The organism is Cryptosporangium phraense, assembly GCF_006912135.1.
Lineage (GTDB): Bacteria > Actinomycetota > Actinomycetes > Mycobacteriales > Cryptosporangiaceae > Cryptosporangium > Cryptosporangium phraense.
On the sequence record NZ_VIRS01000020.1, the window covers coordinates 113,833 to 170,545 of the forward strand.

Sequence of the window (56,713 nt, forward strand, 5' to 3'; positions counted from 1 at the left end):
GCACGGCACCGGCTTCGGCGTCTGGTCGCGCCGAAGCACCGGCACCGGCACCGGCTGGACCGACGCCCGACTCGTCAGCGAGGGCACCGACGGCAACGCCTGGGACCCGTCGGTGGCCCGGCTCCCGGACGGCCGGAGCGTCTACGCCTGGTCGGAGTACGTCGACGGGTCGTACCGGGTGGTCGTCCGCACCGGCGACGGCCCGATCCGGCCGCTCACCGCGGGCACCGACTACGCGCTGCACCCGAGCCTCGCGGTCACGTCCGACGGCGCGATCTGGTGCGCGTTCGACGTGATCGCGGTCCACGGGCACGGCGGGTCGGGGCCCACCCGGCTCCGGCCGCGGTCCGAACTGGACGAGGCTCCGGCCGTCGTCGGGGCCCGGGCGCCCGGCGACTCGGTACCGCCCGAGCTGCTGCCCGACGTCACGGCCGCGCTCCGGGTGGTCCGGGTGACCGACGAGGGCCTGTTCGAGGCTGAGGGCGTGCTGGCGCCGGGGCTCGACGTCGTCCCGGGCGGGCTGCCCCGGCTGGCCGCCGACCCGGCCGGCGGGCTCACCGTCGCCTACCGGGTGCACCGGCGGCTGCCGCTGATGACGTACTACTGGGAGGTCGCGGCCCAGACGCTCGGGGAGTCGGGCTGGTCGGCGCCGGTGACGTTCGCGGGCAGCGACGGCACGCTCGAGGAACCGGCCGTCGCCGCCGCGCCGGACGGCGTCCGGATCGCCTGGCAGGCCGACGGCCGCCTCGACCGCAGCCTGACCTGGACCGAGGGCTTCGGCGGCCGCGAGTGCCCGGTCCTGCTCGAGCACCTCGGCTCGGTCGTCTGGCACGGCATGCACGGCGTCGGCGAGATCCGCTCCGCGGTGCTCCCACCGGCGCCGGGACCGGCCGCCGCGACCCGGCCCCTCCCGGTCGTCGAGAGCAACGCCCGGCGCGAGGCCCGAGCCTGGCTCGGCTCCGAGGACCGCTACGTCACCGAGGTCGACGGGGAGGAGCTCACGCTCTACTGGGGCGACCTGCACCGGCATTCGCTGGTCAGCCGCTGCACCTCGGGCGACGAACCGTCGCTGGAGGACTTCTACCGCTACGGCTGGGACGTCTGCGACTACGACTTCTGGGCCGTCACCGACCACTCCGAGAACAGCAGCGCCTACCAGTGGTGGTCGATCCAGAAGATCGCCGACCTCTTCCGCGTCGACGGCCGCTTCGTCCCGCTCTACGGCTTCGAGTGGACCGGCAACACCGGGCACCAGAACGTCATCTACGGCGACGTCGGCCGCGGCGCCCCGATCTACTCGAGCTTCGCCGAGGGTTCGCGCACCCCCGACGAGCTCTGGGCCGCGCTGCGGACCCACCCCGACCATCCGGCCCTGACGATCCCGCATCACCCCGGCTCGGCGATGATCCCGTTCGACTGGGCCTACGCCGACGACGAGTACCTGCGGCTGGTCGAGGTGTTCCAGGCCTGCCGGGGCAACTACGAGCAGGACGGCGTCTTCCGCCAGTACTCGGACGCGACCCGGCACGGCACGTTCGTCGCCGACGGCCTGCGGCGCGGGCAGCGGTTCGGCCTGATCGCCAGCTCCGACCACGGCAACGGCGCCAGCTACGTCGGCGTCTACGCCCCGCGCCTCGACCGGGAGCACGTCTTCGGGGCCCTGCACGCCCGGCGCGCGTTCGGCGCCACCACCCGGGGGCTGATGCTCGACGTCCGGGTCGGCGGCGCGTTCATGGGCCAGGACATCCGGCACCGCGGCCCGGTCGAGATCGAGGTCACCGCGCGGGGCTTCCGCGACCTGGCCCGGATCGAACTCGTCCGCGACACCGAGACCGTGCGCGTCCATCAGCCCGAGACCCCGGGCGCGACCCCGGTCCGGATCGAGTTCGGCGGCAGCGCGGTCCCCACCGACTGGTCCGGCTCGCTGCGCATCGAGGGCGGCTCGATCCTCCCGACGCCGTACTGGTCACCGGAGATCACCGCGGTCACCGCCGACGAGGTCCGCTGGTCGGCGTCCACGTACTCGTTCGGGGAGCCCTACGGCGCGCAGCGGGGTGGCGTCGAACTGACGCTGGTGGGCCCGCCCGACGCGAGCGTGCACCTGCGCACGGCGCAGGGCGACGCGGACGCGACGCTGGAGAAGGTGCGCACCCTGCAGTTCCCCGGCGGCGACGGCGGACGCCTGGCGGTCGTGCCGTCGACCGGCGGGCTGACCTCCCTCGGCACCACGCACACCCAGCTGACCTGGACGGACGACCCGGGCGCCGGCGCGTACTACTACGTGCGGGTGTATCAGATCGACGGCGAGATGGCCTGGTCGTCGCCCGTCTGGGTGGACGCCGACTAACCCCACAGGAGATCCCATGACCCGAAAGCTCCTCGCCGGCGCCCTGGCGCTCGCGCTGTCGGTGGCGCTCGCCGCCTGCGGCGACTCCGGAGACCAGACCGCGTTCGGCGGGAACACGAGCGGTGACAAGGCCGTCAAGCTCGTCCAGCAGCCCTGGGAAGACCTCATCGTCGAGAACCAGATCGTCAGCGACATCCTGACGAAGCTGGGCTACTCGCCGTCGACCCAGGAGGTGGCGGTGCCGCTCGGCGCGCAGGCCCTCTCCACCGGCAAGGCCGACGCCTACCTGGGCAACTGGTGGCCGTCGCAGGAGTCGGTCTACGGGAAGCTGATCGACAACGGCTCGGTCGAGGTCACCGGCACGCTGCTGACCGGCACCGAGTACGCGCCGGGCATCCCCGGCGACCAGGCCGCCCGCCTGAAAGTCACCTCCCTGGCCGACCTCGATAAGCACGGTGACGAGTTCAAGCACGAGATCCTCGGCATCGAACCCGGCACACCCGGCAACCAGGCCATCCTCGACGCGATCAAGAAGGACGCCTACGGGTTGGGCGACTGGAAACTCGTGCAGAGCAGCACCGAGGCGATGCTGGCCGAGGTGACCCGCCGGGTCGCGAAGAACCAGCCGGTCGTGTTCCTGGCCTGGAAGCCGCACTGGATGGTCGTGAAGTGGAAGGTCACGTTCCTGGCCGACCCGCAGAAGGTGTGGCCGGGCGCCGGGCAGATCCGGGTGCTCACCCGCAAGGGCCTCAAGAACGACGACCCGAACCTGGCGAAGTTCCTGTCGCAGCTCCAGGTGGACGCCACCACCGCGTCGGAGTGGATCGACGCCTACGACAACGAGAAGAAGTCCGCGAAGGACATCGCGTCGGCCTGGGTCTCGGCCAACCAGGACACGGTGAAGACCTGGCTGGCCGGCGTGAAGACCGTCGACGGCAAGGACGGCGTCGCCGCGGTGACCGGCTGATGGCGCTCATCGAGGGGTCCGGCCTGACAAAGGTCTACGGTCTCCCGGACCGGCGCGCGACCGCGCTTGCCGCCGACCCGTCCGCGGTCGCCGCGGCCGGCGGCACGCTTGCCGCCGATCACGTCGATCTGGACGTCGACGAGGGCGAGCTGTTCGTGCTGATGGGGCTGTCCGGGTCGGGGAAGTCGACGCTGCTGCGGATGATCAACCGGCTGGTGGAGCCGACCGCCGGAACGCTGCGTATCGACGGCGCCGACGTCACCGCGATGAGCGAGCCCGACCTGCGGACGCTGCGCAACCAGCGGGTGAGCATGGTGTTCCAGCACTTCGCGCTGTTCCCGCACCGGACCGTGCGCCAGAACGCGGCCTACGGGCTGGAGGTCCGCGGGGAGCCGGCCCGCGAACGGCTCGCCCGGGCCGACGAGGCGCTGGAGCGGGTCGGGCTCGGCGACCGCGGCGACGCGTCGCCGGGCGCGCTGTCGGGCGGGCAGCGGCAGCGCGTCGGGCTGGCCCGGGCGCTGGCCACCGACGCCGACATCCTGCTGATGGACGAGCCGTTCAGCGCGCTCGACCCGCTGATCCGCCGGGACATGCAGGACCTGCTGCTCGACCTGCAGTCGGAGCGGCCGCGGACGATCGTCTTCGTCACCCACGACCTGAACGAGGCGATGCGGATCGGCCGCCGGATCATGGTGCTGCGCGACGGGCGGGTGCAGCAGTGCGGCACCGGTCCGCAGATCCTGGCCGCCCCGGCCAACCCCTACGTCGAGGAGTTCGTCGCCGACGTCGACCGGTCGCGGGTGCTCACCGCGTCGGCGGTGATGCGCCCGGCGCCGGACGACCTGGGGGAGTACCACGCGGTGCCGCCGGAGGCGCCGGTGCTGGAGTTCCTGCACCTGGCCGGGCACCCGACGGTGCCGGTCGCCGTCGTGGCCGACGGGGAGCTGCTGGGCGTCGTGCCGCCGGACTCGCTGTTGACCGCGTTGGGGGGTAATCGTGCCTAGGATCCCGGTCGGTTCGTGGGTCGACTCGTTGATCTCCTTTCTGCTCGATCACCTCGGCGGGGTGTTCGACGGGGTCTCCTCGCTGGTGACGTCGCTGATCAACGGCGTCTACTGGGTGTTGCACACGCCCCCGTACGGGGTGGTGATCGCGGTGTTCGCGGTGCTGGCCTGGGTGGCGACCCGGCGCTGGCAGCTCGTCGTGTTCACGGTCCCGGCGTTCCTGCTGATCGTCTCGATGGAGCTGTGGACCGCAGCGATGCAGACGCTGACCGTCGTCGTGCTGGCGGCCGGGGCGGCCGTGCTGATCGGGGTGCCGGTCGGGGTGGCGGCGGCGCGGAGCCCACGGTTGTCCGGTGTGGTCCGGCCGGTCCTCGACTTCATGCAGACGCTGCCGGTGTTCGTGTATCTGATCCCGTCGGTGTTCTTCTTCGGGATCGGGGTCGTGCCCGGCACCGTGTCGACGACCGTGTTCGCGATCCCGCCCGCGGTGCGGCTGACCGAGCTGGGGATCCGTCAGGTGGATCCGGAGATCGTCGAGGCCGCGCAGGCGTTCGGGTCGCGTCCGGCGCAGGTGCTGCGCCAGGTGCAGTTGCCGCTGGCGTTGCCGTCGATCATGGCCGGGGTCAACCAGGTGATCATGCTGGCGCTGTCGATGGTGGTGATCGCGGGCATGGTCGGGGCCGGGGGGTTGGGGGAGGTCGTGGTGCGGGGGGTGACCCAGCTGGACATCGGGGCCGGGTTCGAGGGCGGGCTGTCGGTCGTGATCCTGGCGATCTTCCTGGACCGGGTGACGGGCGGGTTCGGGTCGGGCTCGTTCCGGCGGTTGCGCTTCCGCCGCCGGGCGCCCGACGCGGTCGCCGCGCCGGTGCCGGCGCTCGCTCAGCGGTAGAGGCTCAGGAGGGCTCGGGAGGCGGCGTCGGTGATCTCGGCGGGGGTCGCCTCGACGGCGCCGTCGAGCCAGGCGGTCACCAGTTCCGCCATCCCGCCGATGAACAGCAGGCCGCCGATCTCGTCGTGGTTCCGGGTCTGCTCGGCTCCGCCGAGCAGGGCCCGGGACTCGACCGCCGACTGGTGGGCCAGGTAGCGCAGCAGCTCGGTGCGCCGCCGGCGCAGCTTCGGCACCGCGACCGACTCGACGATCGCGACACGCCCCTTGCGCGGATCCTCGAGCAGCAAATCGACGAACGCCCGCACGCCGGCCCGGACCCGCGCGACCGGGTCGTCGCCCGCGGCCTCGGCGGCGGCCCGGCTGGTCTCCTCGATCTCGGCCGCGACCCCGTCCATCACGGCCTCGAGCAGTGCGTCCAGGCCGGCGAAGCTCTCGTAGAAGTACCGCTCGGAGAGGCCGGCCGCGGCGCAGACCGCGGTCATCGTCGTGCGGGTGCCCGGGTCGGCCCAGACCGACAGGCCGGCGGTCAGGAGGCGAGCCCGGCGGTCGGCCACCCGGTCGGCGGCGCTGACGCCCCGGTAGACCCCCTGCTGCACCGCCATGCGCCCGATCCTGCCACAGCCGCGAACATTGACAGGATGCCCTTCCTGAATCAGGATGACGGGCACCCTGCCGCGCGAGGTGAGCCAATGACGGCCGTACCGCGTCCCCTTCCCGACCTGCGTAGAGACGACCGGGGCCTGCCCTGGGTCGGGCGCCTCTTCGACTACGCCCGAGACCCGGTCGGGCTGTTCCGCCACCATTGGGAGCACTACGGCCCGGTCGCCCCCTGGTACACGCTCGGCACGACCTCGGTGATGCTCCTCGGTCCGGACGCCTGCGGCGAGGCCCTGCAGAACCGCGACAAGGCGTTTGCCAACGGGCCGGCCTGGTCCCAGCTGGTCGGCCCGTTCTTCCACCGTGGACTGATGCTGCTCGATTTCGACGAGCACCACGGCCACCGCCGGATCATGCAGGAGGCGTTCACCCGTCCCCGGCTGGAGAGCTACACCCGGCGCCTGCACCCGGCGATCGAGGAGGGCATGGCCGGCTGGGCGACCGACGGGGCGTTCCCGTCGTACTGGCGCCTCAAGCAGCTGACGCTCGACATCGCCGCGGACCTGTTCATGGGCGGCGCCCAGGACACCAGCGTCGAGGAGATGGACCGGGTCAACCGTGCGTTCATCGCCTGCGTCCAGGCCGCCGGGGGAGTGGTCCGGGCCGACGTGCCGTTCACCCGCTGGGGCCGGGCCTACCGCGGCCGCAAGGTGCTCGAGGCGTTCCTCCGCCACTACCTGCCGGCCAAGCGCTCCCGGCCCTCGGACGACATCTTCTCGGTGCTCTGCCACATCGAGACCGACGAGGGCGATCGCTTCACCGACGACGACGTCGTCAACCACATGATCTTCCTGATGATGGCCGCGCACGACACGTCGACGATCACGACGTCGACGATCCTGCAGTACCTCGGGCAGTACCCGCAGTGGCAGGAGCGCTGCCGGGCGGAGGCCCTCGCGCTCGGCCCCGAGCCGTCGACCGCGGAGCTCGAGGGCCTGACCAGCCTCGACCTGGTGATGCGGGAGGCGTTGCGGCTGCGCGCGCCGGTGCCGGTGCTGGTCCGGCACACGGTCAAGGAGACGGTCGTGCAGGGCGTGCGGATCCCGGCCGGGACCAACGCCGCTCTCGGGCTGCAGTTCACCCACCTGATGGACGAGTACTGGACCGCCCCGGAGACGTTCGACCCGGAGCGTTTCTCGCCCGAGCGCCGGGAGGACCGCTCGCACCGGTTCGCCTGGGAGCCGTTCGGTGGTGGGGTGCACAAGTGCATCGGGCTGTACTTCGCCGGCCTCGAGGTGAAGGCGATCATGCACCGGCTGCTGCGCGGGTACCGGTGGACGGTGGATCCGGCCTACGTCCCGCCGCTCGACAACCACTCGCTCCCGTTCCCGAAGGACGGTCTGCCGATCTCGCTGGTGGCTAGCGCAGGCCGGTGACGACGTGCTCGGCGATCGCCAGGGACGACGTGGCGGCCGGGGACGGCGCGTTGCGGACCGCGGTCACCGGCCCGAGCGTGCTGATCCGGAAGTCGTCGACGAGCGACCCGTCCGCGTCGACGGCCTGGGCGCGGACCCCGGCCGGGGCCGCGACCAGGTCGGACGGCCGGAGCGACGGCACGTAGTCCTGCGCCGCGGCGGTGAACGCCCTCTTCGAGAGCGAGCCGCGCAGCTCGTGCACCCCGGCGCGCCAGTGCTGCGCGGCCAGCTTCCGGAAGCCGGGCCAGGCGAGGGTGCGGGCCAGGTCGGCGGGGTTCAGGTCGCGGCGACGGTAGCCCTCGCGGGCCGTGGCCAGCACCGCGTTCGGGCCGACGTCGACCGAGCCGTCGATCCGCGGGGTGATGTGGACGCCGAGGAACGGGTAGGCCGGGTCGGGCACGGGGTAGACGAGCCCGTTGACGATGCCGGCCTTCTCGGATTTGAGGCGGAAGTACTCGCCGCGGAACGGCACGATCGCCGGGCCCGGTTCGTCGCCGGCCAGCGCGGCGACCACGTCGGACTGGAGGCCGGCGCAGATCACCAGCCGGTCGAGCGTCACCTCGACGCCCCCGGCGCGCACCCGCAGACGGTCGCCGACCGGGTCGATGTGCGTCACCGGCGCCGCGAAGCGCAGCTCCCCACCAGCGCGGCTCATGTCGGACGCCATCGCGAGGGAGACCGCGACGAAGTCGACGATCGCCGTCGTCGGCGAATGCAGCGCGGCCGCCCCGACGACGTGGGGCTCGATCTCCCGGAGCGCTCCGGGGTCGAGCCGGCGGACGTCCGGCACGCCGTTCGCGTGCGCCCTCGTCTCGATGTCGTGCAGCCGGACGACCTCGGCCTCGTTCCGGGCGACGACGACCTTGCCGATCTCGCGGTAGGCCAGGTCGTGGGTCTCGCAGAACTCGCGGAGGAGCCCGACCCCGCGCCGGCAGAGGGTGGCCTTGAGGGAGCCGGGTGGGTAGTAGATGCCGGAGTGCACGACGCCGGAGTTGTGGCCGGTCTGGTGCTGGGCGGCGTTGTTCTCTTTTTCGAAGACGATGACGTCGGCGCCTTGCTGGGCGAGTTGGCGGGCGATGGCCAGCCCGACGATCCCGGCGCCGACGACCCCGACCCGGGTCACGCGCGCCACCCGCTGCCGAGCGCCTCGATGACGGGTAGCGGCCCGTCCGACCGGATGGTTTCGCCCCGCCTCGAGACGCGCGCCGTCCGCACGCGGGTCATGACGGCTGGCCTGGTGCCGGTCACGGGCGCCGCCCGTATGCCGGCCGTGGCCGGCGGCCGTCCGAACCGACCACGCGCGAGTTCCGGGCCCGCGCCTCGTGCGCGAACCGAACCCTCTCAGCGCGGGCCCTCCCGCCGTACCTCAGCACCTCTCCATGATGCCGGGCGCTCACGACGAACGGCCCGCGACCCGTTCTTCGGCGGGGTGGAGCGATTGAGATCGGCGACGAGGGGCTCCGCCAACGATCGCTCCACGCGGCGCGCCGGGCGACCCCGACCGCGCGGCCGGGGCCGGCCCGCCCGCTGGGTAGGCCCGAACCGCCCCCGCCGCGGTACGGGCCTGGCGCGGCCGTGCGGAGCGCTGCGGCCCTGGTGTGGTGCGATCTGGGGTGGCGTGGGCCCGCAGCTCGGTGCAGGTTTCGGTCGGCGAAGTGTCGGTGGCGGTCGTCAGGCATCACCTCGCCCCGCCGGAGTACTTCGCGGCCCGCGGCCGTCGAGGCCCGTCCCGTCGTCGGGGCGCCGCCCCTCCGGCCCGGCGCGTGTACGGCACAGGTTCCCGGGTAGGCGGCCGGTAAGTTGGCCACGCCGGCGTGCCTGTCCGAAGGGAACACGATGGTCGAACTGCTCGCAGCCGACCCTGAGCAACTGCTCCCCGCCCGGGAGCAGATGGCGTTCACGCTGGGATTCCACATCATCCTGGTCCCGTTCGGAGTCGCGTTCACGTTCCTCATGCTCATCGCGAACTACCGGGCCCTCCGCCACGGCGACGAAACCGCGCTCCTGCTCGCCCGCCGCTGGTCCCAGGTCGCCGCGGTCCTGTTCGCGGTCGGCGCCGTCTCCGGCACCGTCCTGAGCTTCGAACTCGGCCTGCTCTGGCCCGGCCTGATGGGCAAGTACGGAGCCGCGTTCGGGATCCCGTTCGCGATCGAGGGCCTCTTCTTCTTCCTCGAGGCCATCTTCGTCGCGATCTACATCTACGGCTGGGACCGCATGAAGCCCTGGCCGCACTTCTGGTCCGGCGTCCCCGTCGTCCTGTCCGGCGTCGGCGGGACGTCGTCGGTGGTGGCCGCGAACGCCTGGATGAACCAGCCCGGCGGCTTCACGCTGCGCGACGGGAAGATCGTCGACGTCCAGCCGCTGCAGGTGATCTTCAACGACGCGTTCTGGTACGAGGCGCTGCACATGCTGCTGGCCGCGTACATGGTCGCCGGGTTCACGGTGGCCGGCGTCTACGCGGTCGGGATGCTGCGCGGCCGCCGCGACCGCTACCACCGGCTCGGCCTGCTGATCCCGCTCACCGTGGCCGCGCTCGTCACGCCCGTACAGATCTTCGTCGGCGACGTCGCCGCCCGCGAGGTGTTCCACAACGAACCGGCCAAGTTCGCCGCGATCGAAGCGCTGTACGAGACCGGCACGCACGTCCCCGAGGAGCTCGGCGGCTACTACGACGGCAACGCGCTGCACTACGGCATCAGCATCCCGTCCGGCGCGTCGATCCTGTCCGGCTACAAGCCGTCGACCGAGATCAAGGGCCTGGAGGAGGTCCCGGCCGACGTCCGGCCGACCGACCGGGCGGTGACGATCGTCCACCTGAGCTTCGACGTGATGGTCGGGATCGGGTTCGCGCTGCTGGCGCTGTCGGCCTGGTTCGGCTGGGTGTACTGGCGGAAACGCGCGCTCCCCGGGTCGAACTGGTTCTACCGGGCGGTCGCGGTCAGCGGGGTGGCCGCGGTGGTCGCGCTGGAGGCCGGCTGGGTGACCACCGAGGTGGGGCGCCAACCCTGGACCGTCGTGGGAGAGCTGCTCACCCGGGACGCGGTGACTACCGAGGGCAACATCTGGCTGCTCTACGTGGCCACGCTGGTGCTGTACGCGGTGGTCGGCGCGGCCACGTTCTACGTCCTGCGTCTCCTGCGGAGACGGTGGCGGGAGTCGGACGCGGAGACCGACGTGCCCTACGGACCCGAGGCGTCGGCATGAGCACGTTCGCCGCCGTCGTGCTGTTCGTCGGCGTCGTCGCCTACGCGGTGTTCGGCGGCGCCGACTACGGCGCCGGGTTCTGGGACCTCACGGCCGGCGGTGCCGTCCGCGGCCGCGAGCCGCGGCACCTCGTCGACACGACCCTGGCCCCCGTGTGGGAGGCCAACCACGTCTGGCTGATCTTCTGTCTGGTCATGCTCTGGACGGGTTTCCCGGCGACGTTCGCGGCCATCACGACGACGCTCTACGTGCCGCTCGGGCTGGCCGCGCTCGGCATCGTCGTCCGCGGCTCGGGGTTCGCGTTCCGCAAAGTCGTGGTGCACACCGAGCAGCAGCGGGTCACCGGAGCCGCGTTCGCCACGTCGTCGGTGATCACCCCGTTCTTTCTCGGCACGGTGGCCGGGGGCGTCGCGTCCGGACGGGTGCCGGCCGACGGGCACGGGGACGCGATCACCAGCTGGCTCAACCCGACGTCGCTGCTCGGCGGCGTGCTGGCCGTGCTCGTGTGCGCGTTCGTCGCCGCGGTGTTCCTGACCGCCGAGGCGCGCAGGCGTCCGGTGCCCGCGGCCGAGCTGGAGCGCCGGAAGATCGCCGACCTGGGGACCTGGTTCCGGCGCCGGGCCCAGGTGTCGGCGGTGGCCACCGGCGTCGTCGCGCTGGCCGGCATCGCGATCCTGCGCGCCGACTCGCCCCGGCTGTTCGACGGGCTGCTCTCCCGCGGCCTCCCGTTCGTGGTGGTCTCCGGGCTCTGCGGGGTCGGCGCGCTGGTGCTGCTGGGCCGGGCCGCGCCCCGGGTGCTGCAGGGGCTGGCGGTGACCGCGGCCGGGACGATCGTCGCCGGCTGGGGCGTCGCCCAGTATCCGTACCTGCTCGGCACCCACGTGACGATCGCCGAGGGCGCGGCCCCGTCATCGACTCTCTGGGCTCTGACGATCATCGCCACGATCGCGCTGCTGATCGTCGTCCCCTCGCTGTCGTTGCTGTTCGTGCTGCAGCAACGCGGCCGCCTGCAGCACTAGGCCCAAGGCCGCCCGCAAGGGCGGGCGGCCGGTCCGGCCGGGTCAGGGCTCGAAGACCGCGCGGACGCAGTCGTCCTTCTTGTCCTTGAACAGCGCATATCCCCGAGGCCCGTCCGCGAGCGGCAGCACGTGGGTGGCCAGGTGCTCGGTGCGCAGCTCGCCGCGCTGCATCCGCTCGAGCAGCATCGGGATGTACCGCTGGCCGTGCATCTGGGCCCCGCGCAGCGTCAGGCCCTTGTTCATCACCGCGCCGAGGGGGAACTTGTCGACGACCCCGGCGAACACGCCGAGCACGAACACCGAACCGCCCTTGCGGCAGTGGTAGATCGCCTCGCGGACCGCGGTCGGCCGGTCGGTCTGCAGCCGCAACTGCTGCTTGACCTGGTCGTACGCGAAGTCCGGACCGGGTGAGTGGGCCTCCATTCCGACCGCCTCGATGCACACGTCCGGGCCGCGTCCGCCGGTCCGCTCGCGCAGCTCGCCCCCGACGTCGGTGTGCTCGTAGTTGAGCGTCTCCGCACCGACGTGCTGTCGCACCTGCTCGAGGCGGTACTCGTACCGGTCGATGACGACGACCCGCTCGGCCCCGAGCAGGATCGCGGCCCGGGCGGCCATCTGCCCGACGGCTCCCGCGCCCCAGACCGCGACGACGTCCCCGGGCCCGACGCCGCCCAGGTCGGCGCCCATCCACCCGGTGGACGCCGAATCGGACGCGAAGAGCGCACGCAGATCATTCACGTCGTCGGGGACGGTGAACGCGCCGACGTCGGCGTACGGGACCCGGATGAACTCGGCGTGGCTCCCCGCGTTGCCGCCCATCGCGTGCGAGTAGCCGAAGCAGCCGCCGGGCGCGTACCCCCACAGCTCCTCGGTGATCGCCGGGTTCGTGTTGCCGTTGTCGCAGAGCGAGTACAGCTCCCGGGAGCAGTACCAGCACTGGCCGCAGGCGATGAACGACGAGACGACGACCCGGTCGCCGGCCCGGTGGTTCCGCACGTTCGCGCCGGTCTCGACGACCTCGCCGACGAACTCGTGCCCGAGCACGTCGCCCTTCTTCATGAACGGGACGTATCCGCCGAGCAGGTGCAGGTCGCTTCCGCAGGTCACGCTCTTGGTGACCCGGACGATGATGTCCCGGGTGTTGAGGATCTGCGGGTCCGGGACCTTCTCGACGCTCAGCTCGTTGATGCCCTGCCAGGTCAGCGCTTTCATGACTTGCCCTCTCCCTTGGCGTGCGCGATCGCGGCCTCGAGCGGCTTCCCGCGCAGCGTCGGCTTCGTCGTACCCGGCCGGTCGGGGAAGAGGATCTCGCCGGTCTCGAGGAGTTGCTTCGCGTCGCGGAGCGCGACGCGCACCGCCTGGCGCGGGTCTTCGCCGGTGAACCGCTCGGCCGCGGCCTTCGCCCCGGTCGGCTCACCCTCCACCAGGCGGACGCCGATCTCGGTGCCCTTGTCGGCCGGCGCCGGCCGGACGACCACGGTCGCGCCGGGGCCCAGTGCCCGCAGCGGCTCGGGCAGCTGCCCGTCCGAGCGCACCCGGTCGGGGGTGACGTTGACGGTGACGAAGCGCCACCGGGACGACTCGGCCGCCGGGGTGTTGCGCGCGGCTCTCCTGGTCAACAGCCGCCGCGCCGCCCATCCAGTGACCCCGACGGCTACCGCCGTCGTCACGGCCTTGGTTGCTCGCATGGTTCGTCCCCTCGTCGGTTCGTCGGCGTTCGCCGCCGCATACCCGGTGAGGCCGGGGCTGAACGTGCGCTCACGAGGCCTTGCTGACGGCCGAGAGCGACGCGCCGGCCGCTACCCGGTCACGGCCGGCCTCCTTGGCCCGGTACAGCAGCTGGTCGGCCAGCCGCACGAGGGCGTCGCCGGTCGGCGCGTCGACCGGCAGCGTCGCGATGCCCACCGACGCGGTCACGGTGATCTCGACGCCCCCGCCGACGTCGATCGGCGTCCGCCGGATGGCCTCGTGCACGCGCTCGGCCACCTGCCGCGCTTCGCGCGGCGTGATGTGCGGCAGCAGCAGCGCGAACTCCTCGCCGCCGTAGCGGGCGACGAGGTCGCCCGGCCGGACCGACGCGCGCAACCGGTTCGCGATCTCGCCCAGCACCCGGTCCCCGCCGTGGTGACCGTAGGTGTCGTTCACCGCCTTGAACAGGTCGACGTCGAGCAGCAGGACGGCGAGCCCGTCGGCGCGCCGCGCGGCCTGCTCGAGCGAGTGTTCGAAATGCCGACGCGTGGCCAGCCCGGTCAGGCCGTCGGTGACCGCGACCCGGCGCTGGGCCGCGACGAGCATCCCCATCCGGATCAGGACCAGCAGGAACAGCGTCGCGCACACCGCCGCGACCAGCGGCACGTGCAGGGGCGCCCCGCGCACGTACTGGACGTACAGCGTCGCCGGGGCCAGCAGCGACGCGGCCGCCAGGATCACCATCCGGGCGATCGTCGCGTCCGGGGCGGCGACCGGCGAGCGGGTGGACAGCTCCCGCATCGACGGGTGCAGCCCGGCGGTACCGAGCAGGACCCAGGACGTCAGCCAGAGCGACTCCAGCCACCCGGTCTCGGTGTAGCCCCCGTTCAGCGCGTCGAACGCGTACAGCGCGTCCGGTACCAGCACCAGCACCAGGAACGCGCCGACGAACCGCAGCGCGACCGGCCGGGCGCCGCCGCCGAGCATCAGCCGAGCGCCCACGGACAGCAGCACCAGGTCGCCGACCGGGTAGGCCGCCGCGGTGACCGTGCCGAGCGTCGACAGGTGCCCGTACCCCGGGCTGATCAGGTACACCCAGGCCAGCAGCGCTGCCGACACCGCGACGATGGTCGCGTCGATGAGCGCGGGCAGGTCCCAGCCGGGCGTCCGGCGGCGGATGAACAGCAGCAGGGCCAAGCCGCCGAACACGTACTGGGCCAGGTAGAGCGCGTCGGCCGGGCTCGGGTAGGGGAGCTCGACCCCGACCAGCTCGCTGCCGTAGTACGTCAGGTCCGCGCCCAGGGAGGAGGCCTGCCCGGCCGCGAACAGCAGCCACGGCGCCTTGACCTCCGGCTTGTGCAGCCGGACGCCGACGAGCAGCGCGACGACCGCGCCGACGTCGACCGTCCAGTACACGAGCTTCTGGGCGAGCTCGGGCATCCCGGCGAGCGAGCCGGCCCGGTAGACCAGGATCGCGGCCAGGCCGAAGCCGGCGAACGCCATCCAGGCCCGTGGGACGGTCCTCATACCCGGTACATCGGCAGGCCGTCCGCGACCCCAAGTGCTCACGCGGCCATCGGCGTCGGCACGAGCTCCGCCCTCAGGGCGGTGGCGGCCCGGGCGGCCAGGTCCGCCTCGCGGTGCAGGACGGCGAGCGTCCCGGCGTCCGGTGCGGCGCCGTTGCGGGCGGCCGTCTCGATCGCACTGCTGACGCCGGCCAGCCGGGCGGCCCCGATGTTGGACGCCATGCCCTTGAGGCTGTGCGCGGTGGCGGCGGTCGCCGTAGTGTCCGCGAGGCCCTCCGCGAGGCGCGCGAGCGCGCCCGGGAGCCGGTCGACGAACGAGCTGAACAGCCGGGCGATCATCGCCCGCTCGTCGTCGTCCGAGTCCTCGTCCAGCAGGTCCTCCACCCGTCCGCGCATGTCGGCACCGTTGGCCGCGACGATCTCGTCGTCGGTGGCGTCGGTGGCGTCGGGAGTGGGGGACTCGGCCACCGGAACCGGCGGCTGGACCGCCCCGGCGACGCCGGCCAGCGCGGCGGCCAGGTCGGCCGAGCGGACCGGCTTGGGCAGGTAGCTGTCCATCCCGGCGGCCCGGCAGGCCGCCTGGTCCTCGACCAGCACGCTGGCGGTCATCGCGATGATGTGCGGCTGCCGCTCGGCCGGCACCTCGGCGCGGATCCGCCGGGTCGCCTCGAGCCCGTCGAGCACCGGCATCTGGACGTCCATCAGCACCGCGTCGTACGACGTCCGGGCCAGCGCCTCCACCGCCTCCTGGCCGTTTCCGACCGTGTCGATCCGGTGCCCGAGCTTCTCGACGATCATCTGCGCGACCTGCTGGTTGATCGGGTTGTCCTCGGCCAGCAGCACGCGCAGCCGACGAGCCGCCACCGGCGCGGCGACGACGTCCGACGCCCGGCGGGCGGGCGTCGCGTCCGCTCCGGCCGGGGCGAGCGCCCGGTCGAGCGTCGAGCGCAACGCGGACGGCCGCAGCGGCTTGGCCAGCACGGCCCGGAACAGGTCGGCGTCGGCCGCGGCCGGCTGGTCACCGGCGCCGGCCAGCAGCACCAGCGGCAGCTCGCGCCCGGCCGGCAGCGCACGCATGGCCCGGGCCAGCGCGATCCCGTCCGCCGCGATCCCGTCCGTGCTCGCGTCCGGGCCCACCAGGTGGGCGTCCACGAGCGCCAGGTCGTACGCGATGCCGCTGCTCAACGCGTCCAGAGCGGCGTCCGCCGAAGCGGCCTCGGACCAGCTCAGGCCCCACGAGCTGAGCGCGGCCGCGAGCTGACGACGGCTGGACGCGTTGTCGTCGACGATCAGCACGGACCGGCCGGCGAGGTCGGCCGACGGGCCGGCCGCCCGGCGGTCGGCGCAGGCCGACAGCGGCGCGCGGAACGTGAACGCGGTACCGACGCCGACCGTGCTCTCGACCCGGATGTCCCCGCCCATCGCGCCGGCCAGCCGGCGGCTGATCGCCAGACCGAGGCCGGTACCGCCGTACTCGCGGGTGGTCGAGGCGTCGACCTGGCTGAACTCGCGGAACAGCCGGTCCATCCGGTCGGCCGGGATGCCGATGCCGGTGTCGCGCACGACGAAGTCGAGCGCGCCGTCGGTGCCGGTGACCGTCACCGAGATCTCGCCCCGCTCGGTGAACTTCACCGCGTTGCCCAGCAGGTTGACCAGGATCTGACGGATCCGGGTGACGTCGCCGGACACGTGGGTGGGGCAGTCGTCGGCGATCGACCCGATCAGCTCCAGGCCCTTGGCCTGGGCCGGCAGCGCGACCAGGCTCAGCGCGCTGTCCAGGCAGTGCTGCAGGTCGAAGGTCGTGTTCTCCAGCTCGAGCTCGCCGGCCTCGATCTTCGAGAAGTCGAGGATGTCGTTGATGATCGCGAGCAGCGACTCGCCGCTGTCGCGCACGGTCTCGGCCAGCCGGCGCTGAGGGCAGGTCAGGTCGGAGTCCAGGAGCAGGCCGGTCATGCCGATCACGGCGTTCATCGGCGTCCGGATCTCGTGGCTCATCGTCGCCAGGAACGCGGACTTCGCCGCGGTGGCGGCCAGCGCCTCGTCGCGGGCGGCCGAGATCGCGTCGACCGACGCGTTGATCGCCGCCGCGGCCCGGCGGAGCTCGATCGGGCCCGACGCCTCGACGCGCTGGTCGAGCTGGCCGGCGGTCAGCTGCTCGGCCGCGGCCGTGATCCGGCGGACCGGGGACGACACCGAGCGGGTGATCCCCCAGGCGCCCGCGCCGATCAGCAGCGCGGCGAAGATCGAGCCCCAGAGCAGGAGCTGCTGGGTCGCGGCCGCCCCGGCCGCCCGGGCGTCCTGGTTGGCGGCGAGCAGGGTGCGCGCGTGCCGGTCCATCGCGGTGAGCAGGGACTGGATGCGGGCCATGTCGTCGGCGCCCCGGCCGGTGAGCACGACCCGCTGGGCGGCGGCGAACCCGGCGGTGGAGCGCAGCCGAATGGTCTCGGCGAGCTCGTCGAGCTTGTCCGAGACCACCGGCGCGAGCTCGGTCAGCGCGCGCTGCTGAGCGGCGTCGTCGCTGGTCAGAGCCGAGAGAGCGGCCATCGACGTGCCGACCGCGCGGCGGCTCTCGCGGTACGGCTGCAGGTAGGAGTCGCGGCCGGTGAGGAGGTAGCCGCGCTGGCCGCGTTCCGCGGCCTGCAGGTGGGACATCAGCGCCGAGATCTGGTCGACGACCCGGTACGTGTGTTCGACGGACGCCTGGTCGCGGGTCATCGTCCCGATCCGGACGTACGCGCTGCCGCCGAGCACGGCCACGGCCACCATCGCCAGGACGTAGCCGAGCGCGAGCAGCCGCCCGATCGTCCAGCGCGACGTGCCCCTGGTGTCCGTGTTCGTCATCTAGCCGTCCCCCCGATTGCTCGACCCCGAACTAGTCATCGACGGGGCCGGGAGCCGGTCGGCTACCGGTCGGGTGCGGATCAGTTGCAGGGCCATTACCGGCATATATGCTGCTGAAGCGGTATGTAATGGGCGGCTGGATTCCGGAGGGGCAGATGGGCGCCATCGTCATCGCGGAGGACGACCCGGATATCCGGGCGATGATCACCGAGAAGCTGTCCCGGGCCGGCCACCAGGTCACCGCGACCGAGGACGGCGCGGCCGCGCTGGTCGAGGTCCGGCGCAAGGTGCCGGACGTCGTGGTGCTCGACATGCAGATGCCCGGGCTGTCGGGCCTGGACGTGGTGCGGCTGCTCCGGGCCGATCGGAGCACGGCCGAGGTGCCGGTGATCATGGTGACCTCGCACAGCCAGCCGCAGTACATCGGGGAGAGCTTCAACTCGGGGGTGAACGACTTCCTGGCCAAGCCGTTCTCGCCGAAGGAGTTGGCGGCGCGGATCGAGCACCTGATGCACACCGCGCCGGTCGGCGCCTCTGCTGCGGAGGTGCCTGCGGTCGTGGACGCTCCGGTGGCGTCGGCGCAGGCCGAGGCGGTGGCGGCGGCGTTGGTCGCTACCGAGGAGGCGGAGGCGAAGGTGGGGCGGAGGCGGTTCTTCCGGTTGCTGACGTCGTCCTCGGAGTCGAACTGACGGCTACCGTGGAGCGGTGATCGACGAGACCGGGACCTCGTTCGCGGTCGTGACGTTCGGGGCCGACGGGGCCGCGGTCGGGGCCGGGTGGGTGGCGCGGATACGCGCGCTCGGACGGCCGCTGTGGGAATGGCCCGGTTCGGCCGGTGTTGCGGACGTCGAGGGTGGGCTGAAGGCGCTCGGGGAGCAGGTGGCCGCCGCTCGGGTGGGGTGGCGGTTGTTGGTGGCCGGGCCGGAGGCCGACGTGCTGCGGGCCCGGGCGGTCGCGCTGGCCGGCGGAGCGGTCGACGCCGAGGTGACCGCGGTGGTCACCGACGACCGGACCCGCCGGGTGTGGTGCGCGCACTGCGGGACGACGACGCCGACCGGCGACCCCTCCGTGCGGTGTTCCGGCTGCGGGCGGGCGCTGGTGGTCCACGACCACCTCTCCCGGCGCCGGGCGGCCTACCTCGGGTCGGTGGGATGACCCGGCTGGATCTCGTCGTCCGGCGGAGCACCGAGATCGTCCCCGGCATCCGGGAGATCGAGTTCCGCGCGCCCGACGGACGACCCCTTCCGCCCCATCCACCGGGCAGCCACCTGGTTCTGGACTGCGGGCCGGTCGGCAACGCCTACTCGCTCACGAACACCGGGTTCGACACGTACTCGATCGCCGTCCTGCGCCGCGGAGAAGGCTCGGCGTACCTGCACGGCCTGCGGCCCGGCGACCGGGTCGCCGCCTCCACGCCGAGGTGCGAGTTCGCCCCGGTGAGCACCGCCCGCAAGCACCTCCTGATCGCCGGGGGCATCGGCATCACGCCGGTCCTGGCCCACGTCCGCGACGCCGAGCGCTGGCACCGCGACGTCGAACTGCTCTACGTCCACCGGCCCGGCGCCGGGGCGTTCGCCGACGAGCTCGCGGCCCGGCTCGGCCCCCGGCTGCGCCGCTTTCCCGACCGGAACGCGTTCGGCGCCGGGCTCGCGGCCGCGCTGCGCGATCAGCCGCTCGGCACGCACCTCTACGTCTGCGGTCCGGGCGGCCTGCTCGACCGGGTCCTCCGCGACGCGGCCGCGGCCGGCTGGCTGCCGCCCCGGCTCCACCTCGAGCGGTTCGTCGCGGCCGAGCTCGACCCGGGGCGCGAGTTCGTCGCCCGGCTGGCCCGCTCGGACCGGGACGTCGTCGTGCCGTCCGGCACCAGCCTGCTCGACGCCCTGCGCGGTGCCGGGGTCGACGTCCCGAACCTGTGCCGGCGGGGGATCTGCGGCGAGTGCCGGGTGCCGGTGCTGGCCGGCTCGCCGCTCCACCGCGACGAATACCTGGCCGACGACGAGCGCCGGAGCGCGGTGATGTGCTGCGTCTCCCGGGCCGAGACGGACACGCTCGAGCTGGATCTCTAAGCCTCCGGTCGAGGGTTAGTTCACGAAGTGGTTACACCGCTCACCCTCGACCGTGCAGTTTCTCCGTGAGAGACTCAGTTTCTCTTTAGGAGACAGGAGCGTGCCATGGCGGACGTCGTGATCGTCGGCGGGGGACTCGAAGGGGTCGCCGCCGCCTGGCAGCTCAGCCGTCGCGGGGTGACCGACGTCGTCGTGTGCGAGCGCGACACGGTCGGGTCCGGGGGCACCGGGAAGTCGAGCGGGATCGTCCGGTGCCACTACGGGGTGCCGGCGCTCGCCGCGATGGCCACCCGGTCGCTGGACGTGTTCGAGAACGCCGAGGAGATCCTCGGGACCGACGTCGGGTACCGGCCGGTCGGCTACGTGGTCGGGGTCGGGGCGCCGAACGTCGACGCGCTGCGGGCGAGCCTGGCCGACCAGCGGGCGGTCGGCGTCCGGACCGAGGAGATCGGGGCCGACGACGTCGCCCCGCTCTGGCCCACCGCGCACCTCGACGACTTCGCCGCGTTCGCCTACGAGCCCCGGGGCGGCTACGGCGACGCCTACCGCACGGCCCAGGCCTACGCGGCCGCGGCCCGCCGCGCCGGGGTCACGATCCGCCAGGGCACTCCGGTCGCCGAGCTGGTGGTGACCGACGGCCGGGTCGCCGGGGTGCGGCTCGCCGACGGGGAGACGATCAGCGCCGGCACCGTCGTCGTCGCCGCGGGTCCGTGGTCGGTGCCACTGCTGGCCGCCCACGGCGTCGACCTGCCGATCGTCGTCCACCGCGAAGCGTTGGTCCTCGTCGACGCGGGTCAGCGCCTGGGGACCGTGCCGGTCTTCTCCGACCTGGTGTCGCTGCAGTACGTCCGGCCCGAAGGGGCCGGCCGGATCCTGGTCGGGAACAGCGACCTGGCGGTGCTGGAACCGGCCGACCCGGACGACTACCTCGACCGGGCGACCGAGGAGTCGCTCGAGCTCGCGGTCGGCAAGCTCGCCCACCGGTTCCCCCGCCTGGACGACGCGGCCGTGGCCGGCACCTACGCCGGGTGTTACGACGTGACGCCGGACTTCAACCCGGTGATCTCGGCGACGCCGATCGACGGCCTGATCGTCGCGGCCGGCTTCAGCGGGCACGGGTTCAAGATCAGCCCGGCGGTCGGCGCGCTCGTCGCCGACCTGGTCACCGACGGCGCGAGCCGGGCCGAGCACGTGCCCGAGAAGGCGTTCCGCCTGGCCCGCTTCGCCGAGCAAGACCCCCTGCGTAGCCAACACCCGTACGCCGGAGCGGGGGAGATGCGCTAGACGCGGTAGGCGCTGACCAGTTGCTGGAGGTCGTTGCTCATCCGGGACAGCTCGGCCGTCGCCCGCGTCGACTCGGTGACGCCCTGCCCGGTGATCTCGGCCGCCTCGGCGACCCCGCTGATGTTCGTCGTGATCTCTCCGACGCCGTCGGACGCGCCGGCCACGTTCCGGTTCATCTCGCCGGTCGTGGCGGCCTGCTCCTCGACCGCGGCGGCGATCGTGACCTGGTAGTCGTTGATCCGACCGATCACCGAACGGATCTCGTCCAGCGCCCCGACCGCGGTCTGGCTGTCGGCCTGGATGGCCCGCACCCGGGACGCGATGTCCTCGGTGGCCTTCGCCGTCTCCTGGGCCAGGTCCTTCACCTCGCCGGCCACCACCGCGAACCCCTTGCCGGACTCGCCGGCCCGGGCCGCCTCGATCGTCGCGTTGAGCGCGAGGAGGTTCGTCTGCTCGGCGATCGAGGTGATGACCTTGACGACGTTGCCGATCTCGATCGACGAGTCGCCGAGCTGCTGCATCGTCGAGTTCGTCGACTCCGCGGCCTCGACCGCCTCGGACGCGACGGTGGCGGCCTCGTTCGCGCTCTGCGAGATCTGCTGGATCGCCGCGCTCATCTCCTCCGACCCGGCCGCGACCGTCTGCACGTTCATCGACACCTGCTCGGCCGCCCGGACGACGGCCTGGGCCTGGGCCGACGTCTCCTCCGCGCTGTGCGCGATCTGCAGCCCGGAGGAGGTCAGCTGCTCCGCCGCCGCGGCCAGCGCCTGAGCCGATTCGGACGCCGTCCCGACGAGCCGCCGCACCGAGTCCATCGCGATGTTCAGGTCGGCGTTCATCGCCCCGATCTCGTCGTTCCCGACGTGCTCGACGCGCCGGGTCAGGTCGTTGCGGGCAACCGCCGAGAGCACGGCCGACGTCCGGCCCAGCGCGGTCATGATCGACCGGACGACCAGCCCGGTGATGACCAGCGTGGCCGCCGCGACGATCAGCGCCAGCCCGAGCGAGATCCACAGCGCGTGCCGGGCCGCCGACTTCGAACTGGCCGACTGACGCTCGAGGAACGTCGCGTTGAGGTTCTCGAGCTTGGTCAGCGCGGCGAACATCGACTTCTCGATCGGGCCGAGCGTGCCGTCCGACACGGCCGACGCCCGGCCCGGGTTGCCCGCGGCGACCAGCGACATCACCTGCTGGGCGGCCGCGTCGTACTTCTGCTCGTCCGCGCGCAGGGCGGCGACGAGGTCGACCTCGACCGCGGTGTTGTCGAGCCCGGCGTACTCGTCGAGCCACTTCTCGAAGTCGGCCCGGTCGGCCTTCCACTCCCTCACGTGGGACGCGTCGCGGCTGGAGATGTAGCTGGCCAGGTCGTCGGCCTGGCCGGTCTTGGCCAGCTCGAGCTCCAGGGCGATCCGGACCGACGGGTAGTTGTTGTCGGCGATCGCCGAGAGCGCATCGCTGGACTGGCGGCCGTTCGAGTACTGCAGGGCGGCGAGCGCGGTCACTCCCACCAGCGCGACCGCCCCCATGCCGATCAGCTTGCGTTTGATCGTCCAGCGCATCCCGGAAGCCCCCGCCTTCTCCTAGACGTCGGCTTCCCATCGGCGGGGCGGAGGCGATGCTGAGCGATCAGCGCACCGGGGCGAGGCCGAGGCGGTCGGCCTGGCGGCCCAGGGAGGCGACGACCTCGTCCGGCGAGCGGTCGGGGAGGCCCCAGATCGCGTCGGTGACCCCGGCGTCGGCCCAGGTCTCCAGCAGCTCCGGGCTGGCCTTGGTGGTGGCCAGCACGTGGATCTGCGGGTCACCGGCCCGGCCGGCCGCGGCCCAGGCCTCGCGCAGCTCGTCGGTCTTCGTGCGCAGACCGGTCTCGGTCGGCGTCGTCATCCAGCCGTCGGCGGTGCGGGCGATCCACGCGAACGTCTTCGGGCCGCCGCCGGCGCCGATGATCAGCGGCACGTGCGCCTGCACCGGCTTCGGATAGGCCCAGGACGGCCCGAACACCACGTGATCGCCCCGGTACTCGGCCACCTCGTCGGTCCAGAGCGCCCGCATCGCCTCGACGTACTCGCGCAGGATCGTCCGTCGCTTCGGGGCGTCGACGTGGTGGTCGGCGAGTTCGTCGGTGTTCCAGCCGAAGCCCGCGCCGAGCGTCACGCGTCCGCCGGAGAGGTGGTCGAGCGTCGCGATCGTCTTCGCGAGCGTGATCGGGTCGGACTCGACCGGGAGCGCGACCGCGGTCGCGAGCCGGATGCGGGTCGTGGCCTGGGCCGCGGTGGCCAGCGACACCCACGGGTCGAGCGTGCGGGAGTAGCGGTCGTCCGGGAGCGCGGCGCCGCCGGTGCCGGGGTGCGGGGCGTCCCGGCGGACCGGGATGTGGGTGTGTTCCGGCACGTAGAACGTGTCGAAACCGGCGTCTTCGGCGGCGCGGGCCGCGTCGGCGGGACGGATTCCCCGGTCACTGGCGAACAGCACGATCCCGTGCCTCATGAGCACCCTCCACAACTAGAACGTGTTCTAGAGGATGCTAGCGGACGCTCAGCGGGCGACGATCGGGTTGCGGATCGTCCCGATCCGCTCGACCTCCACCTCGACGACGTCACCCGGGTGCAGCAACCACGGCGGCGTCCGGGCGTAGCCGACGCCCGACGGCGTGCCGGTGGCCAGCAGGTCGCCCGGGCGCAGTGTGAACGTGTGCGAGATCAGCGAGAGCGTGTCGCCGACCGTGTACACCATCTGGTCGGTCCGGCCGTCCTGCACGGTCTCGCCGTTGACCCGGGTCCGCACCCGGAGGCCGTCGCGCAGGTCGCCGACCTCGGCCGCCGGGACCAGCGGGCCGAGCGGACCGGACCGGTCGCCGTTCTTGCCGAGGATCCACTGCGAGGTGAGCTTCTGCGCCTTCCGGGACGTCAGGTCGTTGAAGGCCGAGTAGCCGACGACGGCGGCCAGCGCGGTGTCCGGGTCGGCGTCGGCCAGCGTGTCGCCGACGTAGGCGACGACCTCGCCCTCCCAGTCGATGCCGTCCTCGTTGGCCGGGACCGGGACCTCGGCGCCGTCGACGGTCAGCGACTGGGTCCAGCGGGCGAACAGCGTCGGGTAGGGCGGGATGCCGGTCTCGGAGAACGAGCCCTCGGCCACGTGCTTCAGGTAGTTCAGGCCGATGCAGATCACCCGGGCGCCGGGGAGCACCGGCGGCACCAGCTCGACGTCCTCCCGGGGAATCGTCGGGCCGGCGGCCGGGCGGGCGAGGTGGGCCCGGGCGTCGGCCCAGAACTCGTCCAGCGGCGCGATCACCGCGACGGTTCCCGCGTCCGGATCGAGGTCGGCGACCTCGACGGCGGGCGCGCCGGTCCGGCGGATTCCGACGATCCTCACAGGGGCGGTCCTCTCAGTCGTCGCGGGCGGCCCATTGTTCCTCGCCGACCCGCCGGAGTGCGGCGGAAAACGCCGCCGGGTCGTTCCAGAAGAACGAGTGCGACCCGGGCACCTCGACGTAATGCCCCAGGCGCCGGGCCCAGCCCGGCCAGCAGGCCGCGCGACTCGCCTCGGCCGTCGAACAGCCAGCGGAACGCCAGCACCGGCAGGCGCCGGACCGCCGGGTCGACGATCGGGCTGACCAGCACCACCACGGCGACGTCGGCCCGCCCGGCCGCCGCCTCGGCCACTACCTGGGCGCCGCTGGAGTGCCCGAGCAGCACGACCGGGCCGGCGATCGGCTCCGTACCGGATTCGCAGGCATGAACCAGTCATACCCCCGCGTCGGACCGGGCAGACTGGGGACCATGCGCGCAGTGGTGTACAGCGAAACCGGTGGCCCGGACGTCCTCACCGTCGTCGAGCGGAAGATCCCCGAACCCGGACCGGGCGAGGTCCGCGTCCGGATCGTCTTCTCGGGCGTGAACCCGACCGACTGGAAGTCGCGGTCGGGCAGCAGTACCCGCGGCGGCGGGCTGGCCGCCGACGAGGTCGTGCCGAACCAGGACGGGTCCGGCGTCGTCGACGCGGTCGGGCCGGGCGTCGAGGGGCTCGCCGCCGGCGACCGGGTCTGGACGTACCTGTCGGCCTACCAGCGTCCGACCGGCACCGCCCAGGAGTACACGGTGCTGCCGTCCGAGCGGGTCGTGAAACTCCCGGCCTCGGCGTCGTTCGAGCTCGGCGCCAGCCTCGGCGTTCCCGCGATGACCGCCCACCGGGCGCTGACCGTCGCCGAGGGCGGCCCGTCCCGGCTGGGCCCGGGCGCGCTCGCCGGGCGGACCGTGCTCGTCGCCGGTGGCGCCGGCGCGGTCGGTCACGCGGCGATCCAGCTCGCCCGCTGGGCCGGCGCGACCGTGATCACGACGATCAGCGGCCCGGAGAAGGCCACGCTGGCGACGAACGCCGGCGCGCACCACGTCGTCAACTACAAGGAGCAGGACGCGGCGGCGGAGATCCAGAAGATCGCTCCGGACGGCGTCCACCAGGTCGTGGAGGTCTCGCCGTCGCGGAACGCGGCGCTGAACCAGGCCGTGCTGGCCAACCACGGGCTGGTCGCGGTGTACGCGACCGACGGCGGGAGCGAGATGACGCTGAACGTCGGTGGACACTTCGCCACCAACGTCCGGTACCAGTTCCTGCTGCTCTACACGGTCGGGCAGCCCGCGCTCGACGCGGCCGCCGAGGACATCACCCGGGCGATCGAGGACGGCGTGCTCCCGGTCGGCGAGGAGCACGGCCTGCCGATCCTGCGCTACCCGCTCGAGCGGACCGGCGACGCCCACGTCGCGGTCGAGAACGGCGCCGTCGGCAAGGTCCTGATCGAGGTGGGCGCGCCATAGAACGGCGGCTCGCCCTCCTCGTCGCGGCCGCCTACTTCATGGAGATCCTCGACGGCACGGTCATCGCCCCGGCCGCGCCGGCGATCGCGGCCGAATTGGGGGTCGCCGCGGTCGACGTCAACGTCGCGATCACCGCGTACGCGCTCACGCTCGGGGTGCTGATCCCGGTCAGCGGGTGGCTGGCCCGCCGGTACGGCGTCCGGCCGATCTTCCTGACCGCGCTGCTGGTCTTCACGGTCGCGTCGGCCGGCTGCGCGCTCGCGCCCGGCCTCGGGTCGCTGACCGCGACCCGCGTCCTGCAGGGCATGGGCGGTGCGCTCATGGTTCCGGTCGGCCGTCTGATGATCCTGCGGACGACGCCCAAGAGCGATCTCGTGCGGGCGATCGCGTACCTCACGTGGCCGGCGCTGCTGGCTCCGGTGGTGGCTCCGCTGGTCGGCGGGGCGCTGGCCGAGTACGCGTCCTGGCGGTGGATCTTCCTGATCAACGTCCCGCTGGGGGTGGTGGCGTTGCTGGTGGCCGTGCGGCTGGTGCCGTCGCTGGCGTCGTCGGAGAGGCCCGGGCCGTTGGACCGGGTCGGGTTCCTGCTCACCGCGGCCGGGGTGGCAGGGCTGGTCGTGGCGGCCGAGGGGCTGCGGAGTGGGTTCGGGCCGGTGGTGGCTGTTTCTCTGGTGGTCTCCGTCCTCGGTCTGACGGCCGCGGTGCGGCACCTGCTGCGGGTCCGGGACCCGTTGGTCGACCTGCGGACGCTCCGCGTACGGACGTTCCGGACGACGGCGGTGAGCGGGGCGGGGTATCGGGCCCTGATCACCGCGATCCCGTTCCTGCTGCCACTGTTCTTCCAGATCGGGTTCGGCTGGTCGGCGACCGAGGCCGGGCTGGCGCTGATGGCCCTGTTCGCGGGGAATGTCGGGATCAAGCCGGCTACGGGTTGGCTGATGCGTCGCTTCGGAATCCGGACCGTGTTGCTGGCGTCGATCGTGGTCGGTGTGGTGTGCCTGGTGGGGATGGCGTTCCTGACCCCGTCGCTGCCGCTGCTGGTGGTGCTGTTCGTCTCAGGCGTGGCCCGGTCGACGGGGTTCACCGCGTACAACAGCGTGGCGTTCGCGGATGTGGGCGCGGGTGACCTCAACCACGCGAACACCCTGCTCTCGACGTTGCACGAGCTGGGGACGGGGTTGGGGGTCGCGGTGGCGGCGCTGTTGGTGCGGTTGGGGGGTGTGGTGGTGGAGGGTTCGTCGGGGCCGTTCCGGTTGGCGTTCGTGTTGTTGGCGGTCTTGATGGTGGTGCCGGGGGTGGATGCGGTCTTCTTGCCGCGTGCGGCTGGGGATCAGGTGACCGGGAGGGTTCCTGGGTGACGTGTGGGTCTGGTGTTGGCTCCGCGGGGATCTGAGGCGGGCGCGCCTGTCCGCCGCCCGCGGAGCCCGAGCGGCCGCCCTCGGAGGTCATGGCCTGTCCCATTGCCATCGACCGCACCGGCCGCGACACCGCAGCGAGTCGACCTGCCGCGGTCGTGCCGGTTGCCGCTGGCGCATCGTCGCCGCCACCGCCGCCGCCCCCTCCGCCCGCGGAAGCGGGGCGGGACGCAACCGACCACCGATGTGGGCATAGCCCTCGGCCCACCGAGCGTGGCCATCGCCACGGCGGGCGGGGCCATCGCCACGGGGGCGGGGCTGTTGCCACGGGGGCGGGGCTGTTGCCACGGTGGGTGGGGTCGTGAGCACGGGGCCGTAGCCATCGGCGCGGTGTGCGGGCCGTCACCACGGCGGAGGGTCGTCGGCATGGTGGCCGCAGCCATCGGCCCGGCGACGGCAGCGATCAGTCCGGCCACCGCCACCACCGTTAGCGCCGCCACCGCTGAAGCCGACCACCCCGGCCGCACTCGAACCGACCAACCCGGCGGGCACGGCCATCGGTCCGGTGACCGCAGCCATCAGTCCGGTGACCGCAGCCATCAGTCCGGCGACCGCAGCCATCAGTCCGGCGACCGCAGCCATCAGTCCGGCCACCATTGTCGCCGCCGCTGAAGCGGACCAACCCCGGCCGCGAGCCGGGGTGCGATGAAATCGACCAGCCCTGCTGCCGCCACCGCCACTGCGAAGTCCGACCAGTCCGGCCGCGGGCCTTACCGCGGGCGCGGGCGCGGTGAAGCGGACCAGCGGGCGGCCGTGTCCATCAGCCCGGCCGCCGCACCCGCCTCGGCTGCCACCGCACCGGTCGGGCGCCGTACCCGGGCGGGGCCGCTGGGTCGTCCAACAAGTCTCGCGATTGGTCACTTTCCTTGACTAATTAGTCAAGGAAAGTGACCAATTCGAACAAGTGGGTCTTGGTCAGCAGGGTTTGCCTGCGGGGACTCTCAGCGTCTTGGAGCGGGTGCCGACGGTGACTCGGAGTGGGAGGCAGGTGGGGGTGTCTACTGCGTAGCCGCCGGGATAGGCCAGCCACGGGCCCTTCGCGCCGGGTGGCTGTGGGCACGCCGGGACCAGCAGCGTGCGGGTCCAGACCGCGGCGCGGTTGCCCCAGAAGATCGCCGCTTCGGGGCCTACGCTCAGCGTCACCTCGCGGCCGGCTCGTACCACCAGGCCGGTCTTGGCGAAGAGCCGGTGCGGCTCGGTCGGGGACGTCTCCGCCGCCTGCACCACCCCGCTCGTCAGCAGCGCCACCCCGTCGAACACCGTCGTGTAGTCGGACGGCGGCGCGACCACCGCGTCGATCGGATTTCCACAGTCCAACGCATCGGCCCCCGCCGGCACCCCCACCCCCGACGGCCCCGCCCCCAAGGATGGGACCGCCCCCGAGGATGGGACCGCCCCCGAGGATGGGCCCGCCCCCGAGGACGCCGCCCCCGACGGCCCCGCCCCCGACGACGGGGACCCCGACGACGACGGCGACCCCGAACACGCCCCCACCGCCACCAACACCCCCACAACCACCCCAACCCCCACTAACCGAACCACCACCACCCCCTACGACACCAACGGCTTCAGCGCCGCACCAGCCAACCCCACAACCCCCGCCCGATGCCCATTCACCGGCATATTGATCGTCAACCCACTAATCCCCTGATCCAGCACCCGCTCCTGCAGCATCTCCGCGACCTGCTCCGGCGTCCCGGCCACGGCCCGGGCCCGAGCCGCCTCGGGCAACCCGTCCAACACGCCCTTCACCTCCGCCTCCGACTCCCCGATCAGTACCGACGTCAGGAACGACGTCGCCAGCGTCGACGGGTCCCGGCCGGCCTCCTCGCACCGCTCGCGCAGCGCGGCGACCTTGCGCGGGAGATCGGCCGGCGCGCAGATGATGTTCATGTGGTCGGCGAACAGCGCCGCCAGGCGGAACGTCTTCTTCTCGCCCGAGCCCCCGAGCATGATCGGGATCGTCGGGCGCACCCGCGGGTTGTTCATCGCGTTCCGCACCGAGTACCACGATCCGGAGAACGTCGGGTTCTCCCCACGCAGCATCGGCGCGATGATGTTCAGCGCCTCCTCGAGCTTCTCGAACCGGTCGGTGAACGTCCCGAACTCGTACCCGAAGTCGTCGTGCTCGCGCTCGAACCAGCCGGCCCCGATCCCCAGGATCGCCCGTCCCTTCGAGACGACGTCCAGCGTCGTGACGGTCTTCGCCAGCATCGGCGGGTTCCGGTACGTATTGCCGGTGACCAGCGCCGACACCTGGATCGTGGACGTCGACGCGGCGATGCCGGCCAGCGCCGTGTACGCCTCCAGCATCGGGTTGTCGGGCGTGCCCAGCCCCGGCAGTTGGTAGAAGTGGTCCATCACCAGCACGGTGTCGAACCCGGAGGCCTCGGCCTCCCGGGCCTGCGCGACCACCGTGTCGAACAGCTGGTCGTTCGGAATTCCGGCATAGGTGAAATTCGGAATTTGGTAGCCCAGACGAATCGTCATGCTCCGAACTTAACCCCACCCAGCAGAATAGAACGAGTTATAGTGCAGCGATGATCGAGTCCGAGTTCATCACCTGGAATGCTCCGGACGGCGAAAATCCGGCGCGCGCGGCCTCCCAGCGGTCCTACGACGCGGTCGGCCGCAAGGCCAAGGACGAGTGGCTGGCCCTCTTCACCGAAGACGCCCTGCTCGAAGACCCGGTCGGCCCGAGCTTCTTCGACCCCGAAGGCAAGGGCCATCGCGGCCGCGACGGCGTCGGCACATTCTGGGACACGGTGATTGCCCCGGTGAAGCGGTTCCACTTCACGGTTCACGACTCGTTCGCTAACGGCATCCACTGTGCGAACGTCGCCACGTTCAGCACCGAGCTCGACGACGGCACGCTGGCCGACACCGACCTGGTGAGCGTCTACCGCCTGGACGGCTCCGGGCGGATCGAACTCATGCGCGCCTACTGGGAGGTCGAGCGCACGCTCGCGTCCATCCGCAAGCCTTGACCCGTACCCCGAAACGCCCTTACATTCCGCCGAAACAAGAACGCGTTCCAACGGCGGGAGGCGTACGGTGACCGAGGCGAAATCGCATACCGAAGCAACCAAGATGACGACCACGGTCACCGACCTGGCCGACCTACGCCGCCGGCTCACCGCCTGGCTGGCCGCCAGGACCGGTGGCCCGGTCGAGATCAGCGAGGTCGCCCGCCCGGACGGCAACGGCCTCTCCAGCGTCTCGCTCCTGTTCGACGCCGTCTGGCCCGAAGACGGCCGGGAGACCCGCGCCGGTCTGGTGGTCCGGATGCCTCCCGACGCCACCTCGTACCCGGTCTTCCCCCGCTACGACCTCCGCCGTCAGTACGACGTGATCAGCGCCGTCGCCGCCCACACCGACGTCCCGGTGCCCCGGCTGCGCTGGATCGAGGAGTCCCCGGACGCGCTCGGCGTCCCGTTCATCGTGATGGACCGGATCGACGGGGGCCGGGTGCCGGTCGACAACCCGCCCTACGTCTTCGGCGGCTGGCTCCTCGACGCCGCACCCGAGCAGCGACGGCAACTCCAGGACGGCGCGGTCCGCGCCCTGGCCGGGGTCCACGCGCTCCCGGACGTGCACCGGCACCTCCCGACCCTCGCCGACGAGACCCAGGGCGACGCGTTACGCGCCCTCGTCGAGGAGCAGCGCGCGTACTACGACTGGGCGCTGGCCGGCGACGGCGTCCGCGTGCCGCAGATCGAGGAGGCGTTCGACTGGCTCGAGGCCCACTGGCCGGCCGACCCGGGGGAGACCGTGCTCTGCTGGGGCGACGCCCGCCCCGGCAACATCATCTACGACGGCTTCGCCCCGGTCGCGGTGCTCGACTGGGAGATGTGCGCGCTGGGCCCCCGCGAGGTGGACCTCGGGTGGATGATCTTCCTGCACCGCTTCTTCCAGGACATCGCCGAGATGTTCGAGTTCCCCGGTATCCCGGACCTCTTCCGCACCGACGACGTCGTGGCCTGCTACCAGAGCGCCAGCGGGCACACCGTCCACGACCTCGACTTCTTCCTCATGTTCGCCGCCCTGCGACACGCGATCGTGATGGCCCGGATCAAGCGCCGGTCCATCCACTTCGGAGAGGACACCGTGCCCCCCACCGCGGACGAATACGTCCTGTTCCACACCCAGCTCCGCCGGATGCTCGACGGCGGTGCCCCGTGAAGCCGACCCCGCTCGACGAATACCCGATCCACCAGGCTCCGCTGCCGATCGCCCGGGCCGCGACCAGCGACCGCAACTTCTACGACCGCAGCTACTTCAACGCGCACGACCGGACCGGCGAGACGTTCCTGATCACCGGCCTGGGCACCTACCCCAACCTCGGCGTCATCGACGCGTACGCGTTGGTCCGCCGGGGCGACACCCAGTACTCGGTCAAGTTCTCGGACGCGCTGGAGACCCGGGGCCTGGAGCAGGCCGTCGGGCCGTACCGGGTCGAGGTCCTCGACGCGCTGCAGCGCGTCCGGGTGATCTGCGACGCGGCCGACCTCGGCGTCGGCTTCGACCTGGCCTGGGAGGGCTCGTTCCCGGCGGTCATGGAGCAACCGCACCTGATGCTCAACGGCCCCGCGGTGACGCTCGACGCCAGCCGCTTCGCCCAGGTCGGCACGTGGAGCGGCACGCTGAACCTCGACGGCACCGACATCGCGGTCGACCCCGACACCTGGCTCGGCACCCGGGACCGCTCGTGGGGCATCCGCCCGTCCGGCGAGGCGCCCCCACCGGGCAGGCCGGGCGACCCTGACCAGCAGGGTTTCTGGTGGCTGTACGTGCCGCTGCGCTTCGACGACTTCGCGCTGATCGTCATCGTCCAGGAGAGCCCGGACGGGTACCGCACGCTCAACGACGCCAGCCGGGTCTTCCCGGACGGCCGGGTCGAGCAGCTCGGCTGGCCCCGGGTCGAGATCAGCTACGTCAGCGGCACCCGCATCCCGACGACCGCCCGGCTGCACTGCACCACCCCGGACGGCAAGCCGCTGCTGGTCGAGGTCGAGTCGCTGGTCGGCGTGCCGCTGCACGTCGGCGCGGGCTACGGCGGCGACCCGGACTGGAGCCACGGCACCTGGCACGGCCGGGACTGGTCGCGGTCCGACCGCTACGACATGACCGACCCCGCGGTCGCCGGGCGGATCCCGTGGGGTGTGGTCGACCACGCCGCCCGGGCGACCTGTGACGGCGCGGTCGGCTGGGGCCTGTTCGAGCACGCGAGCGTCGGCCGCCACGACCCGTCGGGCTTCGCCGACTGGAGCGCGGTCTCACCGTGACCTGACGTCCATGCCCTGGTGCGTCACCGCGTAGGGGAAGTACAGCCGGACCGACGTCCGGTTGCCCAGCGTGTGCGTCAGCAGGACGTCCGCGAACTGGCGGGCGACCCACAGACCGAGACCGTCACCCGGACGGATCGGCGGCCGGTAGCCGGCGTCGGCCGGTATCGGCCGGCCGCCGGCGTCGTCGGCCTGGACGACGAGCATCTTGTCGTGGTGCCAGGCGCGGACCCGGACCGGGGCCGCGCCGTGGCAGAGGCCGTTGGTGACGATCTCGTTCGTGGCCGAGGTGATCTGCTCGGCGGCCAGCCCGGCGAAGCCCTGCGCCACCGCCCAGGAACCGATCGCGAACCGGCAGGCGGGCAGGTCGTCCAGGGTGTTGACGACCAGGTCCTGGTCGGTGGTGGGCGGGATCGGCGGCATCGTGACGTACGCGCGGCCGCCGAGGTACTCGGCGGTCGGCACGAACCGCTGGTTCGGCAGCCGGCCGTGCCGGGTCAGCTCGTGGTCGTGGATGGCCCGGACGTTCTCGATCACCAGCGTCGGGTGCCGGCGGCTGTCCCACAGGCAGGTCACCGGGCAGCCGTAGGGCGCGTAGGCGTCGTTGCACATCGCCTCGTAGCTCAGGTAGGCCGCGACCCGGTCGACCGGCGAGTCCAGATCGGTCGCCACGTCCGGCTCGGCGATGATGTGGACGGTCCGGCCGGCCGCGTACTGCTCCTGCAGGTACCGCCGGAAGCCGGAGAACGCGAAGCCGAGTCGCTGGTAGAACGCGCCCGGCTCGCCCCACTCGATCGCCGACGCGACCGGGCCGAGCACGGCGCGCAGCGTCCGCTCGGTGTCCGGGTTGACGACGACCAGCACGTTGTCGCGCGCGGCGGCGTGCCGGCGCAGCACCGGCGCCAGCAGCGTCTCGACCGTCTCGTCGTCGTCGATGATCAGCGCGGCGTGCTGGAAACCGCGGGTCTGGTGCTGGACGTCCGCGGTCATCGCTCCGCCCCCCGGACGAATCGCAGGCCGGGGACGTCCCGGCAGTCGCAGAGTTCGAGGATCCGCCAGACCGGAGGCGAGCAGTGCACGTCCACGACGACCCCTTCCGCGCAGGCGATCGGGCCCAGCGTCAGCAGCACCCGCAACCCGGCCGCGCTGAAGAACGTGACGTTCGCCAGGTCGAGCGTGGCCACCGGCTGGGCGTAGAGACGCTCGCCCAGAGCCGAGGCGTTCGCCTCGTCGATCTCGCCGGCCACCACGAACCGATCTCCGGTCGTGCGCAGCGCGCAGCGGAGGAGGCTTTCCGGCCGCCCCGTGTGCATAGGTACCACCACCGGTAGGAGAGACGAGGTCTGGTACCCGGAACCGACGCTAGCTTGCCAGGACTGAGCGTGTCGTGCACGTCCCATTACTGCGCGTCACACGATCGTGGGAATCGCGGCCGGGCTTCCCCGCCGGCTCCGCTCGGCCCGGATCGCCACGTCGACGACGCCCCAGACCGCGGACACCAGCGCGAACAGGATCCCACTGACGGTCAGCCAGCGCTGCGGATCCTCGGCGCCCCAGTCCAGACCGGACAGGAACTCCGGGTTGTAGAACCGGTGATCGGCCAGCAGCCAGACGACCGGACCCCAGAGCAGCACCGAGAGCCCCGCGTACACCGCGGTCACCGTGTGGTTCCAGACCGGACGGCGGTAGGTCCAGACCGCGTAGGCCCCGTACAGAGCCAGCAGCACCAGCACGTACGGCCACCAGAACGTCCAGTTGTCCGGGTCGAGCACCGGTTCGTCGGTGATCGCGAACTGCTGGACGACCAGCGCGGCGGCCATCAGCGCGGGCCAGATCAGGGCTCCGGCCAGGTTCGCGAGGTTGTGGTACTGCCGCTCGTACCTGGGCAGCTTCTCCGGCGTCCACGGGCCGCCGGAGAGCTCGGCCCGGCCGACGCCGGTCCGCTCCATGATCGCGAAGACCGCGGTCGTCCAGAACGCCAGGTGGACGCCGACCGTCAGCAGCGTGCCGATGCCGACGCCGATCGCCGGGCCGATGCCCGGATCGGCGAGGAGCTTCCCGGCCACCGCGACCACGACGACGATCGGCAGCACGATCGTGTAGAGCATCTTCAGGATCGCCCGCCAGATCGGGAACAGGTCCGGCCCGATCAGGTACTGACGCCGGCCGGCGTACCCGTCGGCCAGGTGCTCGGGGTCACCGAGTTCGAGCAGCGTGGCCTCCAGGGCCGCGTCCGGCGGCTCGCCGCCGTCGACCCGGGCGTCGACGGCGTCGGCGATCGACGCCCGCAACTCGCGGTCGATGTCGGTGCGCTGTGCCTCGGGGACGCGGCGCAGGACGGTGAAGACGTAACGGTCGAGCAGGGTGGCGGCCATGTCTCACTCCGAGGGGGTGGTGGGGGCGGTCAGGTCGGCGATGGCGACGGTCAGCCGGGTCCACTCGTCGCGCAGGGCGGCGGCGATCTCCTCGCCCTGCTCGGTGGTCCGGTAGAACTTGCGCGGCCGCGCCTCGTCGGTGTTCCAGGAGCTGGTCAGCAGGCCCTGGGCCTCCAGGCGTCGCAGCAGGGGGTAGAGCGTGTTGGCCTCCACCTCGAACCCGGCCGTGCTCAGCGTCTCGAGCAGCGAGTACCCGTAGCCCGGCGTGCGCAGGGCGACCAGGCTCGCGACGACGACCGTGCCGCGGCGCAGCTCCTGGAGGTGGGTGGAGAGCGTCGCATCCATTGTCATGCTGAACACGATAGTGTGTGACACACACTATGGCAAGGCGTTACACCACTGTGTGTCAGTCGGTTCCGATCACACCCGGGCGTCCGTCGGCCACCTGGAACGTGGCCGCGGTCCGGGTCGTCGTCGGGGCCGGGCTGCGGACCGTGTCGACGACCCGCAACCGCACGGTCAACTCCTCGCGGGTCGCCTCGCCGAGCAGGTAGCCGCGCCGGTTGTCGGCGTACCGCAGGTGCGGGTTCCGGGCCAGTTCGGGGTCGTGCTCGCGATGGAAACCGGCGATGTCCGGATCCCCGCCCGACGTGATCGACGTGCCGACGAACTCGGCCGCCACGACCGGCGAGTCCACCGCGTCGAAATCCGGCCGGAGGTCGCTGACCCAGGTCGCGTGCTGGTCGCCGGTGAGCACGACCGGGTTGCGGACCGCGCCGGTGCCGAGGAACTCCAGGAGGCGCCGGCGCTGGGCCCGGTAGCCGTCCCAGGAGTCGAAGTTGCGCCGGCCGCGGTCGGCGGCCGCCATCATGACCTGGTTCGCGATCAGGTTCCAGCGCGCACCCGACCCGGCCAGCCCGCGGACCAGCCAGGACTCCTGCGGTCGGCCGGTCATCGTCCGGGCCGGCCGGCTCGCCGCCCGCAGGCTGCGCGGCTGCATCGACCGGTACGACCGGGTGTCGAGAACGTGCAGCGTCGCCAGGTCGCCGAAACCCAGCCGCCGGTACATCCGCCCGCCCGGCCCGAGCCGCATCGGCAGGTGCTCGGTGTAGGCCCGGATCGCCGCCGCCTTCCGGGCCGCGAACGGCACCTTCTCGCGGACCCGGGGGTCGGCCGGCCACTCGCCGGCCCAGTTGTCGTCGACGTCGTGGTCGTCGATCGACACGATCCAGGGCGCGGCCGCGTGCGCGGCGGCCAGGTCGGGGTCGGTGCGGTACTGCGCGTGCCGGATCCGGTAGTCCTCCAGCGTGTACGGCTGACCGGCGCCGATGTGGTCGCGCAGCCGGGTCGGTCCGCCGACGGCCTCGTAGATGTAGTCGCCCAGGAACGCGACGAAGTCCACGTCGTCGTCGACCATCGACCGGTACGCGGTGTAGAAGCCGTCCTGCCAGTTCTGGCAGGACGCGGTCGCGAACCGCAGCCGGGCCGGTCCGCGGCCCGGCTCCGGCGCGGTCCGGGTCCGGCCCACGGCCGAGACCTGGTCCCCGACCACGAACCGGTAGTGGTAGGTGGCCGCCGGGCGGAGCCCGCGCACGTCCACGTGCACCGTGTGGGCCGCCGTCGGGCGCGCCGTCACCACGCCCCTGCGGACGCTCCGCCGGAACCGCTCGTCGGAGGCGATCTCCCAGCGCACCGCGACGGGCCGGTCGGGCATGCCGCCACCGGGTTCGAGCGGGCGGGGCGCGAGCCGCGTCCAGAGCACGACGCCGTCCGGCAGGGGATCCCCGGAGGCGACCCCGAGAGTGAACATCCCCCCGGGCACCGTGCGCCGCCGGAACTGTCCGGTCGGGACCGCGGACGTTCTCCCGTCGGCGCTGAGCAACACCGGGGCGAGCAGACCGGCGGCCAGGAAACGCCGCCGCGGAACCGGATACGACAGTGGCACGCGTCCACTGTGTCAGGTGGGCCGGCGAACACCGGATGAACACCCGGGGCGCGGTCGACAGTGGTCCCTACCCTGCAATCGTGCTGGACAACCTCGGCCAGAACGTCTTCGGTTTCCTGCAGGTCCTCGCCGCGATCGGCTCGATCATCACCGCCGTCGGTCTGCTCGGGGACTGGCTCCGCAACCGCCGGAAGAAGCAGCTCAACTACCGGGTCCACTGGAACGGGCCGATGACCCACGCGGCCGGCCAGCCGTTCGACCCCAAGCTGGAGGTCAGCTACGCCGGCACCGCGGTCACCCTGCCGGAGATCGCGGTGATCCGGGTGGCGAACACCGGCGCCGACCTGAAGGCGTCAGATTTCCACCACCGGGTGCTGATCCGCTTCCCCGGCCGGGTGATCCAGACCGCGACTGCGGCCAGCGAGCCGGAGGACCTCGCGACCGACTTCGGGGACTTCTCCGGCTGGGGCCGGCCGGACGCCTCGTCGTTCCTCGTCCCGGCGGTCGCGCTCGAGCACAACGACAAGTACCGGCTCTCGGTCCTGCTCGACGGGCCGCCCGGCGAGGTCGAGGCCAGCTGGACGGGCGGAAAGCTGGTGCCGGAGAAGGCTCGGGTACGCCCCCGCCGGACCGCGCTGGCTCTCGGCGGGGCGACGCTCGCGCTGCTCGGCCTGAGCGCCGGCCTGTACCTGGTGCCCGACCGGCCGACGGCGCCGACCGTCATGGCGGTCACCTGCCACAGCGGCACGATGACCGTCGACGGGTCGACCGCGGTGAGGCCCGCGCTCACCCGGCTGGCCGCCGTGTTCGCCGCCCGGTGCCGGGCCGCCCACCCGGACGCCGACCCGCAGATCGTCGTCAACGAGAGCTCCAGCGGCGAGGCGCTGCGGGAGCTGATCACGCTCGGCCAGCGGTCGACCGACCAGGTCGTCCGCCGGACCCGGATGGTCATGTACGACGGGGCGGCCGCCGATCCCGACCAGGTGCTGGCCCGGCACACGCTCGGCATCGGCGTCTTCGGGCTCGTCGCCCACGAGGGAGCGATCCCCGACCGGGGGCTCTCGGTCGGCCAGATCCGGACGCTCTGGAACGGCCAGGCGTCGACGTTCAGCGTCGTCGGCGGCTCGGGCCAGCGGGTCCGGCTGGTGAGCAGGCAGGACGGCTCGGGGACGCGGGCGGCGTTCGAGCGTCAGGTGCTGGCCGGGACGACGAAGGCGAAGGTCACGTCGAGCAACTGTGCCGACCAGGATCCCGGGCAGACCGCCGACTACGTGCACTGCGTCCAGATGACCACCGAGTCGGTGCTGTCGACCGTCGACTCGCTGGACGGCGCGATCGGGTACGCCGACGTCCACCTGGCCCGCAACTACCGGCACGTCCAGGTGCTCAACATCAACGGTCACGGACCGGGGGAGCAGGACATCGCCGCCGAGGCGTACCGGTTCTGGGCGGTGGAGAACCTGTACACGTTCGGCGAGCCGCCGGAGGGAACGGTGCTGAAGGACTTCCTGACGTTCGTCGCCGGTGACGGGGCCCGGGGCCTGCTGACCAAGGAGTTCGGCTACCTGCCGTGCAGCCGTTTCAGCAACGACGAGGCGGCCAAGGCCTGTGCGTCGAAGTAGCCCCCGTTCGGGGGGCAGCGCCGGCAGGGTGGGTTCCGTAGCATGCGGCGGGTGCCGCGTCTCCTCTTCTTCCGGCACGAGGCGGTCCGCGCGGTCCTCTGCGCGCTGGCGTCCGCGGCGCTGGTTCTGTACTTCGGCGCGCCCTACTGGCGCGACCACCCGGTCCACGGGGCGGTGGCCTCGCTGGCCTGCGGCGGGTTCGCCGCCTCGGGGGCGCTGCTCGCCACCGGCGGACGCCGCCGCCGGCTGACCGGCTGGCTGCTGCTCGCGGCCGCGTTCTGCTGGCCACTGGCCTGGCTCGTCTCCCGCGACTCCGGGCTCGGCCCGTCGATCTCGTTCTTCGGGCTGTACGGCTTCTTCGTGCTGTTCGGCACCGCGATCCTGTCGTATCCGGCCGGGCGGCTGCGCGGCCGGGCCGACTGGGCCTGGGTCATCGCCGCCGCGATCACGCTGGTCGGCGGCGAGGTCGTGTTCCAGATCTTCACCGAGCCGGAGTGGGCCGGGCTGCCGCCGACCGTGACCTGGCCGAGCGGGCCGCCGATCCGCGCGGTCTGGGACGTCGGCACCCGCCTGCAGGCGGCCGGGCAGATCGTGCTCGCGCTCTGGTTCGCCGGGCTGCTCTGGCGCCGCTCGCGCTGGCTGTCCAACCTCGACCGCCGGATCGCGATCCCGGTCCAGGTCACCGCGGCCGCGCTGGGGCTGATCCCGTCGATCCAGGCCGCGGTCGACCCGTCGACCTGGACCGACCTCGAGCAGCTGCAGTCGTTCTACTTCACCGAGGGCGTGATCGCGCTGGTGGTGGCCGTCGCGCTGGTCTCCGGCGCGCTGCGCGACCGGTGGTGGGAGCTGAGCGCGCCGCACCGCGTCGTCCGGATCACCTCGTCCGGCACGTCGGTCGCGACCGTGCGGATCGCGCTCGCCGACGCGCTCCGCGACGGCTCGCTCCGGCTGTACTTCTGGGCTCCGTCCGAGGACGGCTGGGTCGACGTCCGCGGCCGGCCCGCGCTTCCCGGGCACACGACCGCCGTCGAGGGTGACGACGAGCGGTGGCGGATCGCGATCTCTGGCGGCCAGCACCCGCTGGCCATCGTCGACGTCGACGGTTCGCTGCGCCGCCGTCCCCTGCTGGTGGACGCCGTCCTGCGGGCCGGGGGGCAGGCGCTGCTCACCGCGCAGTTGCAGGCCGCGGCCAGCGCGAACCTCGCGCAGATCCTGGCCGCCCGGGCCCGGCTGGAAGAGAAGCGGCTGGCCGAGCGTCAGCGGCTCGAACAGGAGCTGCACGACGGCGCCCAGCGCCGGCTCGGCGACCTGGCGCGCCGGCTCGAGGGCCTGACCGGCGACGCGTCCGACCCGGCGGTGGGGTCGGTGGCCGGCGAGTGCCGGGACGAGGTGCTGGCCACGGTCGGTGAGCTCGACGCGCTCGCGCACGGGCTGCTGCCGGCCGCGCTGCGCGAGAAAGGCCTGCACGGGGCGCTGGCGGCGGTCGCGGCCCGGCTCGGGCTGACCGTGCGGCTGCTGGTGGTGCCCGGGAGGTATCCGGCCGCGATCGAGGCGACGCTGTACTTCGCGGTCTGCGAGGGCCTGACCAACGTCGCCAAGTACGCCCCCGGCGCGAGCGTGCGCGTGGAGGTGACGCTGGCCGACCACTGGCTCCGCGCGGTCGTCGTCGACGACGGCCCGGGCGGCGCGCACCCCAAGCCCGGCGGTGGACTGGCGGGCATCGAGCGACGAGCCCGGGTCCTGTCCGGACGGGCCACGGTGGAGAGCCGGCCCGGCGCCGGCACCCGCCTCGCCGTCGCGCTGCCCCTGGACACCGCGTTGGTGGCCTCCTAGAGCGCGGTGCCGCCGGGTGCCCCGGACAGGTCGGGCGGGCCCTCCAGCTCCACCCCCGGCCGGTCGGTCTCGACGACGAAGCGGGCGGCGTCGCGGGCCGCGCCGGCGGACGGGTCGGTGACGCTGTCGACCACCCGGAGACGGACGCAGAGCTCGCCCGGGGTGAGGTCGGCCAGCAGGTAGCCCCGCTGGTTGTCGAGGTAGCGGCAGTGCGGGTTCTCGTTCTGCAGGACCGCCCGCTCGGCCCAGAAGCGAGCCACGTCCGGGTCGCCGCCCGAGGTGATCGACGTGGCGACGAACTCGGGCGCCACCACCGGAGCCCCCTCGGCGCGGAAGTCGGTCTTCAGCTCGTTGATCCAGGTCGCGTGCTGGTCGCCGGTGAGGACGACCGGGTTGCGGGTCGCTCCACTGCCCAGGAATTCCAGCAGGCGCCGCCGCTGGGCGACGTACCCGTCCCAGCCGTCGAAGCTGTACTTCTCGCCCGGCCCGGGCTTGCTGTCGCCGGCCGCGACCATCACCTGGTTCGCCAGCAGGTTCCACCGCGCGCCCGACCCGGCCAGCCCGCGGACCAGCCAGGACTCCTGGGGATCGCCGGTCATCGTCCGCCAGGGTTCCCGGGCCTGGGCGATCGTCGTCGGGTGCGGGGAGCGGTACGACCGGGTGTCGAGGACGTGCACGGTGGCCAGGTCGCCGAAGGACAGACGCCGGAACAGCCGCCCCCGGGGTCCGACCCGGATCGGCAGGTGCTCGGCGTAGGCCCGCAAGGCGGCCGCCTTCCGGGCCGGAAACGGGACCCTCTCGACGGCGCGAGGGTCGGCCGGCAGGTCACCCGTCCAGTTGTCGTCGACGTCGTGGTCGTCGATCGAGACGATCCAGGGCGCGGCCGCGTGCATCCTCGCCAGGTCGGGATCCGTGCGGTACTGGGCGTGCCGGATCCGGTACTCGTCCAGCGTGTACGGCTGGCCGGTGCCGGCGTGCTCGCGCACCAGCCCGGGCCAGGGCGCCGACTCGTAGATGTAGTCGCCGAGCCAGAGCACGAAGTCGAGGTCCTCGGCGGCCATCGAGCGGTACGCGGTGTAGAACCCGTCCTGCCAGTTCTGACAGGACGCGGTCGTGAACCGCAGCCGGCGCGGGGACGCCCCCGGCGCCGGGGCGGTGCGGGTCCGCCCGGTCGGCGAGACCTGGCTCCCGACCCGGAACCGGTAGAAGTAGTCGCGCGCGGCGCCCAGCCCCCGGACGTCCACGTGGAGCGTATGAGCGTTCGAGGCGCGCGCCACCGCCGTGCCGGACCGGACGACGCGGCGGAACCGCTCGTCGTCGGCGACTTCCCAGCGGACCTCGACCGGCGACGCACCCATCCCACCGCCGGCCTCGAGCGGACGGGGAGCGAGCCGGGTCCAGAGCAGCACGCCGTCGGGCAACGGGTCGCCGGACGCGACGCCGAGCGTGAACACATCGGCGGGGACCGAGCCCCGGGAGGGGATCAGCAGAACGGCGGCGGTCGATCGCAGGAACGTGCGGCGGGAGAGCATCGGCGCCCCCGGAGTGCGTCGTTACCTGTCCGTGACCTCAGTGTCGGTCTTGCGTACCGCCGGGAGCAAGACCTCGTCGATGATCGACACGAGGAACTCCCGGTCGACCGCCTGCCGCATGATCATCGTGCGGTAGAACACCATCGACGCGCTGACCATGGCGAGCATCTCGATGTCGCAGTCGGCGCGGATCTCGCCGCGGTCGATCGCCCGGCGCATCAGGACGCGGTTGGCCGCGGCGCGGGGCTCCACCATCGCGGCCCGCAGCGCCTCGCCGAGCTCGGGGGAGCGGTCGAGCATCGAGACGACGCCGGACATGATCCGGATCTTCTTCTGCGCGTCCTCGATCGTCGGCGGGCGCATCATCGCGAGCAGGTCGCCGCGGAGCGTGCCGGTGTCGGGGAGGTTCTCGTAGCTGTCTTTCTTCAGGCAGCCGACCGCGTCGATGACCAGCTCGGCCTTGGACGGCCAGCGCCGGTAGAGCGTGGCCTTGCCGGCCTTGGCCCGGGCGGCGACCTGGTCGATCGTCATGCAGTCGTAGCCGTTCTCGGCCAGGACCTCGATCGCGGCGTCGAGGATCTCCGGGTCGCGGGTGTGGTCGCGCTTGCGGCCCGGCTTGGTGACGGGTGCGGCGGACGTCATCGTTCGCGCCCCCTCTCTGTGACTGTGGTCTGCCACGGTACTGGAAGGTTTCGGAACTTTCCAGTTTCGAAACTGGCGAGTTCCGTATATGGTTCGTTGCATGACTACGGCAACTATCGCGCCGCCTACCGAGGCGGCATCCTCCCGGCGCTGGTGGGCGCTGGTCACCGTGGGGCTGGCTCAGCTCATGGTGGTGCTCGACGCCACGGTGGTGAACATCGCGCTGCCGTCGGCCCAGGCCGACCTCGGCTTCTCCGACGGCAACCGGCAGTGGGTCATCACCGCCTACTCGCTCGCGTTCGCCAGCCTCCTGCTGCTCGGCGGTCGCATCTCTGACCTCATCGGCCGCAAGCGGACGTTCATCGTCGCGCTGGTCGGCTTCGCCCTCGCGTCGGCCCTCGGGGGCGCGGCGCAGAACTTCGGGTCGCTCGTCGGTGCCCGGGCCCTGCAGGGCGTGTTCGGCGCGCTGCTGGCCCCGACCGCGCTCGCGGTGCTGACCACCACGTTCACGATTCCCCGCGAGCGCTCCCGCGCGTTCGGCGTCTTCGGCGCGGTCGCCGCGGCCGGCGGCGCGATCGGCCTGCTGCTCGGTGGCGTGCTGACCGAGACGCTGAGCTGGCGCTGGACCCTTTACATCAACGCGTTCATCGCGGTGATCGCGGTCGTCGGCGCGCTCGTCTTCATCGAGACGCACGTGCGCACCGGCCCGCGCCCGAAGCTCGACGTGCCCGGCACGCTGCTGGTCTCGGGCGCGCTCTTCACGCTGGTCTACGGCTTCTCGAACGCCGAGACCGACGGCTGGAGCTCGGTCTGGACCTGGGGCATGCTCGTCGTCTCGGCCGTCCTGTTCACCGGATTCGTCCTCTGGCAGCGCCGGGCCTCGCACCCGCTGCTGCCGCTCGGCATCATCCTGCAGCGCAACCGCGGTGCCGCCTACCTTTCGGTGCTGATCGCCGCGACCGGCATGTTCGGCGTCTTCCTGTTCGTCACGTACTACCTGCAGGGCACGCTCGGCTACTCGCCGATCAAGACCGGTCTGGCCTTCCTGCCGATGGTCGTCGGGCTGGCGATCGCCGCGCAGCTCTCGACCAACATCTGGGTCCCGCGGTTCGGGCCGAAGATCGTGGTGCCGATCGGCCTCACGCTCGGTGGCCTGGCCATGGTCGCGCTGACCCGGCTCGGCGTGCACAGCACGTACGCGTCGGACCTGCTCGGCCCGCTGGTCGTGCTGGGGCTCGCGATGGGCACGACGATGCCGGCCGCGATGCAGACCGCGACGCTCGGCGTCGAGCGGCACTTCGCCGGGGTGGCGTCGGCCATGGTGAACACGTCGCAGCAGGTCGGTGGCTCGATCGGCACCGCGCTGCTGAACACGCTGGCGGCCACCGCGGCGACGAACTACCTGGCCTCGCACGGTCCGGTGACCCCGGGGTCGGCGGCCGAGGCGGCCGTCCACAGCTACGCGACCGCGTACGCCTGGGGTGCCGGGTTCTTCTTCGCCGGTGCGGTGATGGCCGCGCTCCTGTTCCGGCGCCGTCCGGCGACGGACACCGTCGCCGACCCGGCGGTGGCTCCGGCCGGTGAACCGGTTCCGGTCGTCGCCCACTGATCCACCCCGTCGTCCCCGGGCCGCCTCGGCGGCCCGGGGACGACGTGCGTTCAGGCGTCCCTCCGGGTGAGGACGAGCGTCCCGAGCATCAGTGCCCCCACCGCCCACAGGCCGACGACTCCCAGCCCGGCCCACGGGGCGATCGGCAGCGCGGCCAGGTCTCTCGTCGCCTGGACGGCCAGGCCGGCGTCGGCCGGCGTGAACTGGTGGAGGTGGCGCCGCCAGACCGGGTCCGGTACCAGGGCGGCGACGATCGGCGCGGCGTACAGCAGCCCGAGCACCAGCCCGGTCGCGCCGGCCGAGCTGCGGGTCACCGCGGTGGCCCCGAGCCCGAGCAGCGCGATCAGCACCAGGTAGAGGACGGACCCGGCCACCGGCCGGGCCACCGCATCCGGCAGGTCCGGGCCGAGGAGCGCCCGGCCGCCCAGGTACGACACCCCGATCCCGGCCGCGCCGGCCGCCGCGACGCATCCCGCGGCCAGCACCGCCTTGGCGGCCAGGACCCGGGCCCGGCCGGGCATCGCGGCGAACGTGACCATGATCATCCCGGTGCTGTACTCCCCGCCGAGGACGCCGACCGCGAACAGCGCGGCCACGGCCTGGCCGAGTTGGATCCCGGTGAGCGCGAGTTTCATCGTGTCGGTCGCGCACGGGCAGGTCACCGACGCGGACGCGACGAGGCTGAGGCCGCTGGTGGTGAGGACCAGGGCGGGCAACGACCAGGGGGTGGCCGGGGCGGTGCGCAGCTTGGTCCACTCGGCGTGGAGTGCCTCTTTCACGCGTCCCTCTTCCGGACGAGCACGACGGCCAGCGCGAACGCGGCCGCGGCCCAGGCGGCGAGGACGGCCAGGCCGGCCCAGGGCGGCAGCGGGAAGTAGCCGTTCGGCGGCGTGTAGAGGTTGTCGACCTGCGCGTACTGCACCGCGCTCTGCTGGATCGCGAACGCGGCCGACGGCGTGATCCGCAGCACCCACCGGGACGCCCCGGACGGCAGCACGGTCATCGCCAGCAGGTACGGCAGCACGGTGAGCGCGAGCACGACGACCAGCGCCGGCGCCGACCGTCGCAGCGCGGCCCCGACGGCCAGCGCCAGCACCGCGCAGAGCGCCAGCAGCAGCGCGGTCCCGGCGATCAGCCGGAGCTCGGTCGAGGCCGGCACCGGGTTGACGTAGACCCCGTTGCCGCGCAGCATCGCCCGCCCGGCCGTCACCGCGATCGCCGCGGCCACCGCCCCGAGCACCGCCGAGACCCCGGCCAGCACCAGCGCCTTGGCCGCGAGCACCCGGGCGCGGATCGGCGTCGCGGTGAACGTGGTGCCGATCAGCCCGCGCCGGTACTCGGCCGTGACGAACAGTGCGCCCAGCCCGACCAGCAGGATCAGCCCGACGAACGTCCCGGCCAGGGTCTGGGTGAGGCTGGTGCCGAGCCCGTTGACGCCGGAGACCGCGGGGGCGATGTCACCGGAGCCGCTCAGCGTGAAGACGCCGCCGGCCTCGCGGCCGGTCGATTCCGGGCCCGGAGCCCCGGCCCGGGTGCCGTCCTGGGGGGCGTCCGCCTGGTCGTCGTCGGTCGGGAGGCCACCCACCGGACCGGTGCGCCACCGGGCGTCGGACGTGGAGCCCCGCAGGGCGACGGAGTCGAAGACCGCGGTCGCCGACGACGGGCCACCGAAGGCGCCCGCGGTGCCGAACACCTGGGTCGACACCGCGCTGAACTGGGGCGACGTGGTGAACAGGCCGGCCTCGACGGAGTCCGGCAGACCCGGCACGGATGCGGAGCCGACCGCGCGCCAGGTGGAGCCGTCGGCCGACGCGGCCGCGTCGACGCGGTCCCCGGACCGGGTCAGCCGCAGCCACCGGACGTCCCCGGCCGGGCCCGGGACGTCGTGCACGAAGTCGTACTGGAAGCGGACGCCGTGCCCGCCGGTGAGCATCACCGCCGCGTACGAGGACCCGGGGTCGGTGCCGTCCTTGAGGATCAGCCCGGCCTTGGCCCAGGGGACGAGCCGGCGGTCGGGCGGGCCGTTCTCGGCCGGGCGCTCGCCGGTGAACGCGGTGATCCGGGCGGTGATAGTGCCGTCGCCGGTCAGCGTGCGGTGGGTGAACTGGAACGTGTCGGTGACCTCCTGACCCTCCGGGCCGCGGGGGAGCGCGCACTCGTCGCCGCAGGTGCCGGCCAGGCCCGGCATCACCGCGAACCCCACGATCAGCGCGGCGGCCACCAGCGCGGCGGCGACCCAGGCCGGGATCGTGCGGAACTTCGTCCACTCGGAGCGCAGCAGCGGCCTCATCGGGTCTCGTCCGAGGTCCGGAACTCGACCGCGCCGCGGGTGAGGTCCACGTAGGCCTGTTCGAGCGTGCCGTGGACGGCGAGCAGGTCGGGCAGCGGGGCGTCGGCGAGGACCCGGCCGCGCCCGATGACGACGAGGTGGTGCGCGGTGTCCTGGAGCTCGCCCATCAGGTGGCTGGAGACGAGGACCGCCCGGCCCTCGGCGGCCAGCGACGTCAGGAACCCGCGCATCCAGATGATGCCGTCCGGGTCCATGCCGTTGAACGGCTCGTCGAGCATGAGCGTCGGCGGGTCGGCGAGCAGGGCGGCGGCGATCCCGAGTCGCTGGCGCATGCCGAGCGAGAAGCCGCCCGCGCGCCGGTTCCGCACCGCGGTGAGGCCGGTGAGCTCGAGGACCCGGTCGACGTCCTTTCCGCCGAGCGCCTGCGAGTGGGCGAGCCAGAGCAGGTGGTTGCGGGCGGTGCGGCTGGGCTGGAGGGCGGCCGCGTCGAGCAGCGAGCCGAGCTTGGTCATCGGGCGGGGGATCGAACGGTAGGGCGCGCCGTCGACCAGCGCGGTGCCTTCGTCGGCCGCGTCCAGGCCGAGGATCACCCGCATCGTCGTCGACTTCCCGGCCCCGTTGGGCCCGACGAACCCGGTCACCCGGCCCGGTTGGACGGTGAACGTCAGTCCGTCCAGGGCGACGGTGGACCCGAACCTCTTGCGGATTCCGTGGACTTCGATCGTCATGCCCTGGGGTCTACGCGGCGGGCGGTGTCACGGCGGTGTCGTGCTTTGACACCGCGACGACACTCGGCGGCTGGCATCGTGACGACGGTGAGAGTGCTGGTCGTGGAGGACTTCGAGATCCTGGCCCGGACGCTGGGCGCCGGTCTGCGGCGGGAGGGGTTCGCGGTCGACGTCGTCCTCGACGGGGCGGTCGCGCTGGAGCACCTGGCCGTGACCGGCTACGACGTGGTGGTGCTCGACCGGGATCTGCCCGCGGTGCACGGCGACGACGTGTGCCGGCGGATCGCGTCGGACCATCCGTCGTGCCGGGTGCTGATGCTGACCGCGGCCTCGACGGTCCGGCAGCGGGTGGAGGGGCTCGGCCTGGGGGCCGACGACTACCTGCCCAAGCCGTTCGACTTCGCCGAGCTGGTGGCCCGGGTCCGGGCGCTCGGGCGGCGGCCGGGCTCGGGTCTGCCGCCGATCCTGTCGCAGGGGGATCTGGTGCTGGATCCGAACACCCGGGTCGCGACCCGGGGCGGCCGGCGGCTGACGCTGACGCCGAAGGAGTTCGCGGTGCTGGAGTACCTGTTGTCCTCGGCGGAGCGGGTGGTGCCGGCGGAGGAACTGCTCGAGCACGTGTGGGACGAGGCCGCGGACCCGTTCACGACCGCGGTGAAGACCACGATCAAGCGATTGCGGACGAAGCTGGGCGAGCCGCCGGTGATTCTGACGGTGCGGGGTGGCGGGTATCGGGTGGGCTCGACGTGAGGGGGCTGCGGGCGCAGTTGACGGTGTTGTACGCGGGGGCGTTCGTGCTGTGCGGGGGAGCGGTGCTCAGCGTTGCTCTGCTGAGGTCGGGGTCCACGTCGCCGGTGGGTGGGGCGGGTGCGCCGGGCGGCATCGGCGGGCCGGCCGGGGTGGGCGGGCCCGGCGGGGGGCCGGGGCCGGGGCCGTCGGAGGCGGAGGTGGCGGCCCGGCACGATCTGATCGTCACGTCGTTGGTCGGTTTCGCGGTGATGGCCGTGGTCGCGGTCGTGCTCGGCTGGCTGATCGCCGGCCGGTTCCTCCGTCCTCTGCGGACGATCACCGCGACCGCGCAGGACATCTCGGCCTCGAACCTGCACCGCCGCCTCGGCGTGACCGGCCGGGACGACGAGTTCCACCAGCTCGCCGGCGTCCTCGACGACCTGTTCGCGCGGCTCGAGGCGTCGTTCGACGCCCAGCGGAGGTTCGTCGCGAACGCGTCCCACGAGCTGCGGACGCCCCTGACCGCGGAACGGACGCTCCTCCAGGTGGCGCTGGCCGACCCGGACGCCTCGGCCGCGACGCTGCGGACGGCCTGCCAGGAGGTACTGGCCCTGGGCGAGTCGCAGGCCCGCTTGATCGACGCGTTGCTGACGCTGGCGAGCTCGGAGTCGGGGGTGCAGGAGTCGTCGGTGCTCGAGCTGGATTCCGTGGTGTCGTCGGTTCTGTCGGCGTTTCCTGAGGTAGATCGGGAGCTGGGATCGGCGGTTCTGCGCGGAGACGTGGATCTCGTGGAGAGCCTGGTGCAGAACCTGGTGGGGAACGCGGTACGGCACAACGTGGCCGGGGGGTGGGTTCGCGTCACGACCGGGGCGGTGGACGGCCGGGCGGTGCTGACCGTGAGCAACTCGGGGCCGGTGATCCCGCCGTCGGAGGTCGCGCGGTTGCTCGAGCCGTTCCAGCAGCTCGACGGCCCGCGCCTGCGCTCGGGCGGCGGTCACGGCCTGGGACTTCCGATCGTCCGCGCGATCGCCGACGCCCATCGCGCCGAGCTCGGGGTCGCCCCCCGCCCGACCGGCGGCCTGACCGTGACCGTCACCTTCCCGGATCCGGCCCGCGCCTGACCGATCGACCCTCCGCCCTCGCCGACAGCTTCTCCCAGTTCGAGGACGCGATCGCTTCCTTCTCCGACGTCGTGAACGGCGCGTCTTCGAGGAACGTGCGGGCTACTCCGTGGCTGGTGTCGACGAACGGGAAGCCGCCCGGGCGGGTGTCGTACGTGTACGGATAGTCGGTGGAGTAGAGCATCCTCGCGGGCGTCATCACCTCGGCGGTCCAGCGCAGGTACCGCTCACTCACGGTTCCGCTGCCGGCGACCCAGAAGTTCTGCCGGAAATAGTCGAGCAGGGGCCGTTGGAGGCCACCGGCCTCGGCGAAATACCCGGTGTGATCGAGGAAGAACAGGACGATCTCGCCCCAGTGGCCGGCGATCACCTGCAGCTCCGGGTGCCGGTCGAACACCCCCGAGAAGATCATCCGCAGGTACTGGATACCCAGGTCGTAGTACCAGCCGATCGCCGGGCCGGCCAGGGCCGTCCCGATCGGACCGATGTTCGCGTAGTAGCTCTCGACCACCGGGGCGGCCGGCATCTGCGGGTGGAAATGCAGCGGCACGCGGAGCCGCGACGCGGCCTCGTAGATCACGTCGAAGTCGGGGTGATCGGCGAGCCGGTCTCCCGTCCGGCCGTAGAGCATCGCGCCCTTCAGGCCGAGTTGGTTCACGGCCCGCTCCAGTTCGACGGCCGCGGCCTCCGGATTCGGGGTCGGCAGAACGGCGAACGCCTGGAAGCGGTCGGGTCGCGCCGCGACGATCTCGGCCAGCTGATCGTTGACCTCGCGGGCCACGGCGATCGCGTCCGCGGGCGCGAGAACCTGCACGCCGGGCTGGGTCAGGGACAGCACCTGGACGTCGACGCCCTGGTCGTCCATGTCGGCGATCCGTAGGTCGGCCACATCACGCATCCGGCGCGCGAGCAGTGAGTCGCCGAACCCCAGGTTCGCGGTCTGCGGTAACCCCGCTCGCGCCCAGGCCTCTCGCGCCGACGGCAGCGACACGTGCTCTTCCAATCCCACGAATTGCATCGGTGTTCCCATCGAGATGACATCGCTGATGCCACCAGAAGTATCACTGATGGCATCGGTGATGCAACCGCTGTTACGATCGCCCCGTGAGCAAGAAGGAGCCGCTGCGTCAGCGCATCGTCGAGGTCACGCTCGGCCTGCTCGCCTCGGGCGGACGATCGGCGGTCACGACCCGCGCGGTGGCCGCCGCCGCCGAGACCCAGCCGCACTCGATCTACCGGCTGTTCGGCGACATGGACGGGCTCCTGGACGCGGTGGCCGGGCACGGCTTCCAGGTCTTCCTCGATCGGAAGAGCGGCCGGGAGCCGCTGGCCGACCCGGTCGACGACCTTCGCCGCGGGTGGGACCTCGTCATCGAGTTCGCGGTGGCCGAGCCGGCGCTGTTCGCGCTGCTCTACGGCGAACCCGGCCGGGGTGCGCAGACCGAGGCGTTCCGGGCCGGGATCACGGTGCTGCGGAACATGATCGGCCGGGTCGCGGCCGGCGGCCGCCTCCGGGTGAGCGAATCGATGGCGGTCGCGGTGATCAACGCCTCGGCCCGCGGGGCCGCCCTGACCTGGCTCTCCACGCCTCCCGAGGACCGCGACGAGCAGTTCCTCGACATCATGCGGTCGCAGGCGATCGACGCTCTGGTGGGGCCGTCGGCCGCGCCGGCGACCGGCGGGCCGGCCTCGGCCGCCCGCGCGGTGCTCGCCTCGCTGCCGGGCCTGCCGGTCATCTCGGACGTCGAACGCCCGCTCTTCGCCGACTGGCTCCGCCGGGTCGCCGGCGACTGACGCGGTTGCACACCCCCAGCCGGCGAGGGTGGGCGGCCGGCCGACGCGGACGAGCGGGACGACACGGCGGTCACCACCGCGGGCCGGCCGCGGACGCGACCGGCCCGGCCGGGCTGGCGTGAGGCTAGAAGTCTTCGTCGAAGGAGACGGATCCTCCGACCGCGACCTGATACGCGGAGACGCGGCGCTCGAAGAAGTTCGAGAGCTCCTGGACGTCCTGCAGGTCCATGAACCCGAACGGGTTGCCCGAGCCGTACCGGGGCGGCAGGCCGAGCTGCCCGAGCCGGCGGTCGGCGACGTGCTGCAGGTACTCGCGGACGTCGGCCAGCGACAGGCCGGGGACGCCGCGGCCGACGAGGTCCTCGGCGAACTGGACCTCGCACTCGACGGCCTCGGCGACCATCTCGCCGACCTGGGCCGCGAGATCGTCGTCGAAGAGGCCGGGTTCCTCGCGCCGGACGGTCTCCACGACGTCGAACGCGAACGCCATGTGCATCGATTCGTCGCGGAACACCCAGTTCGTGCCGGACGCGAGGCCGTGCAGCAGGCCGCGCGAGCGGAGGAAGTAGACGTAGGCGAACGCGCCGTAGAAGAACAGGCCCTCGATGCAGGCGGCGAAGCAGATCAGGTTGAGCAGGAACGCGCGCCGGTCGTCGCGGGTGCGCAACGCGGTGAGGTCGCCGAGGGAGTCGATCCAGCGGAAGCAGAACTCGGCCTTCCGGGCGATCGACGGGATGTTCTCCACCGCGGCGAACGCTTCGAAGCGCTCCTGCTCGTCGGGGACGTAGGTGTCGAGCAGGTTCAGATAGAACTGGACGTGGACGGCCTCCTCGAACAGCTGCCTCGAGAGGTAGAGCCGCCCCTCCGGCGAGTTGACGTGCTGATACAGGTTGAGCACGAGGTTGTTGGCGACGATCGTGTCGCCGGTGGCGAAGAACGCGACGAGCCTCGAGACCAGGTGGCGCTCGGCGGCGCTCAGCGTGGCCAGGTCGGCGAGGTCGCTGTGCAGGTCGACCTCCTCGACGGTCCAGGTGTTCTTGATCGCGTCCCGGAAACGGTCGAAGAAGTGCGGGTAGCGCATGGGACGCAGGGTGAGGTCCATGCCGGGGTCGAGGAGCATTACTGGCAGGCCTCGCAGGACTCGGGGTTCTCGAGCGAGCAGGCTTCCGCGGTCACGGTCGCCTGCTGGATGCGGGTGGCCGGGCGGGAGCGCAGGTAGTACGTGCTCTTGAGGCCGGACTTCCAGGCGTAGCTGTACATCGAGGACAGTTTGCCGATCGTCGGCGAGGCCAGGAACAGGTTCAGCGACTGGGACTGGTCGACGAACGGGGCGCGGGCCGCGGCCAGGTCGATCAGCGCGCGCTGGGGCAGTTCCCAGGCGGTGCGGAAGACCCGTTTGACGTCGTCGGGCAGCTGGGGGAGGCCCTGGACCGAGCCGTCGGCCCGTTTGATCGCGTTCCGGACCTCGGCGGTCCACAGTCCGCGGGCCTTGAGTTCGCCGACCAGCGCGGTGTTGACCTGGAGGAACTCGCCGGACAGGGTCTCGCGCTTGAACAGGTTCGAGACCTGGGGCTCGATGCACTCGTAGCAGCCGGCGATGCTCGCGATCGTGGCCGTCGGGGCGATCGCGATCAGCAGCGCGTTGCGCAGGCCGGTGCGGGCGACCCGGGCCCGGAGCGCGTCCCAGCGGGGGCCGTGCGTCGGCACGCCCCACAGGTCGGGCTGCAGGTCGCCTCGGGCCGCGCGGGTGTCGGCGAAGGCCGGGTGGGCGCCGTGCTGCTCGGCCAGCCCGGCGGAGGTCTCCAGCGCGGTCAGGTAGATCTCCTCGGCTATTTTCCGCGAGAGGTCGCCGGCGCCGGCCGAGTCGAACGGGAGCCTCAGAGCGAAGAACACGTCCTGCAGGCCCATGACCCCGAGCCCGACCGGGCGCCAGCGCGGGTTGCTCCGGGCCGCCTCGGGCGTCGGGTAGTAGTTGATGTCGATGACGCGGTCGAGGAACGTGACCGCGGTGCGCACGGTCTCCCGCAGCCGGGCCCAGTCGAGGTCGGGCCCGTTCAGGTGCGCGGCCAGGTTCACCGAGCCGAGGTTGCAGACCGCGGTCTCATCGTCGCTGGAGACCTCGATGATCTCGGTGCACAGATTGGACAGGTGCACGACGTTGCCGGGCCTGGCCGTCTGATTGGCCAGGCGGTTGCTCGCGTCCTTGAACGTCATCCAGCCGTTGCCGGTCTGGGCCAGCGTCCGCATCATCTTGCCGTAGAGATCGCGGGCCTTGACCTGCCGCACGTACCGCTGCGCGGCTTCGGCGGCCTCGTAGGCGCGGTCGAAGTCCTCGCCCCACAGGTCGGGGAGTTCCGGGCACTCGTCCGGGTCGAACAGCGACCAGACGCCGTCGTCCTCGACCCGGCGCATGAACAGGTCGGGGATCCAGTTCGCCAGGTTGAGGTTGTGGGTGCGCCGGGCGTCCTCGCCGGTGTTGTCGCGCAGCTCGAGGAACTCCTCGACGTCGGGGTGCCACGGCTCGAGGTAGACGCAGGCCGCGCCCTTGCGGCGTCCGCCCTGGTTGACCGCGGCGACACTCGCGTCGAGCGTGCGCAGGAACGGGACGATGCCGTTGGACCGGCCGTTGGTGCCCCGGATCAGGGCACCCCGGCCGCGCACGCGGGAGAAGCCGATGCCGATGCCGCCGGCGAACTTGGAGAGGTTCGCCACCTGGGCGTAGCGCTGGTAGATCGAGTCGAGTTCGTCGCGTGGGGAGTCGACCAGGTAGCAGGACGACATCTGGGTGTGCCGGGTGCCGGAGTTGAACAAGGTAGGTGAGCTGGGCAGATAGGCGAGGCCGGCGATCAGCCGGTAGAAGTCCGTCGCTTCGGTCGCGGTGCGGGCCAGCCCGCAGGCGACCCGGAGCAGCCAGTACTGCGGGGTCTCCACCACGAGGCGGGCGTGCGGGTGGCGCAGCAGATAGCGGTCGGCCACCGTGCGGAGGCCGAAATACTCGAAGCGCAGATCGTTGGACTCGTCGATCGCGTCGTCGAGCTCCCGGGCGTGCGCGGACACGAACGCCGCGGTCTCGTCGCCGATCAGGCCCTCGGCGTGGCCGACGGCGATCGACCGGCTGAAGCTCGTGATGCCCTGCTCCCGCACCTCCCGGTGCAGGTGGGCGGCGAGCAGCCGGGCCGCCAGCCGGGAGTACTGCGGCTCCTCGCCGATCAGCTCGGCCGCGGTGCGGATCGTCAGCTGGTCCAGCTCGGCGGTGGTGGCTCCGTCGTACAGTCCGCGCAGCGTCCGGGTGGCGACCCGCGTCGGGTCGACGTCCGGCAGATCCTCGGCCCAGCGTTCGACGGTGTCGACGATCGTGCCGACGTCGATGGGCCCGTCTTTCCGGGCGGTGGGGGCCTCGGTGGTCGTCACACGTTCTCCTCGCGAGTGTGTCGTCGAGGTCCGGGCACGCGAGGGGAACGCCGGGCACGCGTCGGTGCGTGGTGGCGTCGGCCGTCCCGCGCGGCCTCGGACCGCCGGACCGTCCGGCCCGGCGCGCTGGCAGGTCTTCGGACTCGTGGGCGGTACTACTCGCTCCTACTGGCCGTCGCTTCCCAGGCTCGTGGAGCCCAGTGCGTGATGACGGCGGTCGTTCCCACTCACCGCTGCGGGGCAGTCCCGGATCTCCACCGGGTTCCCTGTTGCCACGACCGCCCTGGCGGGACGGTCGAACCAGCTGCGGTTGACACCATATCTAGGTCCGCCTCAGAAGTCACACACAACATCTCGTGTTTTTCTACGCCTGCTTGGCTCGGGTGGTCGCGTCCGCGACTGCCTGGGGTGCGGTCCGCCGGGGTCGTCCGCTCGTCCGCGTCGGTGGGCCGCCCACCCTCGCCGGCTGGGGGTGTGCAACGCGTCGGGTAGCGTCCGCGTTCGTGGAGGGCTGGGCGGGGGCGGCGGCCGGCTTCGCCGCCGGTCTGCTGATCGCGATCGTGACGACGCCGGTCGGCGTGTCCGGTGCGGTGTTCCTGCTGCCGGTCCAGCTGAGCGTCCTGCAGGTGCCGAGCCCGGCCGTGACCCCGACGAATCTGTTGTTCAACGTGGTGGCCGGTCCGGGGGCGCTGCTCCGCTACGCCCGGGCGGGTCAGCTGAACGGCCCGCTGACCCGTCGGCTGCTGGCCGGGACGGTGCCCGGCGTGGCCGTCGGGGCGACCGTCCGGGTGTTCCTGCTGCCCGGGGCGACCGTCTTCAAGCTCGTCGCGGCGGGTGTGCTGGTGCCGCTCGGAGTGTGGCTCTGCCTCCGCACGGTGCGGCCGTCGCCGCCGACGGACGCGCCCGTGCGCCGGGTGGCGCTGCTGGCGTTCGTCGTCGGTGTCGTCGGCGGGATCTACGGCATCGGCGGCGGGTCGATCATGGGCCCGATCCTGGTCGGCCGAGGCCAGCCGGTCTCGCTGGTGGCCCCGGCCGCGCTGGCCTCGACGTTCGCCGCGTCGCTGAGCGGCGCGCTGGTCTACGCCGGGCTGGCGCTGACGACCTCGGTGAGTGCGGCGCCGCACTGGACGCTGGGCCTGCTGGCCGGTCTGGGGGGCCTGGTCGGTGGATACGTGGGCGCGCTGGTGCAGCCGCGACTGCCCGAGAACGGTCTGCGACTCCTGCTGGGCGTCACTGCGACCGCGGTCGGCGTCCTCTACGCGGCCGAGTCGTGGCCGCGGCCTACGTGAAAGACTCTGGAGCAGTCGGCCGAGGTGGGCGAGAAGGACGGCGTCACCCTGACGGGCCCAGTCGGGCTGGAGAAGACGCTCGCGTAGGGCTCCGGCTGGGGCAACGTGGCCGCGCGCTACACGGCGGCGGTGTCGTGACCGCGGACCCGGGAGCCGCGGTGGGGGCCGCGACCGGCGCGGCCCAGCGGGCCGCCGGGGTGATCGCCGCGCGCCGGCGCGGCGCCGAGGCGCGGCTGGGGTCCTTTCCGGACGAGGCCGCCACGCGCATGACATCTGTCAGGGATGTGGGTGACAAGCGGTAGACGGGGCGGGGGCCCACGGTCCCTAGCGTTGTCCACATGGACACGAACGATTCCCCGGCCTACACCGGCAAGAACGGCGCGCGGTGGTACGTCTCGCTGTTGGGCGGCACCAAGCGGCGCGGCCGCTGGCCGGTGCCCACGGACATGCGCGTGCTCGGCACGCTCGGCGGCGCCAACCTCGACCTCTGCGAGACCGACCTGCCGCCCGGGCCGCTGACGCTGACCAAGGTGAGCCTGATCGGCGGGGTGTCGCTCCGGGTGCCCGCCAACGTCGAGGTCGAGGCGGAGGGTGTGCGCATCTTCGGCGGCGTCCGGATCGAGCCGGGCGCGGCGACCGGGCCGGACACCGTGCGGCTGAAGGTGCGCGAGTACAGCCTCATCGGCGGGGTGCACGTCCAGCGGGGCTGAGGGTTACAGACCGACCTTGCCGGTGGACCAGTAGGGCTTGGTGGTGATCGCGCGACGGGGCACGCGGCCGGTGTCGGCGAGGAGTCGGCGCTGCCGCTGGATCGACTGGGCGTGGCCGAGCAGTATCGCCCCGTCGAACGCGTCGTCCGTGTGTTCCAGGCAGTCCCGCAGGGGGTCGCCCGGTGAGGCCCCGGCCGGAACGAACCGGTGGCGGGGCCACCGAGGCGTCGAGGGTGCCGAGCGAACAGAGGTCCCCGAGGTACAACCGCCGCCCCGCGACCTCCCGTAAGCCCCGATGCCGCCCGGCCCACACCGAGACCGAGGTTGAGGCGCACAGGGTGCGTAGCCAAGCCTTCTGGGGGGAGCGGGCCAGCGAGCGCTCGGATTCACAGTGGCGGTCGGAGGACGCCCCCGGCTTACCCGGGATCCCGGCCAACCGCTCCGGGCCGAGGCGCCGACAGGCGGCCCACCCCGGTAGCGCTAGCGCACACCGGGCGCCGGGCTCACGTCCGCGCCACCGGCCGTCGCCGGATCTACCTCAGCGGCCTCCGAGCCGACGCCGACCCACCCAAGACCATGAAGAACCCGAACTGCCTCACGCACCCACGTGAATCCCCGGCCGCCGCAACGGATCGGGCTCGGCTTCGCGCAGAATCTCCCGGGTCAC

General features: G+C 72.5%; 51 protein-coding genes and 1 riboswitch (2 of these 52 running past the window's edge). Of the genes, 24 read left to right on the forward strand and 27 right to left on the reverse strand.

Annotated features, from left to right (window positions below; genetic code table 11):
- The 4 genes in view from FL583_RS26335 to FL583_RS26350 are tightly spaced (at most 16 nt apart) and all read left to right on the forward strand, a layout consistent with a single transcriptional unit that may run on beyond the window.
- Positions 1-2,347, forward strand: partial view of a DUF3604 domain-containing protein gene (locus tag FL583_RS26335; RefSeq protein ID WP_142707509.1) — the 3' portion only. The gene continues 620 nt to the left of window position 1, outside the view; 2,347 of the gene's 2,967 nt are visible here — the last part of the coding sequence; the start codon falls outside the window, past its left edge; its stop codon occupies positions 2,345-2,347.
- 16 nt (positions 2,348-2,363) lie between these two features.
- Positions 2,364-3,314, forward strand: coding sequence for a glycine betaine ABC transporter substrate-binding protein (locus FL583_RS26340; protein WP_142707510.1), 951 nt, complete (start codon positions 2,364-2,366; stop codon positions 3,312-3,314).
- Positions 3,314-4,318 carry a quaternary amine ABC transporter ATP-binding protein gene (locus FL583_RS26345; protein ID WP_142707511.1) on the forward strand — a complete coding sequence of 335 codons (1,005 nt, stop codon included), beginning with the start codon at positions 3,314-3,316 and terminating at the stop codon, positions 4,316-4,318. Before FL583_RS26340 ends, FL583_RS26345 begins: the two co-directional genes overlap by 1 nt.
- A complete protein-coding gene (locus tag FL583_RS26350) occupies positions 4,311-5,207 on the forward strand; it encodes an ABC transporter permease (protein ID WP_205752473.1) in 897 nt (298 codons plus the stop codon). The genes FL583_RS26345 and FL583_RS26350 overlap by 8 nt, the downstream gene beginning before the upstream one ends.
- On the opposite strand, the gene FL583_RS26355 is transcribed toward FL583_RS26350, so the two are convergent.
- Entirely contained in the window at positions 5,198-5,809 is a 612-nt protein-coding gene (locus FL583_RS26355) for a TetR/AcrR family transcriptional regulator (protein WP_142707513.1), read from the reverse strand. The two genes, FL583_RS26350 and FL583_RS26355, sit on opposite strands and share 10 nt — an antisense overlap.
- Before the next feature lie 87 nt (positions 5,810-5,896).
- Between FL583_RS26355 and FL583_RS26360 the strand changes: the two genes are divergently transcribed.
- A complete protein-coding gene (locus FL583_RS26360; RefSeq protein ID WP_142707514.1) occupies positions 5,897-7,240 on the forward strand; it encodes a cytochrome P450 in 1,344 nt (447 codons plus the stop codon).
- On the opposite strand, the gene lhgO is transcribed toward FL583_RS26360, so the two are convergent.
- Entirely contained in the window at positions 7,224-8,402 is a 1,179-nt protein-coding gene (gene lhgO / locus FL583_RS26365) for an L-2-hydroxyglutarate oxidase (RefSeq protein ID WP_205752474.1), read from the reverse strand. The two genes, FL583_RS26360 and lhgO, sit on opposite strands and share 17 nt — an antisense overlap.
- A gap of 713 nt (positions 8,403-9,115) precedes the next feature.
- Between lhgO and FL583_RS26370 the strand changes: the two genes are divergently transcribed.
- The gene (locus FL583_RS26370) at positions 9,116-10,483 is read left to right on the forward strand and encodes a cytochrome ubiquinol oxidase subunit I (RefSeq protein WP_142707516.1); all 1,368 of its coding nucleotides are present in this window, start codon (positions 9,116-9,118) and stop codon (positions 10,481-10,483) included.
- Positions 10,480-11,502 carry a cytochrome d ubiquinol oxidase subunit II gene (locus tag FL583_RS26375; protein ID WP_142707517.1) on the forward strand — a complete coding sequence of 341 codons (1,023 nt, stop codon included), beginning with the start codon at positions 10,480-10,482 and terminating at the stop codon, positions 11,500-11,502. The genes FL583_RS26370 and FL583_RS26375 overlap by 4 nt, the downstream gene beginning before the upstream one ends.
- A 42-nt stretch (positions 11,503-11,544) precedes the next feature.
- Here FL583_RS26375 and FL583_RS26380 read toward each other — a convergent pair whose 3' ends face one another.
- The 4 genes from FL583_RS26380 to FL583_RS26395 all read right to left on the reverse strand — a co-directional run bounded on the left by FL583_RS26380 (position 11,545) and on the right by FL583_RS26395 (position 17,558).
- Positions 11,545-12,714, reverse strand: a complete 1,170-nt coding sequence (locus FL583_RS26380; RefSeq protein WP_142707518.1) for a zinc-dependent alcohol dehydrogenase — start codon at positions 12,712-12,714, stop codon at positions 11,545-11,547.
- The gene (locus FL583_RS26385) at positions 12,711-13,190 is read right to left on the reverse strand and encodes a hypothetical protein (protein WP_142707519.1); all 480 of its coding nucleotides are present in this window, start codon (positions 13,188-13,190) and stop codon (positions 12,711-12,713) included. The genes FL583_RS26380 and FL583_RS26385 overlap by 4 nt, the downstream gene beginning before the upstream one ends.
- A gap of 70 nt (positions 13,191-13,260) precedes the next feature.
- Positions 13,261-14,718: a GGDEF domain-containing protein gene (locus tag FL583_RS26390; RefSeq protein WP_142707520.1), complete on the reverse strand. Its 1,458-nt coding sequence runs from the start codon at positions 14,716-14,718 to the stop codon at positions 13,261-13,263.
- A gap of 38 nt (positions 14,719-14,756) precedes the next feature.
- Positions 14,757-17,558, reverse strand: coding sequence for a CHASE3 domain-containing protein (locus FL583_RS26395; RefSeq protein ID WP_142707521.1), 2,802 nt, complete (start codon positions 17,556-17,558; stop codon positions 14,757-14,759).
- Between the two features lie 155 nt (positions 17,559-17,713).
- Between FL583_RS26395 and FL583_RS26400 the strand changes: the two genes are divergently transcribed.
- The 4 genes from FL583_RS26400 to FL583_RS26415 all read left to right on the forward strand — a co-directional run bounded on the left by FL583_RS26400 (position 17,714) and on the right by FL583_RS26415 (position 20,908).
- Positions 17,714-18,247, forward strand: coding sequence for a response regulator transcription factor (locus FL583_RS26400; protein ID WP_170323874.1), 534 nt, complete (start codon positions 17,714-17,716; stop codon positions 18,245-18,247).
- Positions 18,248-18,263: 16 nt separating this feature from the next.
- Entirely contained in the window at positions 18,264-18,713 is a 450-nt protein-coding gene (locus FL583_RS26405) for a dimethylamine monooxygenase subunit DmmA family protein (protein ID WP_142707523.1), read from the forward strand.
- Entirely contained in the window at positions 18,710-19,624 is a 915-nt protein-coding gene (locus tag FL583_RS26410) for a PDR/VanB family oxidoreductase (protein ID WP_142707524.1), read from the forward strand. The genes FL583_RS26405 and FL583_RS26410 overlap by 4 nt, the downstream gene beginning before the upstream one ends.
- Positions 19,625-19,729: 105 nt before the next feature.
- Positions 19,730-20,908, forward strand: coding sequence for an NAD(P)/FAD-dependent oxidoreductase (locus tag FL583_RS26415; RefSeq protein WP_142707525.1), 1,179 nt, complete (start codon positions 19,730-19,732; stop codon positions 20,906-20,908).
- Here FL583_RS26415 and FL583_RS26420 read toward each other — a convergent pair.
- The 4 genes from FL583_RS26420 to FL583_RS26435 all read right to left on the reverse strand — a co-directional run bounded on the left by FL583_RS26420 (position 20,905) and on the right by FL583_RS26435 (position 24,600).
- On the reverse strand, positions 20,905-22,467 hold the full coding sequence (locus FL583_RS26420) for a methyl-accepting chemotaxis protein (protein ID WP_205752475.1): 1,563 nt from the start codon (positions 22,465-22,467) through the stop codon (positions 20,905-20,907). The genes FL583_RS26415 and FL583_RS26420 overlap by 4 nt on opposite strands.
- A gap of 67 nt (positions 22,468-22,534) precedes the next feature.
- On the reverse strand, positions 22,535-23,392 hold the full coding sequence (locus tag FL583_RS26425) for an LLM class F420-dependent oxidoreductase (RefSeq protein WP_142707526.1): 858 nt from the start codon (positions 23,390-23,392) through the stop codon (positions 22,535-22,537).
- A 48-nt stretch (positions 23,393-23,440) separates the two neighbouring features.
- On the reverse strand, positions 23,441-24,277 hold the full coding sequence (locus FL583_RS26430) for a fumarylacetoacetate hydrolase family protein (RefSeq protein ID WP_142707527.1): 837 nt from the start codon (positions 24,275-24,277) through the stop codon (positions 23,441-23,443).
- Positions 24,274-24,600 carry a hypothetical protein gene (locus FL583_RS26435; protein ID WP_205752476.1) on the reverse strand — a complete coding sequence of 109 codons (327 nt, stop codon included), beginning with the start codon at positions 24,598-24,600 and terminating at the stop codon, positions 24,274-24,276. The genes FL583_RS26430 and FL583_RS26435 overlap by 4 nt, the downstream gene beginning before the upstream one ends.
- A gap of 84 nt (positions 24,601-24,684) precedes the next feature.
- Here FL583_RS26435 and FL583_RS26440 point away from each other — a divergent pair, with 84 nt between their 5' ends.
- Together FL583_RS26440 and FL583_RS26445 are read left to right on the forward strand one after the other, a co-directional pair.
- Positions 24,685-25,716, forward strand: coding sequence for an NADPH:quinone reductase (locus tag FL583_RS26440; RefSeq protein ID WP_142707529.1), 1,032 nt, complete (start codon positions 24,685-24,687; stop codon positions 25,714-25,716).
- Entirely contained in the window at positions 25,713-27,074 is a 1,362-nt protein-coding gene (locus tag FL583_RS26445; protein WP_276611640.1) for an MFS transporter, read from the forward strand. Before FL583_RS26440 ends, FL583_RS26445 begins: the two co-directional genes overlap by 4 nt.
- Before the next feature lie 399 nt (positions 27,075-27,473).
- Here FL583_RS26445 and FL583_RS40345 read toward each other — a convergent pair whose 3' ends face one another.
- The 3 genes from FL583_RS40345 to FL583_RS26465 form a co-directional block, all read right to left on the reverse strand.
- Entirely contained in the window at positions 27,474-27,713 is a 240-nt protein-coding gene (locus FL583_RS40345) for a hypothetical protein (protein ID WP_170323875.1), read from the reverse strand.
- Positions 27,714-28,046: 333 nt separating this feature from the next.
- The gene (locus FL583_RS26455; protein ID WP_142707532.1) at positions 28,047-28,421 is read right to left on the reverse strand and encodes a hypothetical protein; all 375 of its coding nucleotides are present in this window, start codon (positions 28,419-28,421) and stop codon (positions 28,047-28,049) included.
- 261 nt (positions 28,422-28,682) lie between these two features.
- Positions 28,683-29,621 (reverse strand): LLM class F420-dependent oxidoreductase, encoded by a 939-nt coding sequence (locus FL583_RS26465; protein ID WP_142707533.1) that lies wholly within the window; start codon positions 29,619-29,621, stop codon positions 28,683-28,685.
- Positions 29,622-29,671: 50 nt separating this feature from the next.
- Here FL583_RS26465 and FL583_RS26470 point away from each other — a divergent pair, with 50 nt between their 5' ends.
- From FL583_RS26470 to FL583_RS26480, 3 genes are all read left to right on the forward strand, one after another.
- On the forward strand, positions 29,672-30,118 hold the full coding sequence (locus FL583_RS26470; RefSeq protein ID WP_142707534.1) for a nuclear transport factor 2 family protein: 447 nt from the start codon (positions 29,672-29,674) through the stop codon (positions 30,116-30,118).
- Between the two features lie 103 nt (positions 30,119-30,221).
- Positions 30,222-31,313 carry a phosphotransferase family protein gene (locus FL583_RS26475; protein ID WP_142707535.1) on the forward strand — a complete coding sequence of 364 codons (1,092 nt, stop codon included), beginning with the start codon at positions 30,222-30,224 and terminating at the stop codon, positions 31,311-31,313.
- Entirely contained in the window at positions 31,310-32,416 is a 1,107-nt protein-coding gene (locus tag FL583_RS26480) for an Rv3169 family protein (RefSeq protein WP_142707536.1), read from the forward strand. The genes FL583_RS26475 and FL583_RS26480 overlap by 4 nt, the downstream gene beginning before the upstream one ends.
- Here the strand turns inward: FL583_RS26480 and FL583_RS26485 are convergent.
- The 5 genes from FL583_RS26485 to FL583_RS26505 form a co-directional block, all read right to left on the reverse strand.
- On the reverse strand, positions 32,408-33,406 hold the full coding sequence (locus FL583_RS26485; protein ID WP_142707537.1) for a sensor histidine kinase: 999 nt from the start codon (positions 33,404-33,406) through the stop codon (positions 32,408-32,410). The two genes, FL583_RS26480 and FL583_RS26485, sit on opposite strands and share 9 nt — an antisense overlap.
- A complete protein-coding gene (locus FL583_RS26490) occupies positions 33,403-33,729 on the reverse strand; it encodes an STAS domain-containing protein (RefSeq protein WP_142707538.1) in 327 nt (108 codons plus the stop codon). The genes FL583_RS26485 and FL583_RS26490 overlap by 4 nt, the downstream gene beginning before the upstream one ends.
- A gap of 96 nt (positions 33,730-33,825) precedes the next feature.
- The gene (locus tag FL583_RS26495) at positions 33,826-34,791 is read right to left on the reverse strand and encodes a permease prefix domain 1-containing protein (protein ID WP_142707539.1); all 966 of its coding nucleotides are present in this window, start codon (positions 34,789-34,791) and stop codon (positions 33,826-33,828) included.
- A 3-nt stretch (positions 34,792-34,794) separates the two neighbouring features.
- Positions 34,795-35,142, reverse strand: coding sequence for a PadR family transcriptional regulator (locus FL583_RS26500; protein WP_142707540.1), 348 nt, complete (start codon positions 35,140-35,142; stop codon positions 34,795-34,797).
- A gap of 55 nt (positions 35,143-35,197) precedes the next feature.
- Positions 35,198-36,736: an alkaline phosphatase D family protein gene (locus FL583_RS26505; RefSeq protein ID WP_142707541.1), complete on the reverse strand. Its 1,539-nt coding sequence runs from the start codon at positions 36,734-36,736 to the stop codon at positions 35,198-35,200.
- A gap of 80 nt (positions 36,737-36,816) precedes the next feature.
- Between FL583_RS26505 and FL583_RS26510 the strand changes: the two genes are divergently transcribed.
- The gene (locus FL583_RS26510) at positions 36,817-38,358 is read left to right on the forward strand and encodes a PstS family phosphate ABC transporter substrate-binding protein (protein WP_170323876.1); all 1,542 of its coding nucleotides are present in this window, start codon (positions 36,817-36,819) and stop codon (positions 38,356-38,358) included.
- Between the two features lie 51 nt (positions 38,359-38,409).
- The gene (locus FL583_RS26515) at positions 38,410-40,191 is read left to right on the forward strand and encodes a sensor histidine kinase (protein WP_142707543.1); all 1,782 of its coding nucleotides are present in this window, start codon (positions 38,410-38,412) and stop codon (positions 40,189-40,191) included.
- Here FL583_RS26515 and FL583_RS26520 read toward each other — a convergent pair.
- A complete protein-coding gene (locus FL583_RS26520) occupies positions 40,188-41,723 on the reverse strand; it encodes an alkaline phosphatase D family protein (RefSeq protein WP_142707544.1) in 1,536 nt (511 codons plus the stop codon). The two genes, FL583_RS26515 and FL583_RS26520, sit on opposite strands and share 4 nt — an antisense overlap.
- 21 nt (positions 41,724-41,744) lie before the next feature.
- Complete coding sequence (locus tag FL583_RS26525; RefSeq protein WP_142707545.1) at positions 41,745-42,365, reverse strand: TetR/AcrR family transcriptional regulator; 621 nt, start codon at positions 42,363-42,365, stop codon at positions 41,745-41,747.
- Between the two features lie 100 nt (positions 42,366-42,465).
- On the opposite strand from FL583_RS26525, the gene FL583_RS26530 reads away from it, so the two are divergent.
- On the forward strand, positions 42,466-43,974 hold the full coding sequence (locus FL583_RS26530; protein WP_205752477.1) for an MFS transporter: 1,509 nt from the start codon (positions 42,466-42,468) through the stop codon (positions 43,972-43,974).
- 50 nt (positions 43,975-44,024) lie between these two features.
- Here FL583_RS26530 and FL583_RS26535 read toward each other — a convergent pair whose 3' ends face one another.
- Genes FL583_RS26535 through FL583_RS26545 form a run of 3 tightly spaced genes read right to left on the reverse strand, consistent with a single transcriptional unit; the run spans position 44,025 to position 46,992 of the window.
- The gene (locus tag FL583_RS26535; RefSeq protein ID WP_142707547.1) at positions 44,025-44,753 is read right to left on the reverse strand and encodes an ABC transporter permease; all 729 of its coding nucleotides are present in this window, start codon (positions 44,751-44,753) and stop codon (positions 44,025-44,027) included.
- A complete protein-coding gene (locus tag FL583_RS26540) occupies positions 44,750-46,264 on the reverse strand; it encodes a DUF1349 domain-containing protein (protein ID WP_142707548.1) in 1,515 nt (504 codons plus the stop codon). Before FL583_RS26540 ends, FL583_RS26535 begins: the two co-directional genes overlap by 4 nt.
- Entirely contained in the window at positions 46,261-46,992 is a 732-nt protein-coding gene (locus tag FL583_RS26545) for an ABC transporter ATP-binding protein (protein ID WP_142707549.1), read from the reverse strand. The genes FL583_RS26540 and FL583_RS26545 overlap by 4 nt, the downstream gene beginning before the upstream one ends.
- Before the next feature lie 87 nt (positions 46,993-47,079).
- Here FL583_RS26545 and FL583_RS26550 point away from each other — a divergent pair, with 87 nt between their 5' ends.
- On the forward strand, positions 47,080-47,742 hold the full coding sequence (locus FL583_RS26550) for a response regulator transcription factor (RefSeq protein ID WP_142707578.1): 663 nt from the start codon (positions 47,080-47,082) through the stop codon (positions 47,740-47,742).
- The gene (locus FL583_RS26555) at positions 47,739-48,842 is read left to right on the forward strand and encodes a sensor histidine kinase (RefSeq protein WP_142707550.1); all 1,104 of its coding nucleotides are present in this window, start codon (positions 47,739-47,741) and stop codon (positions 48,840-48,842) included. Before FL583_RS26550 ends, FL583_RS26555 begins: the two co-directional genes overlap by 4 nt.
- Here FL583_RS26555 and FL583_RS26560 read toward each other — a convergent pair.
- On the reverse strand, positions 48,814-49,872 hold the full coding sequence (locus FL583_RS26560) for an amidohydrolase family protein (protein ID WP_142707551.1): 1,059 nt from the start codon (positions 49,870-49,872) through the stop codon (positions 48,814-48,816). The genes FL583_RS26555 and FL583_RS26560 overlap by 29 nt on opposite strands.
- A 74-nt stretch (positions 49,873-49,946) precedes the next feature.
- Between FL583_RS26560 and FL583_RS26565 the strand changes: the two genes are divergently transcribed.
- Entirely contained in the window at positions 49,947-50,636 is a 690-nt protein-coding gene (locus FL583_RS26565) for a TetR/AcrR family transcriptional regulator (protein WP_142707552.1), read from the forward strand.
- A gap of 124 nt (positions 50,637-50,760) precedes the next feature.
- On the opposite strand, the gene FL583_RS26570 is transcribed toward FL583_RS26565, so the two are convergent.
- Together FL583_RS26570 and FL583_RS26575 are read right to left on the reverse strand one after the other, a co-directional pair.
- Entirely contained in the window at positions 50,761-51,756 is a 996-nt protein-coding gene (locus FL583_RS26570; protein ID WP_142707553.1) for a ribonucleotide-diphosphate reductase subunit beta, read from the reverse strand.
- On the reverse strand, positions 51,756-54,047 hold the full coding sequence (locus tag FL583_RS26575) for a ribonucleoside-diphosphate reductase subunit alpha (protein WP_142707554.1): 2,292 nt from the start codon (positions 54,045-54,047) through the stop codon (positions 51,756-51,758). The genes FL583_RS26570 and FL583_RS26575 overlap by 1 nt, the downstream gene beginning before the upstream one ends.
- A 125-nt stretch (positions 54,048-54,172) precedes the next feature.
- Positions 54,173-54,352: riboswitch (cobalamin riboswitch) on the reverse strand.
- 198 nt (positions 54,353-54,550) lie between these two features.
- Between FL583_RS26575 and FL583_RS26580 the strand changes: the two genes are divergently transcribed.
- Positions 54,551-55,336, forward strand: a complete 786-nt coding sequence (locus FL583_RS26580) for a sulfite exporter TauE/SafE family protein (RefSeq protein ID WP_142707555.1) — start codon at positions 54,551-54,553, stop codon at positions 55,334-55,336.
- Positions 55,337-55,674: 338 nt separating this feature from the next.
- Positions 55,675-56,046: a hypothetical protein gene (locus FL583_RS26585; RefSeq protein ID WP_142707556.1), complete on the forward strand. Its 372-nt coding sequence runs from the start codon at positions 55,675-55,677 to the stop codon at positions 56,044-56,046.
- Between the two features lie 595 nt (positions 56,047-56,641).
- On the opposite strand, the gene FL583_RS26590 is transcribed toward FL583_RS26585, so the two are convergent.
- Positions 56,642-56,713 carry the 3' end of an APC family permease gene (locus FL583_RS26590; RefSeq protein WP_205752479.1) on the reverse strand. It continues 1,923 nt past the right edge of the window, so the window shows 72 of its 1,995 coding nt (coding positions 1,924-1,995); its start codon lies beyond the right edge, outside the window — the gene reads right to left on this strand; it ends in the stop codon at positions 56,642-56,644.

What these genes read in the sequence shown, in the direction of transcription:
- FL583_RS26425 (WP_142707526.1), bottom strand. Translation starts at nt 23,392, where the DNA reads ATGAGGCACGGGATCGTGCTGTTCGCCAGTGACCGGGGAATCCGTCCC.
- FL583_RS26465 (WP_142707533.1), bottom strand. Translation starts at nt 29,621, where the DNA reads ATGACGATTCGTCTGGGCTACCAAATTCCGAATTTCACCTATGCCGGA.
- FL583_RS26520 (WP_142707544.1), bottom strand. Translation starts at nt 41,723, where the DNA reads ATGCTCTCCCGCCGCACGTTCCTGCGATCGACCGCCGCCGTTCTGCTG.
- FL583_RS26495 (WP_142707539.1), bottom strand. Translation starts at nt 34,791, where the DNA reads ATGGCCGCCACCCTGCTCGACCGTTACGTCTTCACCGTCCTGCGCCGC.
- FL583_RS26375 (WP_142707517.1), top strand. Translation starts at nt 10,480, where the DNA reads ATGAGCACGTTCGCCGCCGTCGTGCTGTTCGTCGGCGTCGTCGCCTAC.
- FL583_RS26490 (WP_142707538.1), bottom strand. Translation starts at nt 33,729, where the DNA reads ATGCACACGGGGCGGCCGGAAAGCCTCCTCCGCTGCGCGCTGCGCACG.
- FL583_RS26360 (WP_142707514.1), top strand. Translation starts at nt 5,897, where the DNA reads ATGACGGCCGTACCGCGTCCCCTTCCCGACCTGCGTAGAGACGACCGG.
- FL583_RS26390 (WP_142707520.1), bottom strand. Translation starts at nt 14,718, where the DNA reads ATGAGGACCGTCCCACGGGCCTGGATGGCGTTCGCCGGCTTCGGCCTG.
- FL583_RS26385 (WP_142707519.1), bottom strand. Translation starts at nt 13,190, where the DNA reads ATGCGAGCAACCAAGGCCGTGACGACGGCGGTAGCCGTCGGGGTCACT.
- FL583_RS26340 (WP_142707510.1), top strand. Translation starts at nt 2,364, where the DNA reads ATGACCCGAAAGCTCCTCGCCGGCGCCCTGGCGCTCGCGCTGTCGGTG.
- FL583_RS26420 (WP_205752475.1), bottom strand. Translation starts at nt 22,467, where the DNA reads ATGCGCTGGACGATCAAACGCAAGCTGATCGGCATGGGGGCGGTCGCG.
- FL583_RS26570 (WP_142707553.1), bottom strand. Translation starts at nt 51,756, where the DNA reads ATGCTCCTCGACCCCGGCATGGACCTCACCCTGCGTCCCATGCGCTAC.
- FL583_RS26475 (WP_142707535.1), top strand. Translation starts at nt 30,222, where the DNA reads ATGACGACCACGGTCACCGACCTGGCCGACCTACGCCGCCGGCTCACC.
- FL583_RS26395 (WP_142707521.1), bottom strand. Translation starts at nt 17,558, where the DNA reads ATGACGAACACGGACACCAGGGGCACGTCGCGCTGGACGATCGGGCGG.
- FL583_RS26540 (WP_142707548.1), bottom strand. Translation starts at nt 46,264, where the DNA reads ATGAGGCCGCTGCTGCGCTCCGAGTGGACGAAGTTCCGCACGATCCCG.
- FL583_RS26525 (WP_142707545.1), bottom strand. Translation starts at nt 42,365, where the DNA reads ATGACGTCCGCCGCACCCGTCACCAAGCCGGGCCGCAAGCGCGACCAC.
- FL583_RS26345 (WP_142707511.1), top strand. Translation starts at nt 3,314, where the DNA reads ATGGCGCTCATCGAGGGGTCCGGCCTGACAAAGGTCTACGGTCTCCCG.
- FL583_RS26400 (WP_170323874.1), top strand. Translation starts at nt 17,714, where the DNA reads ATGGGCGCCATCGTCATCGCGGAGGACGACCCGGATATCCGGGCGATG.
- FL583_RS26485 (WP_142707537.1), bottom strand. Translation starts at nt 33,406, where the DNA reads ATGACCGCGGACGTCCAGCACCAGACCCGCGGTTTCCAGCACGCCGCG.
- FL583_RS26530 (WP_205752477.1), top strand. Translation starts at nt 42,466, where the DNA reads ATGACTACGGCAACTATCGCGCCGCCTACCGAGGCGGCATCCTCCCGG.
- FL583_RS26470 (WP_142707534.1), top strand. Translation starts at nt 29,672, where the DNA reads ATGATCGAGTCCGAGTTCATCACCTGGAATGCTCCGGACGGCGAAAAT.
- FL583_RS40345 (WP_170323875.1), bottom strand. Translation starts at nt 27,713, where the DNA reads ATGGCTGCGGTCGCCGGACTGATGGCTGCGGTCGCCGGACTGATGGCT.
- FL583_RS26355 (WP_142707513.1), bottom strand. Translation starts at nt 5,809, where the DNA reads ATGGCGGTGCAGCAGGGGGTCTACCGGGGCGTCAGCGCCGCCGACCGG.
- FL583_RS26500 (WP_142707540.1), bottom strand. Translation starts at nt 35,142, where the DNA reads ATGACAATGGATGCGACGCTCTCCACCCACCTCCAGGAGCTGCGCCGC.
- FL583_RS26560 (WP_142707551.1), bottom strand. Translation starts at nt 49,872, where the DNA reads ATGGGAACACCGATGCAATTCGTGGGATTGGAAGAGCACGTGTCGCTG.
- FL583_RS26410 (WP_142707524.1), top strand. Translation starts at nt 18,710, where the DNA reads ATGACCCGGCTGGATCTCGTCGTCCGGCGGAGCACCGAGATCGTCCCC.
- FL583_RS26370 (WP_142707516.1), top strand. Translation starts at nt 9,116, where the DNA reads ATGGTCGAACTGCTCGCAGCCGACCCTGAGCAACTGCTCCCCGCCCGG.
- FL583_RS26380 (WP_142707518.1), bottom strand. Translation starts at nt 12,714, where the DNA reads ATGAAAGCGCTGACCTGGCAGGGCATCAACGAGCTGAGCGTCGAGAAG.
- FL583_RS26545 (WP_142707549.1), bottom strand. Translation starts at nt 46,992, where the DNA reads ATGACGATCGAAGTCCACGGAATCCGCAAGAGGTTCGGGTCCACCGTC.
- FL583_RS26440 (WP_142707529.1), top strand. Translation starts at nt 24,685, where the DNA reads ATGCGCGCAGTGGTGTACAGCGAAACCGGTGGCCCGGACGTCCTCACC.
- FL583_RS26585 (WP_142707556.1), top strand. Translation starts at nt 55,675, where the DNA reads ATGGACACGAACGATTCCCCGGCCTACACCGGCAAGAACGGCGCGCGG.
- FL583_RS26415 (WP_142707525.1), top strand. Translation starts at nt 19,730, where the DNA reads ATGGCGGACGTCGTGATCGTCGGCGGGGGACTCGAAGGGGTCGCCGCC.